The 57,671-nt window shown below is 32.6% G+C and carries 54 protein-coding genes and 2 tRNA genes (1 of these 56 running past the window's edge); 29 read left to right on the top strand and 27 right to left on the bottom strand.

The window, feature by feature from the left end:
• Positions 1-269, top strand: the 3' portion of a protein-coding gene (locus tag HYY52_02580) for a hypothetical protein (GenBank protein ID MBI2995576.1). Its footprint begins 52 nt before the window's first position; the window shows 269 of its 321 coding nt (coding positions 53-321); the start codon falls outside the window, past its left edge; the stop codon is at positions 267-269.
• 55 nt (positions 270-324) lie between these two features.
• On the opposite strand, the gene HYY52_02575 is transcribed toward HYY52_02580, so the two are convergent.
• Positions 325-1,629 carry a type II secretion system F family protein gene (locus tag HYY52_02575; GenBank protein ID MBI2995575.1) on the bottom strand — a complete coding sequence of 435 codons (1,305 nt, stop codon included), beginning with the start codon at positions 1,627-1,629 and terminating at the stop codon, positions 325-327.
• 445 nt (positions 1,630-2,074) lie between these two features.
• On the opposite strand from HYY52_02575, the gene recJ reads away from it, so the two are divergent.
• The 5 genes from recJ to HYY52_02550 all read left to right on the top strand — a co-directional run bounded on the left by recJ (position 2,075) and on the right by HYY52_02550 (position 9,794).
• Positions 2,075-3,877 (top strand): single-stranded-DNA-specific exonuclease RecJ, encoded by a 1,803-nt coding sequence (gene recJ / locus HYY52_02570; protein MBI2995574.1) that lies wholly within the window; start codon positions 2,075-2,077, stop codon positions 3,875-3,877.
• A 20-nt stretch (positions 3,878-3,897) separates the two neighbouring features.
• Positions 3,898-4,446, top strand: a complete 549-nt coding sequence (apt, locus tag HYY52_02565) for an adenine phosphoribosyltransferase (GenBank protein MBI2995573.1) — start codon at positions 3,898-3,900, stop codon at positions 4,444-4,446.
• A 128-nt stretch (positions 4,447-4,574) separates the two neighbouring features.
• Positions 4,575-8,381 carry a hypothetical protein gene (locus HYY52_02560; GenBank protein ID MBI2995572.1) on the top strand — a complete coding sequence of 1,269 codons (3,807 nt, stop codon included), beginning with the start codon at positions 4,575-4,577 and terminating at the stop codon, positions 8,379-8,381.
• Between the two features lie 27 nt (positions 8,382-8,408).
• Positions 8,409-9,053, top strand: a complete 645-nt coding sequence (locus tag HYY52_02555; GenBank protein MBI2995571.1) for a hypothetical protein — start codon at positions 8,409-8,411, stop codon at positions 9,051-9,053.
• A 114-nt stretch (positions 9,054-9,167) separates the two neighbouring features.
• On the top strand, positions 9,168-9,794 hold the full coding sequence (locus HYY52_02550; GenBank protein MBI2995570.1) for a hypothetical protein: 627 nt from the start codon (positions 9,168-9,170) through the stop codon (positions 9,792-9,794).
• 113 nt (positions 9,795-9,907) lie between these two features.
• Here HYY52_02550 and HYY52_02545 read toward each other — a convergent pair.
• The 4 genes from HYY52_02545 to lpdA form a co-directional block, all read right to left on the bottom strand.
• A tRNA-Phe gene (locus HYY52_02545) sits at positions 9,908-9,980 on the bottom strand.
• A 32-nt stretch (positions 9,981-10,012) separates the two neighbouring features.
• Positions 10,013-10,480 carry a hypothetical protein gene (locus HYY52_02540; GenBank protein MBI2995569.1) on the bottom strand — a complete coding sequence of 156 codons (468 nt, stop codon included), beginning with the start codon at positions 10,478-10,480 and terminating at the stop codon, positions 10,013-10,015.
• A gap of 102 nt (positions 10,481-10,582) precedes the next feature.
• Positions 10,583-11,647 carry a glycosyltransferase family 9 protein gene (locus tag HYY52_02535; GenBank protein MBI2995568.1) on the bottom strand — a complete coding sequence of 355 codons (1,065 nt, stop codon included), beginning with the start codon at positions 11,645-11,647 and terminating at the stop codon, positions 10,583-10,585.
• A complete protein-coding gene (gene lpdA, locus HYY52_02530; protein ID MBI2995567.1) occupies positions 11,640-13,037 on the bottom strand; it encodes a dihydrolipoyl dehydrogenase in 1,398 nt (465 codons plus the stop codon). The genes HYY52_02535 and lpdA overlap by 8 nt, the downstream gene beginning before the upstream one ends.
• A gap of 482 nt (positions 13,038-13,519) precedes the next feature.
• Here lpdA and dnaN point away from each other — a divergent pair, with 482 nt between their 5' ends.
• From dnaN to HYY52_02515, 3 genes are read left to right on the top strand one after another with little or no spacing between them, the layout of a single operon-like run.
• Positions 13,520-14,650: a DNA polymerase III subunit beta gene (dnaN, locus tag HYY52_02525; GenBank protein ID MBI2995566.1), complete on the top strand. Its 1,131-nt coding sequence runs from the start codon at positions 13,520-13,522 to the stop codon at positions 14,648-14,650.
• A gap of 10 nt (positions 14,651-14,660) precedes the next feature.
• Positions 14,661-16,010 carry a UDP-N-acetylmuramoyl-tripeptide--D-alanyl-D-alanine ligase gene (locus HYY52_02520; GenBank protein ID MBI2995565.1) on the top strand — a complete coding sequence of 450 codons (1,350 nt, stop codon included), beginning with the start codon at positions 14,661-14,663 and terminating at the stop codon, positions 16,008-16,010.
• On the top strand, positions 16,007-17,329 hold the full coding sequence (locus HYY52_02515) for a glucose-6-phosphate isomerase (protein ID MBI2995564.1): 1,323 nt from the start codon (positions 16,007-16,009) through the stop codon (positions 17,327-17,329). Before HYY52_02520 ends, HYY52_02515 begins: the two co-directional genes overlap by 4 nt.
• On the opposite strand, the gene hisF is transcribed toward HYY52_02515, so the two are convergent.
• A complete protein-coding gene (hisF, locus tag HYY52_02510; protein ID MBI2995563.1) occupies positions 17,312-18,076 on the bottom strand; it encodes an imidazole glycerol phosphate synthase subunit HisF in 765 nt (254 codons plus the stop codon). The genes HYY52_02515 and hisF overlap by 18 nt on opposite strands.
• Positions 18,077-18,135: 59 nt before the next feature.
• Positions 18,136-19,953 (bottom strand): aspartate--tRNA ligase, encoded by a 1,818-nt coding sequence (gene aspS, locus HYY52_02505; protein ID MBI2995562.1) that lies wholly within the window; start codon positions 19,951-19,953, stop codon positions 18,136-18,138.
• Between the two features lie 113 nt (positions 19,954-20,066).
• Between aspS and HYY52_02500 the strand changes: the two genes are divergently transcribed.
• Entirely contained in the window at positions 20,067-21,230 is a 1,164-nt protein-coding gene (locus HYY52_02500; protein ID MBI2995561.1) for an ATP-binding protein, read from the top strand.
• 9 nt (positions 21,231-21,239) lie between these two features.
• Here HYY52_02500 and HYY52_02495 read toward each other — a convergent pair whose 3' ends face one another.
• Positions 21,240-22,553, bottom strand: coding sequence for a homoserine dehydrogenase (locus HYY52_02495; GenBank protein ID MBI2995560.1), 1,314 nt, complete (start codon positions 22,551-22,553; stop codon positions 21,240-21,242).
• 151 nt (positions 22,554-22,704) lie between these two features.
• Between HYY52_02495 and HYY52_02490 the strand changes: the two genes are divergently transcribed.
• The gene (locus tag HYY52_02490) at positions 22,705-23,322 is read left to right on the top strand and encodes a hypothetical protein (protein MBI2995559.1); all 618 of its coding nucleotides are present in this window, start codon (positions 22,705-22,707) and stop codon (positions 23,320-23,322) included.
• A gap of 78 nt (positions 23,323-23,400) precedes the next feature.
• Positions 23,401-23,997: a hypothetical protein gene (locus HYY52_02485; protein MBI2995558.1), complete on the top strand. Its 597-nt coding sequence runs from the start codon at positions 23,401-23,403 to the stop codon at positions 23,995-23,997.
• Between the two features lie 50 nt (positions 23,998-24,047).
• Here the strand turns inward: HYY52_02485 and HYY52_02480 are convergent, their stop codons facing one another.
• Both HYY52_02480 and HYY52_02475 read right to left on the bottom strand, forming a co-directional pair.
• Entirely contained in the window at positions 24,048-25,934 is a 1,887-nt protein-coding gene (locus HYY52_02480) for a hypothetical protein (protein ID MBI2995557.1), read from the bottom strand.
• 103 nt (positions 25,935-26,037) lie between these two features.
• Complete coding sequence (locus HYY52_02475) at positions 26,038-26,706, bottom strand: ribulose-phosphate 3-epimerase (GenBank protein ID MBI2995556.1); 669 nt, start codon at positions 26,704-26,706, stop codon at positions 26,038-26,040.
• A 48-nt stretch (positions 26,707-26,754) separates the two neighbouring features.
• On the opposite strand from HYY52_02475, the gene secD reads away from it, so the two are divergent.
• Positions 26,755-28,260 (top strand): protein translocase subunit SecD, encoded by a 1,506-nt coding sequence (gene secD / locus HYY52_02470; GenBank protein MBI2995555.1) that lies wholly within the window; start codon positions 26,755-26,757, stop codon positions 28,258-28,260.
• Here secD and HYY52_02465 read toward each other — a convergent pair.
• Positions 28,226-28,963, bottom strand: a complete 738-nt coding sequence (locus HYY52_02465; GenBank protein MBI2995554.1) for a WecB/TagA/CpsF family glycosyltransferase — start codon at positions 28,961-28,963, stop codon at positions 28,226-28,228. The two genes, secD and HYY52_02465, sit on opposite strands and share 35 nt — an antisense overlap.
• A complete protein-coding gene (locus HYY52_02460; GenBank protein MBI2995553.1) occupies positions 28,963-30,045 on the bottom strand; it encodes a polysaccharide pyruvyl transferase family protein in 1,083 nt (360 codons plus the stop codon). Before HYY52_02460 ends, HYY52_02465 begins: the two co-directional genes overlap by 1 nt.
• A 162-nt stretch (positions 30,046-30,207) precedes the next feature.
• Here HYY52_02460 and HYY52_02455 point away from each other — a divergent pair, with 162 nt between their 5' ends.
• A complete protein-coding gene (locus HYY52_02455; protein ID MBI2995552.1) occupies positions 30,208-30,858 on the top strand; it encodes a DUF4388 domain-containing protein in 651 nt (216 codons plus the stop codon).
• Here the strand turns inward: HYY52_02455 and mraY are convergent.
• From mraY to HYY52_02435, 4 genes are all read right to left on the bottom strand, one after another.
• Positions 30,811-31,788: a phospho-N-acetylmuramoyl-pentapeptide-transferase gene (gene mraY, locus HYY52_02450; protein ID MBI2995551.1), complete on the bottom strand. Its 978-nt coding sequence runs from the start codon at positions 31,786-31,788 to the stop codon at positions 30,811-30,813. The two genes, HYY52_02455 and mraY, sit on opposite strands and share 48 nt — an antisense overlap.
• Positions 31,788-32,039 carry a YggT family protein gene (locus tag HYY52_02445; GenBank protein MBI2995550.1) on the bottom strand — a complete coding sequence of 84 codons (252 nt, stop codon included), beginning with the start codon at positions 32,037-32,039 and terminating at the stop codon, positions 31,788-31,790. Before HYY52_02445 ends, mraY begins: the two co-directional genes overlap by 1 nt.
• A gap of 559 nt (positions 32,040-32,598) precedes the next feature.
• Positions 32,599-33,375: a 1-(5-phosphoribosyl)-5-[(5-phosphoribosylamino)methylideneamino]imidazole-4-carboxamide isomerase gene (gene hisA, locus HYY52_02440; GenBank protein ID MBI2995549.1), complete on the bottom strand. Its 777-nt coding sequence runs from the start codon at positions 33,373-33,375 to the stop codon at positions 32,599-32,601.
• Positions 33,356-34,057 (bottom strand): hypothetical protein, encoded by a 702-nt coding sequence (locus HYY52_02435; protein ID MBI2995548.1) that lies wholly within the window; start codon positions 34,055-34,057, stop codon positions 33,356-33,358. The genes hisA and HYY52_02435 overlap by 20 nt, the downstream gene beginning before the upstream one ends.
• Positions 34,058-34,112: 55 nt before the next feature.
• Here HYY52_02435 and HYY52_02430 point away from each other — a divergent pair, with 55 nt between their 5' ends.
• The 5 genes from HYY52_02430 (at position 34,113) to HYY52_02410 (ending at position 37,580) form a co-directional block, all read left to right on the top strand.
• Positions 34,113-34,796, top strand: coding sequence for a thymidylate kinase (locus HYY52_02430; protein ID MBI2995547.1), 684 nt, complete (start codon positions 34,113-34,115; stop codon positions 34,794-34,796).
• 8 nt (positions 34,797-34,804) lie between these two features.
• Positions 34,805-34,876 (top strand) — tRNA-Thr (locus HYY52_02425).
• 21 nt (positions 34,877-34,897) lie between these two features.
• Positions 34,898-36,481: a peptide ABC transporter substrate-binding protein gene (locus tag HYY52_02420; GenBank protein MBI2995546.1), complete on the top strand. Its 1,584-nt coding sequence runs from the start codon at positions 34,898-34,900 to the stop codon at positions 36,479-36,481.
• A 152-nt stretch (positions 36,482-36,633) separates the two neighbouring features.
• Positions 36,634-37,050: a hypothetical protein gene (locus HYY52_02415; GenBank protein ID MBI2995545.1), complete on the top strand. Its 417-nt coding sequence runs from the start codon at positions 36,634-36,636 to the stop codon at positions 37,048-37,050.
• A gap of 146 nt (positions 37,051-37,196) precedes the next feature.
• Positions 37,197-37,580 (top strand): hypothetical protein, encoded by a 384-nt coding sequence (locus tag HYY52_02410; GenBank protein ID MBI2995544.1) that lies wholly within the window; start codon positions 37,197-37,199, stop codon positions 37,578-37,580.
• A gap of 70 nt (positions 37,581-37,650) precedes the next feature.
• Here HYY52_02410 and HYY52_02405 read toward each other — a convergent pair whose 3' ends face one another.
• On the bottom strand, positions 37,651-41,151 hold the full coding sequence (locus HYY52_02405) for an Ig-like domain-containing protein (GenBank protein MBI2995543.1): 3,501 nt from the start codon (positions 41,149-41,151) through the stop codon (positions 37,651-37,653).
• Between the two features lie 92 nt (positions 41,152-41,243).
• Between HYY52_02405 and nusB the strand changes: the two genes are divergently transcribed.
• On the top strand, positions 41,244-41,912 hold the full coding sequence (gene nusB, locus HYY52_02400) for a transcription antitermination factor NusB (GenBank protein MBI2995542.1): 669 nt from the start codon (positions 41,244-41,246) through the stop codon (positions 41,910-41,912).
• Here the strand turns inward: nusB and HYY52_02395 are convergent.
• The gene (locus HYY52_02395) at positions 41,907-43,136 is read right to left on the bottom strand and encodes an iron-containing alcohol dehydrogenase (protein MBI2995541.1); all 1,230 of its coding nucleotides are present in this window, start codon (positions 43,134-43,136) and stop codon (positions 41,907-41,909) included. The genes nusB and HYY52_02395 overlap by 6 nt on opposite strands.
• A 92-nt stretch (positions 43,137-43,228) precedes the next feature.
• Between HYY52_02395 and HYY52_02390 the strand changes: the two genes are divergently transcribed.
• Together HYY52_02390 and HYY52_02385 are read left to right on the top strand one after the other, a co-directional pair.
• Positions 43,229-43,918 (top strand): nucleotidyl transferase AbiEii/AbiGii toxin family protein, encoded by a 690-nt coding sequence (locus HYY52_02390; protein MBI2995540.1) that lies wholly within the window; start codon positions 43,229-43,231, stop codon positions 43,916-43,918.
• On the top strand, positions 43,905-44,483 hold the full coding sequence (locus tag HYY52_02385) for a hypothetical protein (protein ID MBI2995539.1): 579 nt from the start codon (positions 43,905-43,907) through the stop codon (positions 44,481-44,483). Before HYY52_02390 ends, HYY52_02385 begins: the two co-directional genes overlap by 14 nt.
• Here the strand turns inward: HYY52_02385 and HYY52_02380 are convergent.
• Entirely contained in the window at positions 44,457-45,443 is a 987-nt protein-coding gene (locus tag HYY52_02380) for a pyridoxal-phosphate dependent enzyme (protein ID MBI2995538.1), read from the bottom strand. The two genes, HYY52_02385 and HYY52_02380, sit on opposite strands and share 27 nt — an antisense overlap.
• 29 nt (positions 45,444-45,472) lie before the next feature.
• On the opposite strand from HYY52_02380, the gene HYY52_02375 reads away from it, so the two are divergent.
• Positions 45,473-46,747: a CCA tRNA nucleotidyltransferase gene (locus HYY52_02375; protein MBI2995537.1), complete on the top strand. Its 1,275-nt coding sequence runs from the start codon at positions 45,473-45,475 to the stop codon at positions 46,745-46,747.
• 26 nt (positions 46,748-46,773) lie between these two features.
• On the opposite strand, the gene purQ is transcribed toward HYY52_02375, so the two are convergent.
• Positions 46,774-47,460, bottom strand: a complete 687-nt coding sequence (gene purQ / locus HYY52_02370) for a phosphoribosylformylglycinamidine synthase subunit PurQ (GenBank protein ID MBI2995536.1) — start codon at positions 47,458-47,460, stop codon at positions 46,774-46,776.
• Between the two features lie 152 nt (positions 47,461-47,612).
• Here purQ and HYY52_02365 point away from each other — a divergent pair, with 152 nt between their 5' ends.
• Both HYY52_02365 and HYY52_02360 read left to right on the top strand, forming a co-directional pair.
• On the top strand, positions 47,613-48,728 hold the full coding sequence (locus tag HYY52_02365) for an ATP-binding protein (protein MBI2995535.1): 1,116 nt from the start codon (positions 47,613-47,615) through the stop codon (positions 48,726-48,728).
• 95 nt (positions 48,729-48,823) lie between these two features.
• A complete protein-coding gene (locus HYY52_02360) occupies positions 48,824-49,918 on the top strand; it encodes a threonine synthase (GenBank protein MBI2995534.1) in 1,095 nt (364 codons plus the stop codon).
• Here HYY52_02360 and HYY52_02355 read toward each other — a convergent pair.
• Positions 49,907-50,416, bottom strand: a complete 510-nt coding sequence (locus HYY52_02355) for a metal-binding protein (GenBank protein MBI2995533.1) — start codon at positions 50,414-50,416, stop codon at positions 49,907-49,909. The genes HYY52_02360 and HYY52_02355 overlap by 12 nt on opposite strands.
• Before the next feature lie 100 nt (positions 50,417-50,516).
• Between HYY52_02355 and HYY52_02350 the strand changes: the two genes are divergently transcribed.
• The gene (locus tag HYY52_02350; GenBank protein MBI2995532.1) at positions 50,517-51,023 is read left to right on the top strand and encodes a hypothetical protein; all 507 of its coding nucleotides are present in this window, start codon (positions 50,517-50,519) and stop codon (positions 51,021-51,023) included.
• Here the strand turns inward: HYY52_02350 and HYY52_02345 are convergent.
• The 6 genes from HYY52_02345 to gmk all read right to left on the bottom strand — a co-directional run bounded on the left by HYY52_02345 (position 51,020) and on the right by gmk (position 54,796).
• Entirely contained in the window at positions 51,020-51,775 is a 756-nt protein-coding gene (locus HYY52_02345; GenBank protein MBI2995531.1) for a hypothetical protein, read from the bottom strand. The genes HYY52_02350 and HYY52_02345 overlap by 4 nt on opposite strands.
• Positions 51,776-51,827: 52 nt before the next feature.
• Entirely contained in the window at positions 51,828-52,103 is a 276-nt protein-coding gene (locus HYY52_02340; protein ID MBI2995530.1) for a hypothetical protein, read from the bottom strand.
• Positions 52,104-52,213: 110 nt separating this feature from the next.
• Positions 52,214-52,771 carry a hypothetical protein gene (locus HYY52_02335; GenBank protein ID MBI2995529.1) on the bottom strand — a complete coding sequence of 186 codons (558 nt, stop codon included), beginning with the start codon at positions 52,769-52,771 and terminating at the stop codon, positions 52,214-52,216.
• The gene (gene coaBC / locus HYY52_02330; GenBank protein ID MBI2995528.1) at positions 52,768-53,988 is read right to left on the bottom strand and encodes a bifunctional phosphopantothenoylcysteine decarboxylase/phosphopantothenate--cysteine ligase CoaBC; all 1,221 of its coding nucleotides are present in this window, start codon (positions 53,986-53,988) and stop codon (positions 52,768-52,770) included. The genes HYY52_02335 and coaBC overlap by 4 nt, the downstream gene beginning before the upstream one ends.
• A gap of 8 nt (positions 53,989-53,996) precedes the next feature.
• Entirely contained in the window at positions 53,997-54,188 is a 192-nt protein-coding gene (locus tag HYY52_02325) for a DNA-directed RNA polymerase subunit omega (protein ID MBI2995527.1), read from the bottom strand.
• A 17-nt stretch (positions 54,189-54,205) separates the two neighbouring features.
• Positions 54,206-54,796: a guanylate kinase gene (gene gmk, locus HYY52_02320; protein MBI2995526.1), complete on the bottom strand. Its 591-nt coding sequence runs from the start codon at positions 54,794-54,796 to the stop codon at positions 54,206-54,208.
• A gap of 106 nt (positions 54,797-54,902) precedes the next feature.
• Here gmk and HYY52_02315 point away from each other — a divergent pair, with 106 nt between their 5' ends.
• The 3 genes from HYY52_02315 (at position 54,903) to HYY52_02305 (ending at position 57,274) form a co-directional block, all read left to right on the top strand.
• Positions 54,903-56,099 (top strand): hypothetical protein, encoded by a 1,197-nt coding sequence (locus tag HYY52_02315; protein MBI2995525.1) that lies wholly within the window; start codon positions 54,903-54,905, stop codon positions 56,097-56,099.
• The gene (locus tag HYY52_02310) at positions 56,096-56,812 is read left to right on the top strand and encodes a TIGR00266 family protein (protein ID MBI2995524.1); all 717 of its coding nucleotides are present in this window, start codon (positions 56,096-56,098) and stop codon (positions 56,810-56,812) included. Before HYY52_02315 ends, HYY52_02310 begins: the two co-directional genes overlap by 4 nt.
• Before the next feature lie 87 nt (positions 56,813-56,899).
• A complete protein-coding gene (locus HYY52_02305) occupies positions 56,900-57,274 on the top strand; it encodes an NADH-quinone oxidoreductase subunit A (GenBank protein MBI2995523.1) in 375 nt (124 codons plus the stop codon).
• Positions 57,275-57,671 lie beyond the last annotated feature (397 nt).

Here is a 57,671-nt window from a genome sequence, read left to right as displayed (position 1 = left end):
CTTTAATAGACTCTCTTTACAAAGACCTAACTAAAGAACTAAATGAGTTAATTAAAGAATTAAATAACTCCTGTAAGATTGGTGCATTTGGAGCAATGGCTACTTTATCAAGTAAAATTTCAGAAATTGCAGCTGACTTAAAAAAACTCCAGCACTTACCAAACATGCTTACAAATCCTTTCGTAATGGCTGATCCAAGAAATATCCTGGATGAGATAAGTAAGAAGTATTCTAGAAAAAGACCAAAGACTAAAGACCAAAGACAATAGACTATAGACTATAGACCTTCTTGTAGCCTATGGTCTGTGGTCTATGGTCTATGGTCTATTTAATCTGTGATATCACAGTAAATATTGGCAAGTACATCCCAACTACAATTGCACCAACAAGGCCACCAAGTGTAACTATCATAAGTGGTTCAAGAAGCGAGGTTAGTGCTTCAACTGCAGTGCTTACTTCAACATCATAAAAGTCAGCAACTTTTTCTAACATATTTTCAAGTTGTCCTGTCTCTTCACCAATTGCAACCATTTGAGTAACCATTGGCGGGAATATTTTACTTTCACTCATTGGACCATTAATAGTCCCACCTTCCTGAACTCTTTGTTGTACTGCTTCAATTGCTTTTGCAAGTACTGCATTGTCAGCAGAATCTTTAACCACATCCAATGCAGTAACTATTGGAACACCACTTTTTGTCAAGGTTCCAAATGTCCTGGTAAACCTTGCTACTGCAACCTTCTTTAAAATATCACCCATAACAGGGGTTCCTAAAAGAGCAAGGTCAATTGTAAATTTCCCTTCTGTTGTACCATACCACTTTTTTAAACCCCATACAGAACCTGCAATTATTGCAATTACAGCTAACATATACCATGATCTTAAAAATTCACTTATTGTAATCAAGAATCTTGTGTAAGCCGGGAGCTCACTACCAAGCGATGTAAAAAGCCCAGAAAAAGTTGGAAGCACCAAAGTCAACATTGCATAAAAAACACCAACTGCAATTAACATAACAACAATAGGATAAGTCATGGCTGACTTAACTTGCTGAGTAAGTCTGCTCCTTTCTTCCATAAATAAAGCTAAACGATTTAATACCTGATCTAAAACACCACCTGCTTCGCCTGCTTTTACCATTGAGATATACAAACGATCAAAAATTTTAGAATGCTTTTCTAATGCATCTGAAAGAGTACTACCTTGTTCAATATCATATCTTACTTGCTCTAATACTTTTTTTAGTCTTGGATTTTGAGTCTGGTCAGTCATAACAGTAAGAGCTCTAAGCATTGCAACGCCAGCTTCAACCATTGAAGCAAATTGTCTGGAAAAAATGACCATATCTTTTAAAGAAATTGGCTGATACTTGGTTAAAAACTCTTTCAAGAAATCTTTTTCTTTTATACTTTCTTTCTTTACTGGTTCTTGTTCTTTCACAGCTTCCACATTAGCAAACGGCAATTCACTTGCTTCTTTTGTTTCTTCTTTATCAATTTGTTTAATATCAAGGACCCACAAGCCTTCTTGTTTTAATGTTGCTCTAGCATTATCAACACTACTAGCTAAAATTGAAGATTCTTTTAGTTCACCTTTATTATTTCGTGCTTTATAAGTAAATGTTGACATAAGAAAAAATTGAGAATTGATAGTTAAGGATTTTGTTCCTTCTTAATTATAGTCTTTACTGTAACCAGAGGTTACAAAAACATAAAGATTTAGGATTTCCTGGATTGAAATTTACAAACAACCAAAAATATATTTCAAGTGTACTTAAAATATTTGGCGTTGCATGTTTTACTCCGTTTGGACAATTCGTCCTAAACATCAGAGAAGAATTTGTACATCTCTCATTTAAAACTTTTATATACCTGGGGTTTACTCTTCTACTAGCTTACTTTGGTATGATACTTATATTAAAAGGTTCTGAACATCTAATCGAAAGGACAGAAAGAAAATGGATATCCAATTAGTGTTAATAATTGTGGTACTGTGCGTAGCTTTATCTATACCAATAATCTTATTAAACACCTTAGGTAAAAGAGGGAACAAATCTTAAATTAATTAATTTAAAATGAAATATAAATGGCTTATAAAAGAACACAGAGAAATTACAAAAGAGTTTCTAATTGAAAAGTTACTCTCAAATAGAGGAATAAATTCACAAGAAAAAGCAAAAGCTTATTTAGATCCAAAGTTTTATAAAGAATCACTATCTGAAGAAATTCCAGATTTAATAAAAGCAAAAGACAGAATTGTAGAAGCTATAAACAAAAAAGAAAAAATTACAATCTTTGGTGACTATGACGTGGACGGTGTTACTGCTACATCTTGTCTTTTAATTACACTTAAAGAATTTACAAACAATGTGGATTTTTATATGCCAAACAGACTAACAGAAGGATATGGATTAAATTTAGATGCTGTAAAAAAAATTGCTGAGACGAATGGCCATTCATCCCTACTAGTCACATGTGATTGTGGAATTACAAACCATAAAGAAATCGAATTTGCAAATTCTCTAGGATTAGATGTAATTGTTACTGATCATCATTCACTGCCAGAAATTCTTCCGTCTGCTTATGCAGTTTTAAATCCAAAACTCCTGCCACAAGATCACAAGCTCCACTGGTTACCAGGAGTTGGAGTAGCTTATAAGCTTGCACAAGTTATCTTAGAAGAACGAAACGGCGATGGGGCGAAAGGGCGAATCGGCGAAGAAGAGCTACTTGATCTTGTTTGTCTTGGTATGATAGCTGATCTTGCTCCACTTGTAGATGAGAATAGATACTTAGTTCAAATCGGGCTCCCTAAATTAGCAAGCACAAAAAAAGTTGGATTGCAAGAGTTACTTAAGATATGTGGATTCATGAATAAACGCGGTCAGGGTGTGGTAAACCACGCCCCTACAACTGATCATATTGGTTTTGGAATTGCACCAAGAATAAATGCAATAGGAAGACTTGCTGATGCAAGTCTTGCAGTAAAACTTTTAACTACTAACAACTCTCTTGAAGCAGCTAGAATTGCTTTTGAACTTGATACTCAAAACAAACAAAGACAGTCTCTTTGTGAAGAGACATTAAAAGAAGCAATGGAAATGATTAGCAATCAGCAATCAGCAGTCAGCACTCAGCTCGATAAGTGTATTGTACTAGCTAAAGAAAGCTGGCACCATGGTGTAATTGGAATTGTTGCTTCAAGGATAGTTGAAAAATATAATTTACCAACAATTTTAATTGCAATAGATAAAGACCAAAACATTGCACGTGGTTCTGGAAGAAGTACAGAACATTTAAATATTATTGAAGCTATTACTTCTTGCTCTACTCATCTTGAAAAGTTTGGTGGCCATAAACTAGCTTGTGGCTTAAGTATAAAACCTGAAAATATAAATAATTTTATCTTTGATTTTAAAAACCATGTAAATAATTTGCTCTTTGACTCAAATATGGAACCAATACTAAAAATTGACTTTGAACTTCCACTTATAAATTTAAACTTAAAGCTAATGAGTGAAATATACAAACTGTCTCCTTTTGGGTTAGGTAATCCTATCCCTGTTTTTGTAAGTGAAGAAGTTGAGATTGTAAACATTAGAAATATTGGTAAGAACGGGCAGCATTTGAAACTAACAATCGAACCGGCGAATCGGCGAATCGGGGATGGGGCAAATAAATACATTAGTAGACTTGAAGCCTTAATTTGGAATCACAACAATAAGGCTGACTTTAATATTGGAGACAAGGTAAAACTTGCTTACACTCCAAAGTTAAATTTTTATAACAGTGAGATCTTTATCCAACTTGAAGTAAAGGACTGGTATGTTATGGAAAAAAGTAAAGAAAAAGAGATGCAGGCAGAAGCCCTAGTATAATGAAACGCGAGGTATAAATTATGCCAGCAAAAGAAATTGATAAAAAATTGCCAGAATTAATTAAGTCAAAAATTAGAGATATTGAAGACTTCCCAAGAGAAGGTATTGTATTTAAAGATATTACTACTGTACTTAAAGATCCTGAAGCATTTAAGCATTCAATTGATCTTTTATCAAAATATTTTGAAAAACAAAAAATAGATTACATTGCAGGAATTGAAGCAAGAGGATTTATTTTTGGCAGTGCACTTGCTTATAAAATGGAGAAGGGATTTATACCAATTAGAAAACCTGGGAAACTTCCTTCAAAAACTGAGAGAGTATCATATGATCTTGAATACGGAAAAGACAGTCTTGAAATTCATGTGGACGCAATAGAGCCCGGGAAGAGGGTTTTAATTGTAGATGATCTTTTAGCAACTGGCGGTACAGCAGAAGCTGCAGTAAAACTAGTTAAAAAAATCAGCGGAATTATAGTAGGGATAGCATTTGTAGTAGAATTAGGATTTTTAAGCGGTAGAAAGAAATTGCCAGAGGACTGCAAGATAACGACTTTAATTAGTTTCTAACAAAATAGTGAAACTCCTAAGTGAAGGTTTTAATTAAGATTAAATTTATTTAATCTTTAACCTTATAACAATTCAAACCAGATACCTTTGTACTATTTAGAAAGTACTAATATTCTTTATTAATATTTATGACTGACTCGATAAGACAAGCAGGAACTCAATCTCAGCCCTTATTAGGGCAGGCGGCCCAGCAAGCATCTGTTCAGTCTATAGAAATTGAAAAACTTCAAGAGAAACTTAAAGAAAGAATTAAATATTTAGGTGAAAGAGTAAATGGAGCAAACAGGAACTTACAAAACACACAAAAAGAATGTAACAACTGTGGCTTTTGGGCAAAAGTATCTGGTTTAACTTCTACATTAAAAAAGCAATTAGAAAATGACAGAAGAACCAGAGAGCAACTTACTGAGCAAAGAAATAAACTTCTAGAAACTCAAAGACAAGTTACAGAGCTAGTAAAGCAAGGTAACTTTAGCCAAGCAAAAGCTCTAATAGAAAATAAACAACAAGAATCCAGACAACAAACAATACAAGTAGGAAAACAAGCAATCCAGAATTTACAAGAAGCTAACAAAGGTATTGAAAGTGCTGATAAGTTTCTTTCAAGAACAGAGACAGCTTTAAAAGTAACTAGAAATACAGCAATAATCGTAGGAGCAACAGTAGCAACAGGTGGAGCAGCAGGAGCTATTGCAGCAGCTGGTTATGGAACTGCAGCAGTAGCAGCAGGAGCAATTGCAGCTGGAACAACAGCAGGAACTACTATTGGTGCAGTAAGTAACGCTGGAGAAGCAACACTTCATGTTGCTTATGGAAATAAAACTATTGGACAAGCTGCTTCAGATGCAGCAGGTCAGACAATGCAGGATGCAAAGAGTTCACTTGTTGCTTCAGTAGGTACTGTTACTGGAATGGGAGCAGGCAACGTAGTAGGAGGCGTTGCTGGAAAGGCTTTGTCAAGCGGTGCTACAAAACTAGTTCAAGGCAGCACTGCTGGTTTAACTAATGCTGCTGTGTCTACTACTGTCAACACAAAAGAAACAATAGAAGCTAGGATAAAAGCTGAACAAGAATTTAATTCCCTTTATAGTGAACAGACAAAAAACATGTCTCAAGAAAAAATTGATGAGCTAAGACAAAATTTTTTACAACAAAGAGGACTAACAACAGAACAAATAATAGGACATGGAGCAGTTAATCTAGGAGTAGGACTTGTTTCAGGTGGGCAAGGAGCGACAGCTAGTGCCATGAGAGCGGCTACAAAAAGTATAGTTAAAAAAGCAGGAATAACAGCAGCTGAAGCAACAACCTTAGCAGCAACTGGTATTGGTGCAGCATATGCAAGAGACGGTAAAGTAAGCTTTGAAGCAGCAGCACAAGAAATTTCAGGTGCAGCAATAGGAAGTACAGTTGGAAGTGTATCCACTACTCAAAGAAATAATAAGGCACCTCTGTCTACTCAACAGCCATCTCAATCTGCTACTTCTAAACAAACTACTACAATTCCACACGAACAACTACCTCAGGCAATTAGAGAAAGTAATGCATTTAAATATGCAAATGGAAACACTCGTGCTGATCATACTAATACCAATAAAACTCAAAGAAGTGTGGTGGTTGAAGTGGATAACAACTTACCAGGCAGTTCAAGACCACAAGCAGAAGTAGTAGTAGATCCAAAAACTAGAAACAGAACTACAAAAATAAGACTTGATCAAGAAACATACCAAAGACTGCAAAGTGGGGATGAAAAAGCACTTCAAAGTTTTCAACATGAATTAAGACATGCAAATAGAAGTAGTCCTGTAGATGTCCATGTAAGAGATGGTAGTGGGAACACAACTAGAACAAGAAGTGCAAGAGAATATGTGGCTTTAAGAGCTCTTGAAGAATTTCAAGTAAGAGCCGGAAGAGGAACAGGACAAAGTCCTAACAATCCCAGTGTACAACATACAAGAGAAATGCAAAGACTAATAAGTGAAGGAGATCACATTGGTGCAATAAGATATGCAAGACAAAATGGAATTACTCCAAGTGACTTAAGAAACTATGGTAGTAACTATGCTACTAATAAAATAAATCCTAATCAGATCGTACAAAGAGGAAATAGTAGTACTGAAGAAGAACTTAATACAGGCAAATTAAGTGACTTAGCTAATGAAATAGAAAACGCGTTAGCTGATCAACTACTAAAAGACGGAGAAAATTTTTTGAATCTTCTAAGCAGACTTAAAGATCGTGGCAAGGCATTGTCATCTGTTGAAGCTTTTAGGGAAGCTGCGATTAAGGAAAATCTTGATCCATTTACTGCAAGAGAAAGATTAATCAAATTCTTGGAATCAAATTCAAGGCAAGACATGGCTAAACAGCTTGATGAATCTCTAAGTTCTTTGCACGCCATCCGCATAGGTAAAAATGGAGAAGTGCGTAAAGCTGGTCTAACTACAAAAGATGTAATAGCAGTTATTGATGACCAACTAGCACCAATATCTGCATTTGAAATTAAAAAAATGATAGATTCATATCCTCCTGAAATGCGAGGGCCAGCACTTAATGCATTAAAAAGACTAACTCAATTTGCGAATATTGAAAGTCTGGATTCTTTGAATAACAAACTTTTAAGAATGGTTCAAGACAGCTTCGAAATTTATACTGATAGGCATCCTTCATTAGCTACTAACCTTTTATACTACAGAAAGAAAGGTACTTTTAGCAATGAGTTACCAATTACAAAATTAGAAAATTTAGAAAGTTGGGGTTTGCCTCGTAACGGTAAAAAACCAGCACTCTTAATAGATGAACCTACTCTAAAACGTCTTGAGAATGACCCAGAGTTTGCACAATTTTTACAAAAGCAAGGTGTTTTACTAATTATTCCAGAAGGATGGTTCTCTGGAATAAACCCCTTCAATCAACATGAAAATATTAAGGGTAAGTTAGACAAGGTTTTAAAAAGAGCAGAGGAAATTCATCTTCAAAATGCAGTAGATATGGATAGAGCAATAGCTCAAGCTATTAATGAACCGGTACGCCAAAGATTACAAAAGCTAGGATTTAATGTAGATAAAGTTCAAACTTTAAGACAAGATTTAGACTTTAAAGCTTCTAATCCCGACGAAATAGCTTCCCGACTTTCTCCAAAAAGAATGACTGAAACAGAATTAGATAAACTCCTCTTAAAAATAATTCCGGAAGGGCATAGGAATTTTAAACCATATGTTCTTGAACTATTAGCCCATGATGCAAATATTTTTAGTACAAGAAGATTATCGTTAGCAGCAAAAGAACAACATTCTAAAGTACTTGAAATTGCAAAAGAAAAATCAGTTGACCCAAAAGATATTTTATATTTTATTCCTGAAACAAACAAAAGCTTTGGTTTAGCTACTATGCAATATTGTATTGTAAACAATATAAATCCTAAACAAGTGATTACTAGAGTAGAACAAATGCGTAATGCCAAGGGTAAGCCTAAAATGGTTGTTGTTTTAGATGATAATTCACTAAGTGGTACTACTCTAGCAACTGTATATAATGGATTACGAAACGTGAGCAAAGTTAACTGTCCTATAGTAATATCTCCAACAATAGCAACTACAGAATCACAAAGGAGATTTAATGACTTTAGTAAAGATACAAATCTATACTTTATACCCCACCAAGTTGTAGTACCATTTAGAGAATCAGCTTATTACAAATCATTAAACCAAAATCAACAAAGAATGTTTGATAGCTTAATGGGGGGTGAAAAAAGTTTTGGCTTTGGATTAAATGGGTATGGAAAAACTGCTTCAAATATAGCACTACCTCATATGGCACCAAATAACAATAATGCTTTCTTTAATAAGGTTATTGCACCTTTCCTTGTAGTTAATCCAGAAGCAGTTAAAAAAGATTCAACCTGGAAAGCACCATGGTCACGGAAAGCAAAATAAAGTTAGAATAATTAAGGGAGAAATTAAATGAAACTTGACGGTACAGAAAGAAAAGTAGTAAGAGAACTTCAAGCCAATACAAGGCATGTTGGAGAAGTTGCTTCTGATGAAACTAATACTTCTCTTGCAGAACTAAAAAAATTAATTCTACAATTAAAACAAGCATCAAGCATTGATAAAGCTGTTCAACTTCTACAAACTACACCAGACATTAAAGAGTTAACTGCTTTGCTTTACTCCTATAAGGGATACTTTTTGCTTGTTGGTTTAAAAATGCATACTGATGAAGTAGTTGAAAAATTAAAGTACGTTAATGATTTAGAGATCAATTCAGCACCAAGATTAATTGAATATGTAGAACTTAATGATTTTGAGAGTGTAATCATTACTAACTTTCAAAATTGTGAGGCAATACCAATACCATTTGAAGAACACTTCAAGGATAAAGCCCAATTACCACATGATATAAAAGAACAATTTTTAAGTGATATGGAAGCTTTAGTTACTAACAATGTAATACATCCTTGTGCTTTATCAGGTCCATCAAGCTGGTTGGTAAATCCTCAGACAGGGCAAATTTTGCTCTGGGAGTGGGGTAGACTAGAAGAGCTTCAAGACAGTAAAAAAGATGAAACGCTACAAACAATTAAAGAATTCTTAAGATTAGACTAATTTGGTTTTTTGTAGGAAATTAGGTTCAATCCATAGGTACAGAATTTAAGTTAGTATATTAAATTAATATAAAGCTTTTAGGACTGGAAATTATTTGATCCTATCATATTAAGAATGGTTATCTTAGTATCTGATGCTTTAAACCCATCTAAAGGATTATATTTCCATAGTAGCTACAGTCATGGTGCAGACAGTGATTTTTCTAGTGAGTGGAGAGTGGCTAAATGGAGAGTAGGATTCTTGGGACGCTTTAGAGATTACAGATATAGGCAGTATGATGAAAAGTATGGAAAAGGTAATTGGCAAATAGCATGGCAACTTGGTAGAAAAATAGTACCTTTCGAAACTGCTGCTTTCGTTTATGGGGAAGCTTATTATAAGTATATGTTAGTTCATCCTGAAATTGTTAATTATCTAACAACTAATGCTCGTGATGTCTATGATAATAGTAAAAGCAATGTCGATTCTGGTACAGATTACAAAATACAAGAGTCAAATTCTAATCATCTTCAAGATATTTCAATAAGAAGAGCTATAGCAAGAATGGGGTTGACGTTTAAAGGAGAGAAATTAATTCAAGTAAGAGGTAAGTCAAAAGACCAGGTAGGTAAATCTCTTCAGCCGGGAAAAACACCTTTTCATAAACCAGAACTAATTGCTCAACACATAGATGGTTGGTGGGAAAAAGATAGCATTGAAGATTTCTATCAAGGCAACAAAATTCTCATAGCTAAATTATAGTTTAAAACCTAATCAAAAAAAATAAATCAGGTCTAACCCTTTTGTTTTCTTAAAAAATATTTGTCCAGTTAAAAATTGCAAACTACCTTTCCTCTTTTCTGATTCTCTGGAATTGCCGCGAGGCAGAATTGAACTGCCCACACAAGGATTTTCAGTCCTCTGCTCTACCAACTGAGCTATCGCGGCAGAAGATTACACATCAAACAAAAATACTTATATCATATATTTAGATATAAAGGTGTCCTAATGTAACCATCATCGCCAAAGTCTAGAATATAAGATTTATACTTACCCACACGATGCTCAACTAGCCCTACCATGGGGTTAAATTTTTCTTTTGGGCCACCTTTATCTTCAACTACATAAACTAGGTATTGGTTCTCAACTTTTCCCTTACTTAGATTCTGCGGGTATCTAGTGACTACAATAAATGTTGCAACATCATTATCTCCAAGATCTGTATCCCTATACCCTGCAACTTCCCCTATATACAAAGGTGTGCCTTTTGGAGCATTAAGATTATATTCAAAACAAATTTTTGTCGGCTTCTCTCCAGTACTTGAAGGCTTGAATATCTTTTTCAAAGTTTGTGGCGAAGTAAGTTCCAGCTCCTCTAAATTATCACCTACCCATCTAACTTTTGGATTACCTTTCACCGAACTAGCTCTCTGAATACTTCCAACCATTCTTTAAACTCCTTCTGTGATTGCTTTTCACTTTAAGATTAAAAATTTATCAGGAAAAATACTCTTAACAAATAAATCTTATAAACTTTGTATCTAAGCTAATTAACTATACATCATACTAACTTCATTCAAAACAATTCCAGGCCTTAACAACTTCATACAACTTAAATGAGTACACTTAACTTTTACATCACATGGCTGGCATGGAAGAAGTTGTTTTAATCTTACAGGAGCTACACTCTTACCAATTGGTAGCCATTTTTCTGGCCTTGTTGGCCCATATAAAACATAAGTAGAAATACCACTAGCTGCTGCAAGATGCGCATTCCCAGAGTCTACACAAATAGCTATATCTAAACCTTGATAAATTACAAAACATTCTCTAAGATTTGTTAGTCCACATAAGTCAAGGATCTTAAACTTATTTTTATTTTCACACCACTTTAAAATATCAAGGTAATTTTTTTTATCAATTTCTGCTCCAGTAAAAACAAATTGAGCTTCTGAGTTTTCATATAAATTATCCATAAGTTTTGCAAAATATCTTTTTGCCCAGGCTTTGTAAGGATGTGCACTTGTAGCATGAATTAATACTTTTGGTTTAAAGGGATTAAGTCTAAGTAAGAAGCCTTTTGATTTTATAATTTCTTTTTCTTCTGGAAATATTTCAGGACTATATTCCCTGGGTTCTATGCCAAGTGGTTTTAAGCAGTTTAAAAAATTATCTGATTCATGAAGACTTTTGTCATACTTAACACTATGAGTTAATAAAAAAGTCCTAAACTCTGTACTAAATCCAATCCTATATTTTGCACCAGTTAAAGCTGCTAAAAGCGCACTAGAAAAAGATCGCTTTAGTACAAAGGCAAGATCATAATTTTCTTTTCTAAAATTCATCACACATTCATAAAATGATTTAATCTCCTTTGTTTCTCCTTTTTCATATTTATGGAATTCATTACTACCAAAATAAATTACATTGCTTATACAAGGATTGTTCTCTAAAAGTTCACCACTATTAGGTGAAACTAAAACATCAATTTGAGAATTTGGAAAATTCTCTCTTACATTTTTTATAAAAGGAATAGTTAAAACAGTATCCCCAATAAAGCGATAACGGACAATTAAAATCTTTTTTATTTTTTCTCTATCAATATTACTAAACATGTATTGCCTGGCCTAAACAATCTTCTAATGCTTCTAGTACAGCCTCTGAGTAAGTTGGATGAGCATGAATCGAGCTTGTAATCTGATCTACTATTAAGCCATTTTGCATAGCAACTACTAATTCATGAATAAGACTCGATGCTTCAGGGCCAATTATGTGAGCACCTAATATTTTTTTTGTTCTTTCATCCATTAGAATCTTTACAATACCTTCAGTAAGTCCACTTGTTTTTGCTTTTCCACTTGCTAAGAATGAAAACTTGCCTGCCTTATAACTAATCCTGCTTTTTTTTAAAGCCTCTTCTGTACTTCCTACAAAAGCAACTTCTGGATATCCAAAAATACAAGAAGGAATAAAGTCTCCACTAAATTTCTTTTTCTTCCCTAGGATATTTTCTGCAGTTATTCTTGCCTGGAAACTTGCAGTATGAGCAAGCTGTGGATAATTTGTAACATCTCCAATAGCCCATATATTTTTCTTAACAGTCTCTAAGTATTCATTAACTTTTACAAAAGCTCCCCTTTCAAGTTCTACGCCAACTTCTTCAAGTCCTAAATCTTGAGTATTTGGTGTTCTTCCAACTGCAACTAATACTTGATCAAATGCTTGGATTTCTTTTTGATTATTTACAGTATTTAACAACTCTACAAAAACTTTGTTCTCTTTTTTTTCAAGAAACCTAGACGCAAGATTTGATTTTAGAATAATATTTCTTTTTTTTAAGCTCCTTGATAAGTTTTCTGAAATCTCTTTATCTAGTACTGGACAAATTGTTTCTTCTATTTCAATCAAGGTGACTTTTGAACCTAAGGCAGAAAATATTCTTGCAAACTCAATTCCTATTGGCCCCGATCCAACTATCAACAGAGTCTCTGGAACCTTTGGAATATTCCAAATATCATTGCTTGAAACTATTCCAGTCTTATCAAACACAAAGCCTTGTAGCATTTTTGGTCTTGAGCCCGTAGCAATTATAATCTCATCTACTTCTATTTCTTCAACTTTGTCTTCTGATTTTATTAAAACTTTTCTGTCTTTTGTAATTCTTGCACTTCCAGAAATAAACTTTATATTTTTCTTTTTAAATAATTTTTCTAACCCTTGAGCAAGCTGTTTTATTATTTCTAATTGATAACTAACTAAGTTTTGAATATTTATCTTATTAGTTGTATTAACCTCATTAAATATTTTTTTCTTTTTAGATGCTTCATTAAAATGTTCAAATAAGCTTATATGATCCAGTAGTACTTTTGTCGGTATACAACCAATATTTAAGCAAGTACCACCAATATATTCTTTATCAATTACTGTAACTTCACATGCATTTGCTAGCTTCATAGCAGCATGATAACCACCAGGACCTGCACCAATAATTGCTACTTTTTTCATTCGTTATTTCTCACCGCCCTCCTTGCTCATTCTTCGCTCATCGGGCTTTGCAAAGTACTCCTGAGTTGCCTCTCTTTCCATTTTACAGGTTTTGCCAAACAAGTTGGACAAAACCTTTCTTCGCAAGTTAGTCAAATTAAACTCATTTACATGCAGCTCGGCAGTAACTTTCACCAATAAATCATAACGTCTCCCTGTCAATTGCTTTACTAAAAGTTGAAAGGATCTACATCTTAGATTGTAAATAAAACCTAGATTTCTTAGTTATAGAGAAATACGTGTAAGTAAATAAAAAAATATTAAACAGTTTATTTACATAGTCATTGATAATTTCTGTAGCAGTTCTTTAATTACTTACAATTAATTAATATCAGCTAGCTCTACTATTCAAATTTAAAATATAGAACAGTAAAGACTAGAATAAGAAAGAACACTCTAGGTGGATTGACTGTTATAAAATAAGGGGAAGACAGGAGAGAATCATGGATATTGATGTTAAAACGGATTTTTTAAGAAGAGTAGTATCTTGTGCAACAAGAGCTGCATCATCAAAAGCAATTCAACCAATTTTAAATAACATCTTACTTAAATGTTCTAGTGGCTCCTTAACTGTCTTAGCAACAGACTTAGATCTTGCAATAGAATGCAAATTACCTGCAGAAGTAAGCAGACCTGGTGAGATAACATTACCTGCAAAAAAATTAGATGAAATTGTAAGCAAAGCACCTGGTGAGAATATAAAGATATCTATAGATGAAAATAATATTGCAAAAATATTTAGCAATAAAGCTAAGTTCAGTATGAGCGCATCACCACCGGAAGAATTCCCTAATATAATTCAAAAACAAGAACAAGCTGAATTGTTAAAAATTAATCTCAGTGAGTTCTTTAGAGCTCTTTCACTGACATCTTTTGCTATATCAAGGTTTGAAAATGCAAGTATTTTATCTGGAGGTAAGTTCAGCATAGAAAATGGGGAATTTGAACTTGGTGCAGCAGATGGCAGTAGACTAGCAAGGTATATTGGAAAACTTGAACCTCACTCACTAAATTTAAAAGAGTCTGTAGTTATACCAAGCAGGGCATTAATTGAACTTGAAAAATTAATAGCAACGTTTAAAGAAGGAGATGAATTTGTGTGGTTTAATTTGCTCCCTGGGCAAATAATTTTTCAAAATAGTGATTTCTCTCTAAGCACTAGATTACTTAATGGAGTCTTCCCATCATATGATAAGTTAATTCCTAAGGAACAGCCAAATAAAGCAATGTTTTCAAGGACACTTTTACTTAGTTCACTTGAGAGAGTTGCAATACTTTCAAATGACAGGACAAGTGTTGTAAAAATGCTAATTGAAAAGGACGGGAAAACTGCACAACTAAGTGCTAACTCTCCAGATTATGGGAATGCCACAGATGAAATTGATGTTAATTACACAGGGGCAAATATTGAGATAGCATTTAACTACAGGTACTTAACAGAAATACTTAGAAACTTAGATGTAGAAAGTGTCTTATTAGAACTTGATACAGCACTCTCTCCAATTTTACTAAGGCTACATAAAGAAGCAACTTACAACTACACATACCTCATAATGCCAGTAGAGATGAGATAAAATAACATCAATGCTTGCACAATTTGAGATAAAAGAACTTGAAACTCTTTTTTCATTTAATTCAAATATAAAGAATAAAAATACAAAATTTTCTATTTGTACAGACTCAAGAAACATAAAAGAGAATCAAATTTTTCTTCCACTTATAGGTGAAAAATTTGATGGACATGATTTTATTAATAGTGTTTCATGGGCGTTTTGTGAAAGAGATAAGATTTACAAAGTAAAAGAAGAACACAGATCAAATTTAATTCTTGTAAAAAACACATTAGATACTTATCACTTACTTGCAAATTATTATAGGAATAAGGTTAATCCTAAAGTTATAGCTATTACTGGTAGTTCTGGTAAAACGACAGTAAAAGAATTAATTTCAGAAGTTCTTTCTACTAAATTTAGAGTACATAAAACAGAAGCAAATTTTAACAATGAAATAGGTGTCCCAAAAACAATTTTAGAGATGTCACTTGGTACTGAGGTGCTTGTCTTGGAACTTGCAATGAGAAAGGAAGGAGAAATTAAATACTTGGCCAAGACAACAGAACCAGATATTGCATTAATTACAAATATTGGTACTGCACATATTGGAAGGTTAGGAAGTATTAAATCAATTCTAAAAGCTAAGTGTGAAATATTAGAATACTTAAAAAGAGACGGCTTAGCAGTATTATTTAATGATTCTAGATTAGTTCAATTTGTACATGAAGTCTGGAGATGGAAAACAGCTACTTTTGATTTAAGCCAGGCAAAAAACATAAGTTATGAGAATGGAAAAACATATTTTGAGCTTGATGTAAAAAGTGCTGCAAGTGAAAAATATTATGTAAATGCTTTAGGAAAGACTCATGTCTTAAATTCCTTAAGTGCAATTTTGATTGGAAAATATTTAAGTCTTTTACCTTCTGAAATTCAAGAAGGCCTTGCTTCTTTTGAACTTCCCAAGTCAAGAGGGAATGTAATTGAACTACCAGAAGATATTTATATAATTGATGAATCTTATAATGCAAATCCTGACTCTTTAAAAACAGCAGTAGAAAATATGACTGAGTGTTGGAATAGTGAATTTAAAAAGGTTTTAGTGCTTGGTGAATTAGCAGAGCTGGGTGCTTTTGAAGATCCATTGATAGATGATCTAGCAAAATGGCTATTACAAAGGCCAATAAGCTGTGTGATAACAATAGGGGAAAGGTTAAAAGAAATAAAGTTTGCTACTAATGTTAAAGATATAAATGGATGTTGTGATATCTTAAAAGGGTTACTGGAGCCCAAGACAGTAGTGCTTGTTAAAGGCTCTCATATAGCAGGATTAGAAAAAGTTGTAGAATGTTTTCAAAAAACCAGGGTATTTAGTAAACAATGAACCGGCAAAGAATAAGAATAGATTTAACTAATTATTTTAATATTGAATCAGGGGCGAATTTTAAAAGTTGCCAAGATAAGGTTTTTAATATAATTGCTAACCTTTACAGTTCAAAATCAGATCCTCAAGCTATGGCAGGCTGGCTAAATCTTCCATGCGATTTAAAAATGTTTGAAGAGATAAATAATTTTGTTCAAGGAATTTTATCTAGTGAAAGATATGAACATCTTTTAGTGTTGGGTATTGGTGGAAGTAGTCTTGGTGCTCAGGCAATAATTGAAGGTTTAAATACGCCGCTTTGGAACAGGCTTTCAAAAGGAAAAAGGAAAGAATTTTTAACAGTGGATTTTATAGACAATCTTGATCCTGTTATTATTCGAACTATTTTAAGCAGATTAAAACTAAACAAAACCTTGTTTGTTGTTGCTTCAAAAGGTGGAAGCACAGTTGAAACAATTATTCCTATGCTGGTTATAAAAAAGTGGTTACAAGAGGAGGCCTGTGATTTTTATAAGCAATGTGTTTTTGTTACAACAGAAAATAAGGGTTTATTATTTGATATTGGGAAAAGAAATTCAGTAACAATGTTTTTTATCCCTGAAAATATTGGTGGAAGATATTCTGTGTTTTCACCAGTTGGGCTTTTACCAATAGCACTTTGTGGGGTTGATATTAATGAGATTAGAGCTGGAATTTTAGAAGCAGATAATTTATGCAAGCTTCAAGACTTAAAATTAAACCTTGCAGCAAGTATTGCACTTTGTGCTTATTTTTCATATGTAGCGAATAAAACCATTTTTGTTTTAATGCCTTACTCTACTTGTTTAAAACGTTTTGTAGACTGGTTTATACAGCTTTGGGCAGAATCACTTGGAAAATCAAGAAGAGGATCAACACCACTTGGTGCAATTGGAGCAACAGATCAACACTCTCAAATCCAGATGTTTAATGAAGGACAAAATGATAAGTTAGTATGTTTTGTAAAAATAAACAAGCATAAAAGAGATTTAACAATTCCTGATTTTTCAAGCGAATCACAAGAGTTTAAGCTATATGCAGATCATAAAATTGGAGAAGTTTTAAATATAGAACTTGATGCTACAAGACGTGCACTGACTGAAAATGAAAGACCAAATTTTACGATTACACTTCCTGAGCTTGATGAATACTACCTTGCCAAGCTTATGTATATTTTTGAAGTAGCAACAGCAGCAACTGGAAACCTGTTAGGTGTGAATCCATTTAACCAGCCTGGGGTTGAACTAGCTAAGAAATATACAAGAGAAGCTTTAAACTTAACACTATGTTCTAACAACTAATCTTTCTCTCTCCATCTCCTTCTTGATCTCTTTAATTGAAACGTTTTTGTAGTGTAATATTGAAGCCAGTAAAGCTGCATCACAGTTAGTTTTCTTAAATATTTCAACTATATGTTTTATTTCACCTGCCCCACCAGATGCAATTACTGGGACATTTACAGTTTCTACAATTTGTTTTGTAAGTTCAATATCGTATCCAGCTTTTGTACCATCAGCATCCATACTTGTAAGTAATATTTCACCTGCTCCAAGGCTTACTGCTTTTTTTGCCCAAAGAATTGCATCAAGACTAGTGTTTTCACGGCCACCTTTGATGTATACTTCCCATTTTTTAGCTGATTGCTGGATTTTTTTTGCATCAATTGCAAGAACGATACATTGTGATCCAAATAGTTTTGCCCCTTCTTTTATAAGATCTGGATTTTTAACTGCTGAAGTATTAATTGTAATTTTATCTGCACCAGCACGTAAGATGTCTCTCATTTGATCTGTTGTACTTATTCCACCACCAACAGTAAAAGGTATGAAAACCTCTCCAGCAACAGCTTCTACTATTTCAATAATTGTTTTTCTATTTTCATGACTTGCAGTAATGTCTAAGAAACAAAGTTCATCCGCACCTTCATTGTTATAGTATTTTGCAAGCTCAACTGGATTGCCTGCATCTTTTAGGTCTAAAAACTTAGTGCCTTTTACAACACGACTATCTTTTATGTCTAAGCAAGGAATTATTCGTTTAGCCAGCATGTAATGTAACTCACTCCAAAATTTAAGTAGCCTCGAATAAGTTCAAAATCCTTTCTTTTTTATTTTTGCTCCATCACCCTTATACTAAGCTCTTTTAATTGTTTTTCGTTTATTTCGCTTGGTGCATCAGTAAGTGGACAAATTGCAGTTTGAGTTTTTGGAAAGGCAATAACATCACGAATAGATTTATTTCCTGTAAGTAGCATAACAAGCCTGTCTAATCCAAGTGCAAGTCCACCATGTGGTGGTGCGCCAAGACTTAATGCATCAAGTAAAAATCCAAACTTATCTTTTGCAACAGTTTCATCAAGTCCTAAAATTTTAAATATCTTGCTTTGAAGTTCAACATTGTGGATTCTAATACTGCCTCCCCCAATTTCAACACCATTGTAAATAATGTCATATGCAGCAGCTTTTGCTTTTAGGGGATCTGAATCTAAGTGGTGGATGTCTTCAGGCTTTGGTGAAGTAAAAGGATGATTAACTGAGTTTAATCTTTTTTCTACTTGATCATATTCAAATAATGGAAAGTTTACTATCCATACTAAGGAGTGATTATTTTTATTAATTAAATTAAGTGTTTCTCCAAGATAAAGTCTAAGTTTTCCAAGTGCTTGTGCAACAATTTTTGGTTTGTCTGCAATGAAAAGTAATGTATCGCCTGGTTTTACATCCCCTCTTTTTTTAATTTCATTTAGCTCTTCATCTTTAAAGAACTTTACTATTGGTGAACTCATGGAGCCATCAGATTTAAATGTAATCCATGCAAGTCCTTTTGCACCAAAATCTTTAGACATTACAAGTGCTTTTAAGTTATCCATTTCAGATCTTGAATAGGCTGAAATGCCTGAAACACAAAGGCATTTAGTTTCTCCGCCTGATTTTACAATTTCACTGAAAGACTTAAACTCGCTTTTTGCCATGACGTCAGTTAAATCAATAAACTCAAGACCAAATCTTAAGTCTGGTTTATCAGAACCATAAAGTGCTATTGCCTTGTCATAATCTATCCTTTGAAATGGTTTTGAAATTTTAATTCCACTAGCTTCAAATGCACTAACTAAGATTTCTTCAGTAGCACTAATAACATCTTCCATATCAATAAATGACATTTCAATATCTACTTGTGTAAACTCTGGTTGTCTGTCTGCTCTTAAATCTTCATCTCTAAAACATCTTGCAATTTGATAATATTTTGGGAAGCCACTTATCATAAAAAGCTGTTTAAAAAGTTGTGGTGACTGAGGAAGAGCAAAAAATTTCCCTGCTTGTACTCTACTTGGAACTAAGTAGTCACGTGCTCCTTCAGGAGTAGCTTTTGTAAGTATTGGAGTTTCAAGTTCATAAAAACCTAGTTTATTTAGTTTTGATCTTATTGCTTGTGTGACTTTATGTCTAAGCACAAAAGTCTTTTGCATTTTTTCTCTACGTAGATCTAAGAACCTATATTTTAATCTTACGTTTTCATCTACATCTTCAGCTTGGTCAAGCATAAAAGGCAGAGGCTTGGATTTATTTAAAAGTTCAATTTCTTGCGGGTACATTTCAACTGTACCAGTGGGTAGATCTTTATTCTCTGTGTCTTTTGGCCTTTTTGAAACAGAGCCTTTTACAATGATTACAAATTCATTTCGTAAGCCTTCAAAAACTTTGTGGACATTTTTGTTTTTTAATGGGTCAGCAACAATCTGAAATCTACCTGTATGATCCCTAAGCTCGATAAAAATAATTCCACCAAGATCTCGAGCGGTATCTACCCAGCCTGCTAAAGTAATTGTCTTACTGATGTCTGATTCTTTAACTTCGCCACAAAAGTGTGTACGTTTTAAATGCGGAGTGCTTGTTGCTGAATGCTGAATGCTTGTTTCTATTGACATAGACTTTGATATTTTAGCGTATTCTTCAAGTAAGCTGGTTTTTAGTTGGTGATTAAAGAAATCACCACGAAGTTTTATGATTTATTAATAAAAAATCGTGGTAAAATACTAATATGGTTTCACGATTAGTTAAATTACCAAAGGGAAAAAGTTTCTTTATTTTTGGACCAAGGCAGGTTGGGAAAAGCACACTCTTAAAAAATACCTTTAACGACTCTGAATGCATATACTATGACTTTCTTAAAACTGAATTGTATGAAAAGTTTAAAACAGAACCTAATCTTTTTAGGGAAGAAATCGTACACAGAAATAAAAAGAAGAACATTATTGTCATAGATGAAATACAACGAATACCAGAGCTGCTTAATGAAGTTCATTATTTAATGGAAGAAGATAAATCACTGGTTTTTGCAATTAGTGGTAGTAGTGCAAGAAAACTAAAACGTTCACATGCAAACATGCTTGGCGGGAGAGCACTTACTTATAAGCTTTATCCATTTACTCATATTGAACTTGGGAAAGATTTTAATTTAAACAAAGCGTTAAATCTTGGAACACTCCCTTCAATTTATTTGGAAAAAGATACAGAGATTGCAAAAGCACTGCTTGGGTCATATGCAGAAACTTACCTTGAAGAAGAAATTAAAGCAGAAGCAATTGTAAGAAACATAGGATCATTTCTTAGGTTTTTGCGCTTTGCTGCAAGTGAAAATGGGAATATAATTAATTATTCAAATATCTCAAGAGAAACTGCAACTAAAAGTTCAGATGTAAAAGAATATCTTCAGATACTAGAGGATACATTAATAGGTTTTCATCTTCTTGCTTATGTCAAGTCAGCAAGAAAGCGATTAATGAGACATCCTAAATTTTATTTTTTTGATACAGGAGTCCAGAGAGTTTTAGCTAAACGTATTTATCAGGAACCAGTTAGATATACAACTGAATATGGGAGATTATTTGAGCATTTTATTGTCAAAGAAATAATTCATCTTTCGCACTACAAAAATAAAAACTATGAATTTTCTTTTTTTAGAACTGAAAACGGAGCTGAAGTAGACTTGGTTATTGAAACCCCTGACGATAAAGTATTTGCCTTGGAGATAAAAGCAAATACAAATCCAAGGCTAAGTGATTTAAAAGGCCTTAAATCTTTTAAAGAAGTTTATCCCAAATCACAACTTCTTTGCGCAAGCCTTTCAGAAAATGAAATTCATTATGAGAATGTCACAGTATATCCATGGAGAGAGATTTTTAAAGCTATAGGACTTATTTAATCTGACTTTTTATTCCAGTACTCTAATTATATTTTCTACTTGTTTTACGCTAGGGGATTTTTTAATTTCATTAATTGCATTTTGTATTTTTTCTTCTTTTACTAAATGTGTAAGTATTGTAATTGATGCAGTACCATCTGGGTTTGTACCTCTTTGAGTAAGAGCATTAATACTAACCTCATGTTTCCCACAAATTGTTCCTATTTGACCAACTACACCTGGCTTGTCTTGAGTTCTTACTCTTAAAAAATATCTATTTGTTGTTTCTGCAATTGGTTTAATTTTTGCATATGATGTATGCTGGCAGATAAATTGTGGATTTGGTTTTGAAGAGTAAGAAAGTTGTGCTACAAGAAGATTTATATCTCCAATTATTGAACTTGTAGTAGGAAGTGCACCTGCACCTTGCCCGATTAAAGTCAGCTCACCAACGAGATTTCCTTCAACAAGAACACCATTGTTTACTCCAAGCACAGAAGCAAGCGTATTTGTTTTTTTTATAAAAGCAGGATGAACTCTAATATCAATTTTCCCTGTTTCCTTGTTTCCACTAACCCATGTTTCATTTCTAGCAATTCCAATAAGTTTTATTCTATATCCAAGCTCTTCAGCAAGAACAATATCGCTTGGGGTAATCTTCTCAATTCCTTCAGTGTAAACCTCATTAATTTTAATTCTTTCGCGGAATGCAATACTTGCAAGAATTGCTAATTTATAAGCAGAGTCTTTTCCTGAAACATCATTTGTAGGATTTGGTTCAGCATAACCAAGTAGAGAAGCTTCTTTCAGACATTGTTCAAAGCTTAAGTTTTTGTTTAGCATTTCAGTAAGTATGTAATTTGTAGTCCCATTTAAGATACCCATTATTTTTAGAAATGTGTTTGCACTTAAAGTTTGCTTTAAGGTATTAATTATTGGAATACCACCACAAACACTTCCTTCAAGCTGGATTTGAACATTGTTTTCTTTAGCTAAATCAAAAAGCTCTGCGCCGTAAGTTGCAATTAAATCTTTATTTGCAGTTACAATATGTTTTTTGTTTTGTATTGCCTTGCTAACTAGATCTTTTGCTGGGCTTAATCCACCTAAAACTTCTACAACAATTTCAATTTCAGGATCGATAACAATGTCGTTTAGATTAGTTGTTAGAGCCAATCGGCCGATCGACTCTAACACATTAAAATTTCTTTTCTTATTTAAATCCCTAACACCAATTTTCTTAATTTCAATATGTGGATGATTGTGCAATGCCATAATTACTGTAGAGCCAATTGTACCTGCACCAAGTAAGCCAATCTTAAATTTTTTTAATGATGTGCTCATTTATAACCTAATAATTTTATCTTAGTAAAGATGAAACATGCAATCATGTTACAGTTAGTTTTTAATTTTTTCTTTATAATTAAAAAAGTATTAGAGAAATTTAATCTGAAGTACTAGCTTTTTAAAAGCTCATTTGGTTAAAATTAGTTATATGAAAGTAAATAACATTAGTGCACGAGTTGAAGATTTTGTAGCTAAAAGCTATGCTGTGTTATGTGAACGAAAACCAGATGCTTTAAATAAAGACAAAGTAATTCAACAAGAAGCAATCCATACCAGCGATGGAGTATTGCTTTTACGATATTTATCATACGGTGGCAAATTAGTAGCTAGTGTTGATTTGCTTAAAACTACTGAAGAAGGGGTTAGCTTACAAACAAAAGCTGAAGGACCTGGAACGATTTATGGTATTGTTGGACAGCTCTCGCCACAAATGTTAGTCAGGTGGGATGAGGAAAATCCAGAGAGGTTAGAGCTTAGACAAAAGATCCTGGCTGATATGTTAGATGCATTAGGTTCAGCAGTGGTTGGTTTATCACCTGATTATGTAGAGATGCGAGAAAAAATTATTCAAAAAAGTCCTATGCGAGTAGTAACTCACCCGGCTGATTTGCCAGAAGATGCTGAAGTTCATAAAGAAGTAAGGGATATTTTAGATCTTATTTTAAAATTAGCAGACAATCCATCACAAGAACTTTTAGAAAAGTTAGAAGGGTATATTGTTTTTCCAGAAGGTAAGGGAGCAAAGATTTATAAAATTGCTGGTTAAGTCTGGTAATGTTTAAGGTTTGAGCTTTCAGGGTATACCCTAATTTAGAATTGTTAGTTACTTTTGAGGAGAAACAGCATGAAAAGTAGAAGGATTTTATTTTATGTTTTGATGGTATTTATGTTATCTCTATGTTTTAGCCTAGCTATTCATACTGGAATTAATGCTCAGGATGATGACACCACTGGAACTTCAGATGATGACACCGATGGAACTTCAGATGATGACACCGATGGAGCTTCAAATAACGGACAAGGTGATGAGGGTTTCTACGGAACTGATGAGGGGCTTCTACCTGAGGCTGATATTCCAGTGGAAGAAGGAGAAGATTACTGTGAACCTAATGAATCTTATGATTTTTCGAAGTTAATACTTCTACCAGCAGTTGCAGCACCTGGTGGTTGTTATAAAAAGTGTACTTATGAAAACAAGCCAATAAAGGATAAATGTGTTTCTGGTAGTCGTGTGTCTACTAATGAATTTGATTTCCCTTCATTTGAGTGTACCACTGATGCATTATTTGAAAAGTGTGATAGATCTAATGACGATAAAACATGCAGTACAAAATTTAAAAATCGACAATGCTGGTTTAGAGACGTTGATGCAAATAATATGATAATGATTTATTTTGGTACTACGAAAAACCCACTTGGAGTAGGATGTGTATGTAAGTAACTCTTAGATAGTATAGATTGAAAATTGACAATTGAAAAGGACATTAGTTCCTACTCATCAACACCTTCTGCTAAGTGATGACCATTTCTTGGCTGGTGATGATCTTCTGCTTGATGGTGACTATTCCCAGGCTGGTTTGGAGTTGCATTTGGTAGTGCATCGGGGATTTGAGTTCCGTTTGGTAGTACAGTAGAGACTTGAGTTGCGTTTGGTAGTGCATTTTGCAGAAGTATATTTGGTAGGAAGATATCGTCTGCTTGCTGGACTGTGTAGTTTGCTAGCTGTTGATCATCTTTTTGCTGATTGCTACTTCCTGCCCCGTCAGTAGGTCCAAGTTCTGGAGTGGATTCAAGAGTAGGAGAGGATTCAATTGATGCAGGTTCAGAATCTGAAATAATTGTAGATTCAGGTGTTGGCTCTGGAGTTGATTCAGGAATTGGAGAAGGTTCAATTGATGCAGGTTCAGAATTTGGAATAATTGTAGATTCAGGTGTTGGCTCTGGAGTTGGTTCAGGAATTGGTTCAGGAATTGGAGAAGATTCAATTGATGTAAGCTCAGAATCTGGAATAATTGTAGATTCAGGTGTTGGCTCTGGAGTTGGTTCAGGAATTGGAGAAGATTTAGGAGTTTCTTCTATGGTTGAAGTAAAAGTACTGACGGCAAGAGAGGGAGTAATGTTGGGAGTAACATCATTAGTTGAACTTAAGTTTATGTACTGATTACCATAAGCATCAGTAACTATTTGAGAAGAATTGTTTTGTCTAGGAATAAGATATAAACCCCTAAGTATAGAAGTTGAGTCTTTAATGTTAGTGTTGATCCTTACTCTTAGTGAGACATCGTCATTTGGTTCTATATAAAACTTTTCAAATAAGGGTGTACCATTACCGTTTGTTTCAGTTTTTGCAAGTAAAATATTTTTCTTATCAATGTTAGCTGAATAAATTGATATAAATTGTTTATGTTTCTCAGTAAAGTATAAACCAAGTTCGCAACCGCCTGAACATAAGTCTTGCTCTGTGCCTAAGTAAAACTCAAGCCCTTTTTGTCCTTGTAATACTTTAAAGTTATATGTTCTATCTCTACCAAGTGGGAATTCAAAACCAGTTGAAGTTGTATATGAGATTTTACCAAGAGTTACTCTTATACTTATTTTTGATGTATCAGATTCTGGAGACCAGATTACAACATTTCTTTTGCTTTGATACCAAATTGGTGCACTTATTTCTTCACTGCCATGATAAGAAACTTTTAAATTACTTAATTCTTTTTGCTTGCCCCAGAAAATTCCACTTAATGATGCGTAAGCATTACTTGCAGGTTTAATTTCAATTGTAAGTCTGCCAATCTGTCCTCTTAAAGGAGATTTGACTATTAAGTTTAAATAACAGCCAAGATTAAAACTCGTATTTTGAACATAAACAATATTACCTAAACTGCTATGAGCATAAGAAAGACTTATTTTTACTAGTTGTTCTGAGTTATTTGTAACTGTTGGATCAAAATAAATGCTTAAAGGAATCCATTCAGAATATTCGCTGCTATTTTCAAGCTCTTGCGTAATTGTGATGGATTCACCTTTTAGAGAAGATGACAGATAAAAATTATTTCTTTTATGTATGAGACTTTCTGGTGTATTTATGTCTACAGAATTTGTTTCTTTAGTTACACCTGTATAAGTAATTTCTTTTACAAGCGGCGGCAGACTTTTTTGTGTTCTAGTAGGTTCAGGAAGCCAGTAATAATTGTTATATTCTGTTGTCCAAGCGCCATTTAATTCACAGTTTGTTTTTTCACCGCCCTCTTGAATATAGTCAGAATTTATGTACTTTGCATTAGTATCAGCAATTACTGGGCCTGAATAAAAAAAATAAAAAAGTAGTGTAGAAACTACAGCAATGATAAAGTAAAATAACTTTGTAAATAGTTCCTTCATAACAAATTTTTAATTGCTAAAGGACCTGGAAAAAGCCTGGAGTAATTTACTCTTGTTTAGGTAAAGAACTTGTTAAAAATCAGTACGTTAAATTAATTTAATCTTATGCTTTCATTTTATTTATGGTTTTTTGAATTTCTATGTGAGATTTTAAGCTATAAATAGCGTTACCACTAACAAGAACATTAGCCCCTGCAGACCTTACAATGGGCGCTGTTTGTATATTAATACCACCATCCACTTCAATATATTTATTAGTTAACTTAGCATCGTCAAACATTTTTTTTGCTTCTGATATTTTTGGTACTACAGAACTAATAAAACTCTGGCCGCCAAAACCAGGATTTACAGTCATGATTAAAACCAAATCAACAATTTCTAAAACATACTTTAATGATTCAACTGGTGTGTGAGGATTAAATGATATGCCTGCTTTGCATCCTAAGTCTTTAATGTGTACAAGTGTTCTTTGAAGATGGTTACAAGCCTCTGTATGAACAGTGATAATGTTTGCACCTGCATCTACAAAATCTTTAATGTGATTATCAGGATGGGCAATCATTAGATGAACATCAAGAGGTAGTTTTGTAGTTTGTCTTATGCATCTTACTACTGGCGCACCAATTGTAATGTTTGGTACAAATTGCCCATCCATAACATCTACATGAATCCAGTCTGCACCTGCTTCTTCAACTTTTTTAACCTCATTTCTAAGATCTGAAAAATCCGCAGATAAGATTGAAGGAGCAATTAGAATTTTTGAGTTTGGCATAGTACTATTTTATCTTAGAAGGCTTAAGCTGTGTTATTCTAAATACTCGTGAACTTTTTAAAAAGAAATTTTCGTTTATTTATAATACTTGCAACTTTTTTAATATCTTTCTTTTCATTCTTCTCATTTTATTTAACAGGCTCATACAATCATCTTAAAAAACTTGAAGGTGAATTAAACCAGGCAAAAATTAATAGAGAGTCTGTTGTTACTGAAAGAGTAGTTAGCTTGGCTGAAAATGTAGAAGATCCTCTTCAGGAATTTATAAAAGAAAAAAATCTTTCAAGCAAAGCTATTAAAGAACTTGAAACAAAAATTAAAGATTCTCAGGTTATATTTCAAAATCCACTTGTTACACTTACAACACAACTTATGTTAGGTTTAGATCTTGTTGGTGGAGCTCAATTAACTTTTCAGGCAGTACCAGAAGGTGGTGTGGAAATAACAAATCAAACTGTATCAGGCTTAATAAAAGTTTTTGAAAATAGGGTTAATGCTTCTGGTACAGCTGAAGCTATTGTGCAACAGGTTGGGAAGGATAGGGTACTTGTAGAAATACCAGGTGCTGAGCCAGAAACAGTAAAAAGAAGACTGCTAAAAACAGCTTTTTTAGAATTTAAAGAACCAGCAAAACTTGTTAATGCAAAGCCAGGTGAAAAAATTAACCCCCAAAAAGATAAAGCTGATGATTATATCTGGCTTTCTACAGGAATTACTGGTAAGGATTTAAAGAGAGCACAAGCAGTTACAGATGGAGCAGGGAACTGGCTTATAACTTTTTCACTTAAGGGACCAGCCATTGAAAAATTTGGCAGATTAACTGAGAGGTTGATTGAAAAACCTCTTGCAATATTTTTAGATGGCAGATTAATTTCAAGTCCTATAGTTAGATCAGCTATAACTGGTGGTGAAGGACAAATCGAAGGAAGATTTACTGCAGAAGAAGCTCAGGATCTTGCAGTCCAGTTAAATGCAGGTGCTCTTCCAGTTCCTGTAAAAATAATCCAGGAAAGATCAGTTGGGGCTACACTAGGGCAGGACTCAATAAATAAAAGCCTTATAGCTGGTATTTATGGGATTTTACTTGTAATCTTATTTATGATTGTTTTTTATAGACTGCCTGGTATCATTGCAAGTATTGCACTTCTTTTATACACTCTTGTTACAATTACAATTTTTGAACATACAGTAACACTTACTTTAGCTGGCATTGCTGGATTTATTTTAAGTATAGGTATGGCAGTTGATGCAAATATTTTAATTTTTGAAAGAACAAAGGAAGAACTAAAAGCCGGGAAAAGTTTTTTTAATGCAATTGATGCAGGCTTTGAAAGAGCCTTTAGCAGTATATTTGACAGTAATATAAATACTTTAATTGCATGTTTTGTACTTTTAATTTTTGGAACTGGTATAGTAAGGGGCTTTGCAATTACTCTTGCAATTGGTGTTTTAGTTAGCATGTTCTCGGCAATTTTTGTTACAAAGACTCTACTTGCACTTACTACAAAGATAAATGTATTTAAAAATCCTGTCTTGTTTGGAGTGAAGATATAATCATCCATACAAACTTTGGCAAGGTTTTTAAAATTCTTATTGCCCTTTTAGGCTCACTGATTACTCTGTACACCCACTCTAAATTATTTTTTCTTGCCCACATTGGCGCTCTGTTTTTTTTGCCAGACCAAATATCTAAGCTTCCTCCAATCCCAATCATTAAGCTTTGAGGAAATAATTTAGCGTATTTGTTTATCCATATTTCTTGTCTTGGTGTTCCAAGTGCAACTAAAACAATATTTGGATTCTCACATGCAATGTTGTTTGCATTTTTTTCTTCTTTACTCTCTCCTTGATAACCATCAATTGTTTTTACAAGCTTTATGTTTGGATATTTTATTTTGAAAACTTCTGTAACTCTTTGTAGTGTTTCTTCCCTTCCTCCAAAGATTGCAACACTTTTTGAAAGATCATTAGCTAAGTCTAGTACCCCTTCAGCTAATTCTATACCAGGGATTCTTTCTATCTCTTTATAACCTTTTAGTTTTAATCCCCATACAATGCCGGTACCATCAGGGACAATTAAATCAGCATTGTTTATAGCAGCCTGGAATTCAAAACTACTAGCAGCATTTACTACCATTTCAGGATTTAAAGTAATTATCCTGAGTTGTTTTGGATGGGTAAGTGACATTTTAACTATGTAAATAGCTTCATTCATATTTACTATGTCAATTGGCTGATCTAATATCCTTGTTCGCACTAGGCTTTCACCAGAAATTCTAAAAGCCCAATATTTCTCTTATGTAGTTCATTAGCTTTTTGTATTGCTTCTTGTGCTTTTGTTGCAGAATGCCCAAGATTTTGCCAAAAATAACTCCACGGCTGCTCAAAATCATCTTTATAGAAAATACCTACCTGACCACTAAACTCAACAAGTGATTTTACTTTTTGATCAAAGATAAAAGCAAAAATTGGTTTTGAGTTAATTAAAGGAACAAGCAAACCATGATATCTCATTCCTACCATTACATCACAACTAGCTAGTATTCCTGCTTGTTGTTCGATTGGGAACTGATTAAAGTTTCCAATTAAAGAAACCCTAGACTTGTCTGGAAGTCTTTTTATTATTAAGTCTTGAAGTTCAAGTAAAAGTGGCAGATCCCTAGCTGGCATGCAAGGGATAAGTAAAGCTTGCCAATCCTTCATGCTATGAAGAACTCTAGCAAATTTGTCAGCAAGATTAGTTATGTGGTAGTCCTTTAAGTTTTTATCATTTCTCATGGTAATACCTAGAACTGGCAAATGCCAGTTTATATTTGGAATTTTGTCTTGGAATGTATAGTCAGGTGTAATTGACCAGACAGGGTCACATGTCACTAAAATATTTCTTTCACCAGATGTAAGATTTGCTGAAACTTGATCTCTAACTGACAGTAAGTGAACATTCTTCATCCCAAAATTAAATAAAATTTGTGAGATTTTTCTTTGGAATGGTCCAAATCCGCCGCCATAAAAAGAAATTATTTTCTGAGAAATACCTGCTATAAAAAGTTGGAAGAAATAATATAAAAAACTTTTGAAACTTGTTTTATCTTGAAATAATCCGCCTAGGAAAATTAAAAGATCATGGCTTAGTAAAACATACACTAGGTCAAAAAAGTCCCACCTGTTTACAGCATTTACACCATATGTTTTTCTTGTTTTGTCTGGATTACGAGAAAGTACAGTTATATTTTGCTTTTGAACACCAAGGGAAAGTAAATCTCTGATTAAGACATGTAAAAGAGCTTCATCTCCAAAATTATCAAACCCTAGAAAGCCACTTATTAAAATTCGTTTCATATCAGGTTTAACCCTATTGTTTTTGCAATTGACTTTTGACTGTTTGATTTTAAGCTTTTTGTGGCAGATTTATCAAGAGAGCCTTGTTTTTTGTTAATGATAGTAATAGATAGGGTTCTTGTTATTAAAAAGCTGGACTTTTGTCCAGGCCTATAATTTTTTATGGAAACTACTGTACAACAAACCCTCACCTCGCCAGTTCTCTCAGGTGAACTTTCAGAATTTAATTTAGTTCATATATTACAGTTACTTAATGATTGTAATGCTAATGGAGTTTTACAAGTAAAAAAAGGCGCCTTGTATGGAGTCATGTATTTTGAACATGGTCAAATTATTGATGCCCATGTACTTACATATGATGGAGAAGATGCAATATATGAAATATTTTTATGGCTTGTAGGCAGGTTTGCATTTTATTCTTTACCAATTCAAAGACCTAAAACTATTAAGAGGCCAACTGAGGATTTAATTTTAACTGGTGCTAGATACGATGAAAGATGGAGGAAGCTTTGTAAGCTTGGAATAAATTCAAAAACAATTTTAAAAGCTAAGTCAGATGAAGAAATTGCAAGGATGATTACTGAAGAAGAAGAAGGTACAATTCATCTAGCTCAGGCAGATCAAGAATTCTTACATGCAGCAGATGGGACAAAATCTCTAGGAGAGATTGCAAACCAGCTTGGTTACAACAGGCGGAAAATAGTAACTATCTTGTCGTTTTTGCTTACAAATAACTTTTTAGATATAGTTTCAACAGATCACAGCTCACCATTTAATGACAGCACTCAAGTTTTTATGCCAGAGCTGGATTGATATCCCAATAATTACACAAATAAGCTGAAACACAAAAAAACTTTTTACTATGTCAGTTTCTTTCCACCCACTTAACTCAAAATGATGATGAAGTGGTGTCATTTTAAATATTCTTTGATCAACTCCTAAAAATCTTTTTGAAAGTTGGCAACTTGCTACTTGAAGAATTACAGACAGTGCTTCTAGTATTGGTATTGTTGCAAAGAAGATTAATAGAAGTTCAACCCTTGATGCAATTGCAAGTGAGCCAATTGCACCACCTATTGCAAGACTTCCAGTATCGCCCATAAAAACTTTAGCCGGGTATTTATTGAAGTATAAAAATCCTAGAAGTGAGCCAAAGAAAATTACACAAAAAATAGCAAGTTCTGTTTTACCTTGGGTTAAAAATAAGACAAAAAAACCTAAAAAGCTTAGTAAGCTAATACTAGTAACAAGCCCATCAAGTCCGTCAGTTAGATTATAAGAGTTGCTTGAGCCGCTAATTATAAAAAATACCCAGAAAAGATAAACTAGACTAGCTCCTTCATAGTATGTAGAGAAAAATACTATGCTTACTAAAAACTGTATGAAAAGTTTTATCCAGCCTGATATTCCTTTATTATGTTTTTTTATAACTTTTAAATAATCATCTATAAAACCAAGTATTGCCATGATAAACGTTATGCTAAGAACAATAATCAGGTCAAAACTTAAAAGTTTTTTATTTAAAATGATACTTATTAAAATAATAAACAAAACCGAGATTAAAAAAATTAATCCGCCAATTGTAGGAGTTCTAGATTTGTTTTGTACGTGGTGTAAAGGACCTTCTTGTCTTATGGCTTGTTTTGCATTTAAGGACTTAAGAAGTTTAATTAAAGACTTACCTAAAAGTAGTGAGCTAGCTACTGAAATTAAAATTAAGATGAGATAGTGACAATTATTCATTAAACTAACTGACCAAGCAATGAAACTACTAGTTGTAAAGTAAAAAAACCTAATATTGGTGAAATGTCTATGCCGTTTATTGGGGGAATAATTTGTCTAAATGGTTCTAGGAAAGGGAGGAATAGTCTGTCTAAAAACCTATAAAAGTTAGAAAACCTCAAATTTGGGATCCAGGATAATAAAACCCAAATAAACATTAAGAAAGCATATCCTTGTACAACAGTAATTAAGATCGTTATTATTAAAGACATTATTTTCTTTCTAGATTATAGTTTACCCTATCTCTACAAACAACTCAGCCAAGATAGTTAAGGGCTATCTTGGCTGAACCTAGAACTAAGCAGCAATTTTTGTTATCTTTTTCTTTTTTTGCTTGCTTTTTTTGCTGCTTTTTTCTTCATTTTCTTAGCCATTAGTTTCTCCTTTCCTTAAATTGCAATTCTTTTATCTGTGTTCACCCGTGTTCAAATGGTTCTTGTGTTTGCCAAATTGATCTGTTTTTTTTAGGACGTTGCATTTCAATTCTGCTGGCCAATGTCTGAGTAGTAAGAATTATAGAGCTTGGGGCTATCGTCAAATGCACATTGGGAAAGCGTTTGTCAATTGTATTTGTTACATTATTGTTTTTTTTCTTTTTTGGCATTAATTTTTATTTTGTAATTTATTTTTAAAGATGCATGCTGTCATTCAGTAAACACCTGCATTTATTTTACTTATTAAGTATACCCTTTATTAATAGCAAATTAACGTCTTTTTATAATTTCGTCAACTACGCTTTTAGAAAAGTAACATCACTCACTGCACTTTAGCTTACTGCTTGGAATTTTTTTTAGCTAGTTCAATTGCCTCATTTAAGTTTATGGTTCCTTTGTAGAGAGACTTACCAAGGATTACCCCGGAGATGTTTTGATGTTCCAAGGCTTTTATGTCTAAAATTGTTTGGATATCTTTTATTGTAGAGATACCACCTGAGACTATGATATTTGAGTTTAACAAAGAAGCAATTTCTTTTAAAGAAACAAGATTTGGACCCCTTAAAGTACCATCTTTTGATATATCTGTGTAAATAATTTGTTTGATGTCTTTAATGTCTGAAGCCAGGCTGCTTAGGCTAGTGTCTGTTGTTTCTTGCCATCCTGAAATGGCTATCTTGTTGTTTTTCATATCCAAGCTGATAATTATTTTTTCAAGGTAGCTCTTGGTAACTTCTTTAAGGAATACTTTGTCTTGTAGTACTTTGGTTCCAAGAATTAGATAACTTACCCCTTCATTTAAGTAGTTTCTTATAGATTCATGTGTTCTAATCCCCCCGCCAACTTGGATTTTGATTTCTTTATTAGTCTCTTGTGCTGCTTTTAGTATTTTGGTTATAGTCTTGTAATTTACTGGGTATCCTTCTTTTGCACCGTTTAAATCAACTATGTGCAACCTTGTAGCACCTAAACTTATCCACTTCTTTGCAATTTCTTTAGGATTATTTGAAAATTCTTCAACAAGATTATACTGACCTTGGGTTAGACGTACACACTTGCCATCTAAGATATCAATAGCAGGTATTATTTCAAAATTAGTGTTTTTGTTTTTCATGACGTGTGACATTTGGATATGCAAGTTTGAACTCATATTTTTTGTCCTTCTCATTAAAGTTTATAACATTTAATCTTACATCTTTAGTCCCATTTAATATTGATTCATATCTTGAAATTGCATCAATTGAGCAAGTGTCTTGAATAAGTTTTAAAACAAAATGGTCATCTAGTTTTGGTTTAAGAAAGTAAAAGATCCCTTTTAATCTGTTTGTATTGCTTTCAAAAGTTGTTTGGTTTAAAAACTTCTTAAAGTGTTCATAACTAATTTCTTCATTTTGATCCAATATTGCCTTCATACACGGGGACTTAGGATCAATAAAGAAGTCTATCATCAGTATGTTTAAGTCCCTCTTTTTAAAGATCCTTTCTTGTAATTTAAAAATTGATATTTGTGTTATGTTTGCAATTGTTTTCCAGAGCTTAAGTTGCCTATTGTATAAACCTGTCTGGTGCATGTATAAAAAAAGATCTTTAAGTATAAACTCAATTGAACTTCTTATAAGATCTGTTAGATTTTCAGGAAGTAAAATATTTTCGATTGCTTCTTTTATTTGACTGAAATTTATGTCTCGTGGATTTTTGGCTATTTTTTCACATGTTAATCCAAGAGGATTCTTTTGAGTAATCTCAAATTTACTTATTTCTTTTTTTGAGATTGAAATCTTGCTTAAGATATCCATTTATCTTTGCTTCTTTAGTTTCCAAAGTAGATGTTATCATGGTAATATCTCATTTATGACCAAACTAGATTTTTATGGATTGCACTCATATAAACTTGATAGTTCTGTCTATCCTGGCAAGCTTATTGTTATTGAAGGAACTGATGGAGTTGGCAGGACAACTCAAACATTAATGCTGAGGTCTTATCTTGAAAGTCAAGGGTTTGCTGTAGTTGATACTGGCGCAGCAAGATCTGAACTTGCAGGAAAAGGTATTAAGAGAGCTAAGGAAGGACATACTTTAGGTCCAACAACCCTAAGCTTGTTTTACGCTACTGATTTTGCAGACAGGTTTGAAAAGCAAATCTTACCTGCCTTAAAAGCTGGGTTTATTGTTTTAAATGATCGTTATATTTACTCTTTAATTATAAGAGCAATAGTACGTGGTGTTGACAAAGCATGGCTGAAAGAAATTTATGGAACAGCATTAAAGCCTGATATTATTTTTTATTTAAAAATTGCTGTAAAGGATTTAATACCTCGTGTGCTTGGATCAAAAGGATTTAATTTTTGGGAGTCAGGAATGGACTTAAGATTAGGTAATGATTTATATGAAAGTTTTGTAAATTATCAAACTAATTTAATAGCTGAACTTGATCAAATGTCAAAGGACTATGGGTTTGTAGAAATAGATGCTACAAGAGAACCGCAGGATGTTTTTTTGGATATAAAAAATAAATTAAATGAAATTTTGGTTTGACTTAATGTGCCGCCATAGCTCAGTGGTAGAGCAAGTGTTTCGTAAACACTAGGTCGCAGGTTCAAGTCCTGCTGGCGGCTAAATACTCTAAAATAACTACTATGCTATCCCGTAGAGAGTTTGATAAATTGTTGCTTAGTTCAATTTTATTTCCTTCTTTTAGTTGTACTAATCTTAAAAAGAAAAAATATATTCCAGGTGTTTTACGAATGAACCTTGGGTATGAACCTGATACTTTAGACTGGGCAAAAGCAACTGACTCTTATTCTTTTGATGTAATTACAAATATTATGGTTGGTCTGACTAAATACAACAATAAACTCCAGTCTATACCATCTCTTGCAAAAGAATGGAAAATATCTAGTGATAAAAAAACTTACACATTTTTTTTAAATAAAGATGCAAAATGGTCAGATGGGAGATCAGTCGTTGCATCTGATTTTGTATATGGCTGGCAGAGAATTTTAAATCCAGAAACAGCAGGACCTTATGCTTATCTTCTTTATCCAATTAAAGGTGCACATTGGTTTAACACTGGAAAGATTCAGGATCCAAACAAGCTTGGAGTAAAAGCTTTAGATGACTATATTCTACAGGTAGAACTAGAATCTCCTCTTACATTTTTTTTAAATCTTACTTCTTGGGCAGTTTATTTCCCTCAAAGAAAAGACATTATAGAAAAATATAAAGATGATTGGACAGAACCAGAAAACATTGTTACATGTGGACCATTTAAATTAAATAAGTGGCAGCATGAATATAAACTGTTGCTTGTAAGAAATTATCACTATAAAAATCCTGAGCCAAAGTTAAATGAGATTAGATATTTTATGGTTCCAGAACAATCAAGTGCATTTTCACTTTATTTAAATGATGAGCTTGATTGTATTGATTTAAGATCAATTCCAATAAGTGAAATTGAAAATGTAAAAAAAATGAGTGGCTCTCAAATACTTTCTTTACTTAGAGGTACTTATGTTGGTTTTAATATTAATAAACCACCGTTTGATAATAAGCTTGTCCGTGCTGCTTTTAGCCATGCAGTTGATAAAAATATATTTCCTAAAGTTTTACGTCGTGGAGAAATTCCAACATCTTCCTGGATTCCTCCAGGGTTAAAAAATTTTTACTCTCCGGAGATTGGTTGTAATTATGATTCTAATCTTGCAAAAAAATTACTAGCTAAAGCTGGTTTTCCAAATGGTACAAGTTTTCCACAAGTTACAATGCTTTTTCCTACACGTGAAGATGCAAAGTTAATTGCTGAATCTTTTCAGTCTTGTATTCAAAGAGTTTTAAATATAAGAATTGAAATAAATAATATGGAGTGGAAATCTTACTTAAATACTTTGCATAGGGATCCCCCTAATTTATTTAGAATGAGCTGGGGTGCAGATTATCCAGATCCAGATACTTTTATGACTCTTTTTACAAGCAATTCAGGAAACAATCATGGTTTATGGAAAAATGAAAGATACGATGAAGTAGTTAGTAAAGCAGCAACAACATTAGACTTAAACATTAGAAGATCCTTATATAAAGAAGCTCAAAGAATTCTTCTTGAAGAAGAAGTAGCAATCACACCACTTTTTTTTAACACACAGATTATTATGAATAAGCCATGGGTGGAAAACTTTGAGTTTAATTCAATGGATTTGATATTTTGTGAAAAAGTCTCTATATAATACTTTGGTTAAGATTGTTTAATAAGTTTGCTTTTTTTTGAGATTAAATAAAATTAACCTAGTTCTAAACAATTTCTTTAGGATCTTTTCTTTGTATATTCTGTCTATTTGTGATATTAATATAAGGTACAATTATCTAGCAAAAACAAAAAATGTTAATCCAAACAAAAAGATATAAGCCTTTAACTGAAGAATCTACTGATAAAGAACGCCAGTTATCAAGTTTGTTTAGCATTATTAGTAACAACATCTTAGTTGCAACAGAGGTATTAAGTACTGATCGTAAGATTAAAACAGTTCAAGAACTAGAATTACTTTCACGCAAAGCAAAACAACTAGCTAAAGAATTAATGTCTAAATCCAGTTCTTCAAAATTAAGTCATGAAGATTTAAGCAAACGAATTTCATTTTTAAAACACAGAATGTTAGATCTTGTTGTTAATTTAACAGAAGAATTAAGCAAATTGGATTCAAGCAAAAGTACAAATAAAAAAGCAATTGAAGATATTGTTTTAGCCAGAAGATTACTTAGAGAATCACAAAGAGGCTTAATTACAATACAGGACTAGCCTTCCTGATCTTAAAATAATTAATCTTTAAGTTAACCTTTTTTTAAACAGTAGCTAGTATTAATATCTTGGTTTACTAAATATAAGATTCTAGCAAGATTCTAGAACACTAGAATCTTGAAGGTAAAAAAATAAGGAGATTCATTATGCCAATTAATCCAACGGGTCAAATTCAATCAAAGCCAATACTGTTCGCACTGCAGGAAGTAATGCAAGATCTAGTCGAAAGAGAAATGATGAACGTTTACCTGGGCCAGGGCCCAAGTAGGAATAGTGATATCGATAATGATGGAAAAACTAGCAAAGCTGAAGCTGTGCTCTTTCAAATAATGCAAGCTGCAAAAAAGAAAGCAGATGGTAATCGTAATGGAGTGCTTGATGGTAGAAACGAGAAAGAAAGTTATTTAGGGGAACTTCGGCAGCAAAGCACACTTGAGCGACTCTTGGGACAGAAGACTAAGGCTGTTGCAGAACTCATTGCAGAATTCCTCCCTAAACCTACAACAAAGAGCAACTTTAAGAAGCCGTAGGTGTGAACTAGCAATTCCCCGCTGCTTGCGGCTGGGCTGTTGAACTTGACGCCGGTATTAAACCTAGAACTTACGGTTGAAGAATTAAACTTTCAGGATTTGAGGTTGTTTGTAATTTGCCATCAGTTATTGGATCAGGAATTACAATTGCACCAATGTCTGCACCTTTAGGAGTTATAACATTAAAAAGTTTTATTCCTGGTGTTAAGTCTTGATTCAGTTCTGCTGTTATAACAACATTGTTGTTATTTATTAATTTAAAGTTTTTAATTTTAATCCCAGTGTCTGGTACAAATGTTAGATTTGTAAAAAACTTTGCTTTACTTATAAGCTTTTCTAACTTTCCATCTATTATTGCAGTTCTTCCTACAAAGTTTTTACCTTTAATTTTTAAAATAAGTTTTGTCCCGGATTTTTGTACTTTTGCAATGATTGGTTCTTGGACATGTGGCTTGCCAATAATTCTTTTCCCAACTTTTACATTAATTGGTGGTGCTATTTTTAATTTTATTGTAGCTAATGAATCATTCTTACTTAAAATTGAAACTCTACTATCACCTTCTGTTGCATCTGCAGGAATTGTAATAGTACTTGTTAATCCAAGTGGTTTACCACTTGTAGTTTGAAATCTATGATTAGAAAGATTAGATAAACTTGCTTCTGCTTCGGTAAAAAATGCTAGTCCAACAATAAATACTCTGCCAGTACTGTCTGTAAGTACAACTATGTTTTGTGTGTTTTTTTCTTCTTCACTAATTTGAGTGTTACCTACGTCTGTGTCATCTTCTGTAAAGTTTACATTTGTTGCAAATGAAAATCCTTTTGGTACTTGAGGTATTTCTTCAGGAGGAGAACTTGCTCCTTCTACTTTTGGAATATCAATAGCTGCTTCTAGTCCTTCAGGAATTGGCGGTGGATTTGCAATTTCAACTGAAACAGTAGATGAAATATCAATTGTTGTACCAGTTGAGGGGGAAAGCAAGTTAAATTGGTTTATTAATTCGCTATTTAGATCTTCAATAGTAGAAGGTAAAGTAATTACTTCTTTTTCACCAAGCAAATCTTTAGAAGGTGATTCTTTAATCATTATTTCTGGCAGTGTAGCTGGGACATATGAGACTTTAATACTTGTAGTAGATTTATTGTCACTCGTGTCTGTTGCACTAATTAAAATATTATTTTCCCCTGGCTTTAGCGTTATGTTTTGAGAATATTGATTGTTGCTGTTTACAAGTAAAGGATTTCCACTAAAGAGTACTTCTTTGACAGAAGCATTATCAGTTACTGTAAATGATACAGAAATGTTTGTTGTATCTTTAAATATTTGACCATTTGCTGGGCTTGAGATATTTATTATTGGCAAGATGTTATCCTCAGAGAGAGGATTTGAAATCTTTGATTCATTTTTATTTCCTGCACTGTCTTTTACAGTGATTGTAACTGGGGATGTATTTGTAACTACTGAAAATGTAACTTGTTCTCCCTGAGTAAATTGAACTGGCTTAGAGTTAACTGTGATTTGAGAAATATTTGAACCTGTACCATTTGCAGAACCTGAAACTTTAAATTCACCAGTAGCTAATACCTCAATGTTTGCATCTACAGTGGGACTTACAGTATCAATAGTTATCTTAATTGTTTTTGTAGCTTCATTGCTTGCTTTATCTTTTGCATTTACTGTAATATCAAAAGCCCCATCTTTCTCAAATTGAAGATCGCTTAAGAAATTAACAGTGCTTGGTGAAGATTGACCTTCAGTACTTAGCGTAGCGTTTTTCCCATTCACAAAAACACTGTCAACTTCAGAACCTGTTCCATCAACCTTTCCTATGACTAGAATTCTTTTTGTATTAAGAATGGCCAAATCTTTTGGAGCACTAATTGTAATTTCAGGAAGAGATGTATCAGAAATAGTTACTGAGTCTTTTATAAACTGGACAAGTCCTTCATATTTGCTTGATTTACTTAGACTGTCAAGTTTTGACTTTGCAGTAATTATGACATCTTCAATCCCTGCTTCAGGAAATCGTGGTGTAAACCCATTAATTTTTTGTCCATTTTTTGAAATTACAACTGATGATGCACAAATTTGATCATTTCTAAAACATACTTTTATATCATTTGAAAAGTTTAATAAGTTTACAAAACCATTAATAGTAAAAGGTGAATTCCCATTTAATGAAAATATATTAGGGACAATGCTTTTAACTATTGGTCCAAGATTTAAATCACTAATTATACTTACTGATGCTTCTACATTTGTGTTTGGAGTAAGTGCATACAGACCATTTGGATCAATTGTTAAAAAACTTTGAGTATTATCAGAGGATACAATAATTTCATCTACTGTTGAAAGATCTTTCATATTAAAGATCTTTAATTTCTTTGCACCACTTTTTAAGGTGAGCACATAAATCTTACTTTGATCAGGAGAAATATCTACATCAAGAACGATGCTTGAATCACTTATTAATATTGAACTTTGGGCTAATATTGAGCCTTCATTTGATAAATTTAGTTTGTACAATTTAAATCCACTAACATTATCAAATATATTTCCTGCTGCAATTACTGTTCTTCCATCAGGTGAGATAGTTGAAATTGTAGGTCCTTGTAAACTTTTATCTAAGACTTTGGACGTAAGTTTATTACTTAATATGTTTAGTAGGTGTAAAACATGGTTTCCACCTACTGAAGACACTACAGCTTTATTTCCTGAGTTAGGGAAAATTATTTTTCCTAAGAGATCTTCTACTAGTGAAGCAGTAACAGGATCAATATCTAAAACTAATTCTTTGTTTGTTTCCAAATCATATAAAAGAAGAGACTGCGACTTATCTCCACTAAAGGTAAATATGACTTTTTTAAAATCAGGTGTAACCGTCAGGTTTTGAATAATATCTGGAGAAGTTAAATAATCAATTATTTGATCAGTCTCTGTATCTATTAAGGCAACTTGGGCTGGTTCAGAATCAAGTATTGGTGCAATGATAACTTTCCCATTTGGATCTAAAAATGTAGGAAGGCCTATTTGCTGACCGTTTGTTGCAACAGACTTTAATTCTTTTACAGATTTTGTTTGGAGAGCAACAATTTGAACTAATACATTTTCTGTTCTTGTTGGTTCCCTGTAAACAAAAACTTTTTGATTGTTTTGACTTAAGCCAATGTTTAAAAGTGGGTTTGTAGTACTTTCTTGAATAAGTGGTATGACTCCACTATCTACAAAACTGTTTAAGGAAAATGAGAAATCAAATTTTCTTAAATTAATTCCTTGGTTACCACTAGTTAAAGAATCTACAACTAAAACAAATGAACCATCATTAGAAATAACAATGTCATTTGGCCTCTTAAAACAAGTTATGCTACTACAATTTGGTAATAAGCTAATTTTTTCAAATCTTAAATCTTGATTATAGTTATTTTGATTTGTATTTTTATTTAAGAAAAGTTTTTGAATTGTTTCAGCGTTTGATTTTGAAAAAAGTGAACTACTACCTACAATAATTATGGCCAGAAATAAAAGTAAACTTATCCTGACAAGATTTTTTATTTTTATTTTTGTTATCAAATGCATAATTAACCCCTTGTTGATATGTGAGGGTTTACTTACTATTTACCATCTGTTTCAATTAATAGTGTGATCCCTGACACTTTTTTATTATGAACACCAGATCAGCTGCAAGAGAAATAGTAATTTTGGCCATACCACAATTGCCAAAAGATAATACTAAGCTTGAAAGCTTAAATTTTGAAGAGATAATACTGGCTTTAAGTCGTTCTTTAAGTGATTATGCTAAGAAAAATATAACAGCAGCTTCTTCAGATCTTACTAAAGTTGAAAATTTCTTATTAAATGCTGAAATTGAACATCCAGATAATGAAGAGCATACAAGTCAGATTAAATCTGTCTTAATTCCAAATACAGAGATTTTACGTAAACAAGTTTTAACATTAAAGTCTGCAGCAACAGAACTTTACAACATTTTAGAACTTCCTGAACTAATTGCTCATACTGAAAGGAAATCTGTTTTGGAATATGCAATATCCATTTTAAAAAATTACACAGAAAATAAAGACAATATAAATCAAGTTATTGAACAAGCTGCACAAAGCAGGGACAAGGATAAAAAGTGGAAAGTAAACAGAATGGTTAGACTAGATCGAGACATTCTAAGAATGGCAACAACAGAATTAATGTTTTTAAAAAATACACCTACTGAAGTTATCTGTGATGAAGCAGTAAAAATTGCAGATAAGTATGGTGGGGATGAAAGTAAAAAATTTGTAAATGGCATTTTGAGGGATGTGGTTAGGCTGACAAGGTTATAGCGCAGCTCTATAAACCTCTTCCACCATTTCTTTTGTAATTGGTTGAAGTGGATTTGTAATTCCTGAAATATCTTTAAGTGCCATTGGCACCATCACTCCAATGTCACTTTCTTTTACACGGCACTCACTAAGCTTTAGTGGTATTCCTAAATCTTTGTTTAATTTTTCAATTTCAGAAATAAATTTCTTCCCATCTTCATCATCATTAATTCCAAAACCTGCAGCCATGATTGAATATTTTGAAGAGCTAACTTTTTTATTTAGTCTTAAAATATGAGGGAGCATAATTGCATTTGCCAGTCCATGTGGCAGATTACATATAGCTGAAAGTTGGTGTGAGCAAGCATGCACAAGACCAACAGATTTTTGATTAAATGCCATTCCAGCAATCATTGATGCAAGTGACATATTTATTCTTGCAATAACATCTTGTCCAGTTAAATATGCTTTTCTTAAGTTTTGAAAAATAAGCGCAGTTGCTTGAAGTGAAAATATATCAGCAACTGGATTTACACGAAGTGAAACAAATGCTTCTATAGCATGAGTTAGTGCATCCATGCCACAGTGTGCAGTTAGTTTAGGCGGACAAGACATTGTAAGCTGTGGATCTATAAGTGCTATTGTAGAAATTAATGGATAACCTAAAATAGTTATCTTTTCTTTTTCTCCATTTTCTCCGTTCCCACTTGTCACCATTGCAACTATTGAAACTTCAGAACCTGTTCCACTCGTAGTAGGAACACTAATTTGATGTGGTAAGGTTTCATGAACTGACATTATGGTTGATTTTGTTGCACTGTAGTTTGAAGGTTTTCCGCCCTGTTTAACAATAAGTCTAATTATTTTACTAGCATCAATTACACTACCACCACCAATTGCAATAACTGTATCAGCACTTGTACTTTTAAATTTTTCTACTCCTTTAAGAACTGTTTCTTCTTTTGGATTTGGTTCTATTTCATTAAAGACATGTGACTTTATCCCACTTTTTTCTAAATATTTTTGTGCTTTAGTTACAAATCCAAGTTTTTCTATTTCTGTGTCTGTAACAATCAGTACGTTTTTTGCTTTTAAAAATAAAGATAAAAAACCAATTCTATTTAAAGCACCGTATCCAAAGATAATTTGTGGAGCAAAACTAAATCCAATAACACCGTTATCTAAAATTTGACCTTTAATTGTTGGATCAATTAATGGAAGAGTTACTTCTTCTGTAGTTGGCATATTGATATTATAGCATAGTATAATCAATTGACAAATTTATGTTCTGATCATAGAATTTTATAGATGCCTAAAAGTGTATAATATTAGTGACTATGTTGGATCTAATTGAAATAAACAAATTGTCTAAAGATATTGGGATTGCTGCCTTAAATATTATTAGAGAGCATATTGAAGTTGAAATCCTTGAAAGTTTATCTAAAAGTAAGCTTTCTGAAAGAATTATTTTTTATGGTGGTACAGCTATTAGACTTGTATATAATGGTCCTAGGTTTTCAGAAGATTTAGATTTTATATTTAAACATCAAGGCAAAAAAGATGCCAAAGAATTAGAAAGTGTACTAAAAACTGTTTCTAAAAACAATGAAGGGGTATCAATTGAGGAAGTACATGAAAAAAGAAATACTCTTTTTGGACTGATTCATGTTTCAAATCAAATCTTAAAACATCCAATAAGAATAAAAATTGAAATATCAAAAAAGTTGCACAAACAGGAATCAGGATATCTTATAATAAATTCTCCTTGTAGTATCTTAAACCCTATAATAAAAACAAGTTCTTTAAAAAATCTTATTCAAAATAAACTTCTTGCAATAAAAAATAGAAATGAACCAAGAGACTGGTTTGATTTATGGTTTTTGGCAAAAAAAAATAACACTGTAGATAAACCTAAAATTTTTTTCCCTTTTAATAAAAAGGAATTTGAAAATGAATTAAAACGGTGGTTGCCAAAAGGTTTCTGGAAGGCTATTCCAGGAGTTATCACTTACTATGAAGAAAATTAACTATCATAAATTTAAAAAAGAACTCCAAAGTCTTAAAAAGACTTATTTTACTATACAAGACTTAAAAAAGTTTTATAAAAACAAAAAATCAAGCCTTAAGAATTTACTTTCCAGATGGTCTAAAGAAGAAATAATTTTCCCTCTTAATAATGCTTATTACTGTTTTGATCTTGAGAAATTGGATTATTTAAATCATGCTTGTTGTCTTGTAAAACCTTCTTATATTTCATTTGAATATGCATTAAATTATTATGGGCTTATAGAACAAGTGCCTCAAGTTATAACCTTAGCTACCACCAATAAGCATAAATTTATTTATTCAGGTCCATATACATACGAATACACTAAGATAAAAAAAGAATTATTTTTTGGTTATGAAAGAATAAAAGGGTACTATATTGCTTTACCAGAAAAAGCATTATTAGATACTGTTTATCTACTATCTAGAAATAAAAGATTGGTAGATTTAAGTAGCTTAGATTTTAAAAAAATAAATAAGGAAAGATTAAATAAATATGCAAAGAATTTTCCAGCATATTTACAAAAAACTCTTCAATCTTTCTAAATCCAGATTTCCGCCGCTAAGTATAACCACGGTATTTTTCCCGACAGGTATTTTTTTTTCAAAAAGAGCTGCAACTGTACAAGCTGCAGATGGTTCAACAAGTAATTTTTGTCTTTCAAGCAGCATTAAAATTGCTTCTTTCGTTTTTTCGTCAGAAATTGTTACAATATCATCTACATATTCTTTTGTTAAATTAAAAGTTATATCACCAACCCTGCATGCTGAAAGCCCTTCAGCAAAAGAAGTAATTTTAGGTAGTGGTACTATCTTGCCAGATTTAAAGCTTTGGTACATTGAATCTGCACCAATTGTTTCTACCCCCAAAACTTTTACATCTTTTTTTAATTGTTTTATAGTGCTTGCAACACCTGAAATAAGTCCACCACCTCCAATGGAACAAATTATGGTATCTACTTCAGGTAAGTCCTTATAAATTTCAAGAGCTATTGTTCCTTGTCCGCTAACTATATCAATATCATTAAACGGGTGAACATATTCATATCCAATCTCACTTGCTAGTTTAAAAGAATACTCAAATGCTTCCTGGAATTCATTTCCATGAATAACAACTTCTGCGCCATAACTTTTACAAGCATCAATTTTACAACCTGGGACTCCATGAAACATTACAAGTTTTGCATTTAGTCCTAACTTTTTTGCTGCATATGCAACTCCTTGAGCATGATTTCCACCACTAGCTGCAATTATGCCTTTTGGTAGAGGTTTGCCATAGCCAATCCCTACAAGTTTTATTGTTTTATTTAATGCACCACGTGGTTTAAAGGAGCCAGTTTTTTGTAGATTTTCTAGTTTAAAAAAAATATTTGTCCCGGTAAGTTTAGTAAATGTTTCAGTAGATATCAGTGGAGTCCAGACCAAGTAAGGTTTTATAATTTCATGAACCTTTTTGATTTCATTTAATTCTAATTCTGGATATAAAATAGTAGCTTTGTGGCTCATAAGGATTATAATAGCAGAGAAGAAAAGAAATGAAAAAAAACATTAAAGATAAGCTGCAGGAAATTGAAAAAGATCACTACGAACTTTTGATAAATATTGGCAAAGTATCTAAAGAACATGGATTGAGATCTTATCTTGTAGGTGGCATGGTAAGAGACATCTTACTTGGGTTTAGTAATTTAGATATAGATATTGTTGTTGAAAATGATGCAAAAAGATTAGCTGATGCCTTAGTAAAAAAATTCCCAAATTGTGAACTTAGCGCAAAGCATGACAGGTTTCATACTGCAAAATTAATTTTTAACATAAGTGGAAATAAAATCCCTGTAGATTTAGCTTCTACTAGACAAGAAGTTTATGAACATCCTGCAGCACTTCCAAAAGTCAGAGTTTCTGATCTGGAGAAAGATTTATATCGTCGTGATTTTACTATAAATGCTCTTGCTGTATCGCTTATGCCTGAAGAGTTTGGCGATGTTATTGATTTATTTGATGGACTTATTGATTTAAAACAAAAACAAATAAAAGTTTTACATGATTTAAGTTTTATTGATGATCCTACACGGATGATTAGGGCAATTAGATTTGCATGTAAATTAGGTTTTGAAATTGAAAAAAACACCTGGCTACTTCTTAAAAAAACAATTGATTCAAAACAATTTGATAATTTAATTGAAAATATTAGAGGCGACAGAGTAAAAATTGAAATTAGATATTTGTTTAATTTACCAAATATCCATGGTGTAGTTAAATTGTTTTTTGAATCAGGGATTTATAGGATGATATCGGTGGAATTGAAATTCTGTAGAGACGTATGGCCATGCGTCTCTACAAATGTTTCATGTAATTGGTTGATCCATCTTGCTTTAATAATACAAAATTTAAAACCAGACACTCAAGAAAAAATTATGAAAAATCTCCAGTTAACTAGTGATGAAACAAAAATAATTAAATCTGGACTTGCTGCATTTAATAGATTACAAACATTACATGCAAATAAAAAGCAAATTGATTCTGTAGTTGTTTATCGCGAGTTAAGAGATCTCGCATTTGAAAGTGTTGCAATTGTGAAATTAGTACTCAGCACTCAGCACTCAGCACTCAGCTCTTTGATCAATGAGTACATTGAGACAACCTCAAAAATAAAACTAGAAATTACTGGTCAGGATTTAATTTCAATAGGTTTAAAAGAAGGGAAACAAATTGGGGAGATTTTAGAAAAAGTTTTAGAGAAAAAAATCAAAGATCCTAAAATGAAGAAAGAAGACGAAATAAATCTTGCCCATCTTTTTCTGGGATATTAATTGTTTTAATCATCTGGCCAAAGGAATTAAGGTTGGTAAACCTTGCAATCTTGTAAAATGCTCTTAAATAATTTTATTCCGTCCTCACTACCTAAAATGCTTTCACAAGCACGCTCAGGGTGAGGCATCATGCCAAGAACATTCCCTTTTTCATTTATAATTCCTGCAATATTTTGAATAGAACCATTTGGATTTGATTCTTCAGTAATATTTTCATCTTTATCACAGTACTGAAAAACAATTTGACTTTTATCAACATCTTTTGAAACATATTTGCCATCACCATGTGCAATTGGGAGTTTTATAATTTCACCTTCTTGATATAAGCTTGTAAAAGGAGTTTTATTGTTTACAAGTTTCAAATAAACATCATCACAAATAAAACTTCTTGTTTTATTTGTAGTAAGTGCACCAGGAAGTAAACCCATTTCACATAAAATCTGAAACCCGTTACATATGCCAATTACTAAACCACCTTTATTCGCAAAATCAATAATTGGATTAATGATTTTTGAAAACCTTGCAATTGCACCAGCTCTTAAGTAATCACCATAGCTAAATCCGCCCGGTAGTACTACACAGTCAGTTCCTTTAGGAAGATGTTCTTCTGTGTGAAAGACCTCTTCTACATTTTGTTTAAGAACATCTTTTAAAACATAAACGCAATCTTTATCACAGTTCGAGCCAGGAAAGATTATTACAGAGAATTTCATATGGGTAATTGTAGCATAGAAAAATTCTTACTTTTTTTCAAGCAAGTAAGTATATTTGTAAATTTACCCCTTGACCATGCTGCAAAAATACCGTACAATCTTGCAACATGTTAAAGAGAACCATAATTCTACCAAAGAAAGAATCTTTTTTCATGTTTGGCCCCAGACAAACAGGAAAAAGCACATTAATTCAAGGAAAATTTACTGACAAAGTATGGATTATTGATCTACTTTTAAACGATGTTTATCTTTTGTATTCAAGGGACACTTCCCCTTTTCGAAATGAATCTATAGAAAAAATAAAAAATGAAGGGATAAAAACAATTGTTATAGATGAAGTACAGCGTGTCCCTGAACTTCTAAATGAAGTTCAATACCTCATGCAAAACTTTAAATGTCAGTTTATTATGACAGGCTCCAGTGCAAGAAAACTAAAACGTGGAGGAGCAAATTTGCTTGGTGGAAGAGCTATACAAAAAGTTCTTTTTCCGTTTACTTATGAAGAGACTGAAGAAATTTTTAAACTTGAAGATGCGTTGCAATTTGGTACACTGCCACCAATAATAAAAAAAATTACAAAGGAAAAAACTGATATTTTACATTCTTATGTGAATACTTACTTACGAGAGGAAATTCAAAGTGAAGGAATAGTTCGTAACCTTGGTGGATTTGCAAGATTTTTGGATATGTCAGCAAATCAGTTTGGAGAAGTTACCAGCTTCTCAAATATAGCTAGAGAATGTCAGCTGCCTGTCCGTACAGTTCAGTCATATTATGAAATTCTAGAGAATACACTTATTGGATTTAAACTTGAGCCGTGGAGAAAGAGTATACGAAAAAGGTTAGCTGCTCATCCTAAGTTTTATTTTTTTGACTGTGGAGTTACAAATGCTATTAACAAACGTTTAACAGCACCACTTGATACACAGTTAAGAGGGAGATTATTTGAACAGTGGATAATACTTGAAACTTCTAGATTTATTCATTATTTACAAAGTGAAACAAATATCTTTTATTGGAGAACAAATCATGGGGCAGAAGTTGATCTGTTAATTGAAAAACATGGGAAATTAAAGGCTGCTGTTGAAATTAAATTTACTTCAAATATTTCTACTTCACACCTTTCTGGACTTCGGGCATTCAGAGAAGAAAATCCTCAAGTTCAAGCTTATATTGTTTGTAATGCAAAAAATAATTTTGAGCTTGATAAAGTTAAAGTAATCAACTGGAGAAATTATTTAAAGATGTTGCCTAAGTTAGCTACATAGCTACCTTAATTTTCAAGCCAGCCAGATTAAATTTTTTATATTTCACTCCATGAGATTGCGTAAATCTTAGTATAAATCCTGCTACAATATCTCTCATGCTATCTAAATCCACTATCTTTACTCGCCCATGGAAAGGAATCATTGATTGTTACAGTACTTATCTGCCTGTAAATAATAAAACACCCATCATTACTTTAAATGAAGGAAACACTCCACTTGTTTTTGCACCACATATAACAAAACTTTGTAATGTACCTGGTTTATCTGTTTACTTAAAAATTGAAGGAGCAAATCCTACTGGTAGTTTTAAAGATCGTGGAATGACTGTAGCTGTAAGTAAAGCACTTGAAGAGAAATCCAAAGCAATAATTTGTGCAAGCACTGGAAATACAAGCGCAAGTGCTGCAGCTTATGCTGCTCGTGCACGTGCAAACGGATATAAGATGGATTGTTTTGTTTTAGTACCAAAAGGATATGTAGCACTTGGGAAACTATCACAAGCAATGATTTATGGTGCAAAGGTTGTACAAGTTTTAGGAAACTTTGATGAAGCTTTAAAACTTGTAAAAGAAATTGTAGAAAAATATCCAGTAACTTTAGTAAACTCATTAAATCCATTTAGAATTGAAGGACAAAAAACCAGTGCATTTGAAATTTGTGAACAACTTGGAAGAACTCCAAACATTCTTGCTATTCCTGTTGGTAATGCTGGAAATATTACTGCATATTGGAAAGGCTTTTGTGAGTATCTAAGTAACAAAGATAAACCAATAATGATAGGTTTTGAAGCAAGTGGTGCAGCACCAATAGTAGAAAATAAAATTATTGAAAAACCAGAGACCATTGCAACTGCAATTAGAATTGGAAATCCAGCAGGCTGGAAACAAGCAGTTAATGCAGCAAAAGAGTCCAATGGTTTTATAGACACTGTAACTGATGATGAAATTGTTGAAGCATACAAAACACTTCATAGATGCGAAGGAGTAGCATGCGAACCTGCAAGCGCTGCATCAGTAGCAGGACTTATTAAATCTACAAAAGCAAAGAAAATTCTTCCTGAGTCAACTGTAGTTTGTGTTTTGACTGGAAATGGATTAAAAGATCCAGACAGTGCAATTACATTCTGTGGCAGCAAAAACATAGAAGCATTTGCTTCTATGTCGGATATAGTAAAGATTTTAATGCTTTAATTGTTTTGGTACAAATTCCCACATCCAATCTGTCAGATAGTGAACAATATTTCCAAGCCACAATCCTGCTAAAAGTGAAATATGGTATTTAATTGGGATTTGTAAGATACTTGTGAAAAAACTAAATAAAAAGTCAAGCGAGAGTTTTTTATTAAAAAGACTAAATATGCCAGCTGTGAAAATAGCTACACAAATTACCACACAAAAAAAATAAATTATTCTAACAAACGGACCAAATAATGCATCATGACTTTGTGTCCTTTTTGATCTGTGACCAAAAGCTTGATAAGGCAGCCAGATAAACTTTAATGGTCCCCATCTTTTATATTGAACACTCCTTGTATCCAAATCAGGCCCAAACATTAAACCACTAAATAAAGATGCAAGAATAAATACTCCTAAAATACCTAAATCACGTGATATATTTTGCCAGATAAAATATGATGTACCACTAGTAGTTACAAAAGTTAAAAAATCATGCGTCTTCCCAGATGGCATGGTTATGTTATACCCACTTTGCCTGGTTAACACAAATTTCTTACAAACATTAATTGATATTAAGTTCAAGATGTACTATAGTTAAAACAATTTTTATATCATGTGGACAAGTCATATAAACCAGTCCTCTTATCTTTCTTATAAAACCAAAGAAGTAAAAATATGGAGTCTTTCAGGACAAAGTCAGGTCTTTGTAACAGTAAAAGACTTTTTAGAAGAAGAACCATCTGCCCCTGAAGTAGTTGCTCAAATAGCAGATAAAATAACTAGTTTTATTAATGAAAGCAAAGGATTAAACTATACTACTACTAAGCTTGAAATAAAACTTCCATTTTACAATTCAGGTGGTAATTCCTTAAATTCAATACTTGGAACTTATCTTGCAAAGCTCGGGGGAGAAAAAAGGCTAATTCTCATTCTAGAAAGAGAAAATGATCCAGGAAGCAAGACAGTATGTCTTTATAACATTAAGTGTCCAAAGGTTATAGATGAGAATTTTAAATTACAACTAATTGAACATATTGAAGATCTCCTTCAGAACGGGACCTTTATCCTATACGAAAGAAGTCAAGTCAGGAAAAAGTTTTTTAGAAGAGTAAGTGTTTAATTTCTTTGTGGTACTACTACTTGTAGATTTTGATCTAATACTATAGGAATTTGTGTACCACTTTGAAGAACTAACTCAGCACCTTTAGATGCTAAAGCACCAAGTGCTCCTGCACCACCTCCAATTGCAGCACCAGACCATGCCCCACGTCCTGGCATTCCTCCAGCTATTGCACCAATTGCAGTACCAAGTGCAGCTCCAAGTCCAGCTCCTACCGCAGTCTTTCCAACTCCTTTAGCTAAACGTGAACCTCCACTTTCAGCTTGAAGTTTGAATTGAGTAGTGTCTACTGAAGCACTTAATGGAAATCTTTGTCCGTCTGGAGTTTGTACAGAAGTAAATCTAATTTCTAAAACTCCTCCAGCACCAGCATGAAATCTTCTTGCTGGGATTGCATTTACTACCTGACCAATTAACTGGCTGCCTCCTGGAATTGCTACATCTGAAGAGCCTGCAATAAGTGGAGATGTTACTGTTGCTGTAACAGTATCTCCAATCCTGTTTATTCCAGAGCTTAAAGTGCTAACCAGCGATGCTTCAAATCGTGCTCCTTGTGGTGCTACTATAACCTTCCCTCTTAAAGGCCTTCTAGGGGTTCCAATATCACCTCCTTGAATTACGTGATCATAATGCTCCTCTAGACCCTGAGGTTCTTGAAAGCCACCTTGAGCATTTGCTGGAATTGCCAGTAAAGAAAATATAATACAAAACACTAGCGGAAACGACTTTTTCTTTGTTTTTAGTTTTTTCATGTGTTTGATTCTTCCTCTTAGTTTTTACTTGCTAATCTAAAATTTAATTATATTACACAGTAGAACCTTTAGTACTGACACGAGTTTCTTTACATAATTTCAATAAATTAATTAGATCTACAGGGTTATTTTCTCCAGCAACAATTATCATATATAAATTTAAGTCTGTGCCATTGTTTAGTTTTGAAATTACAATCAAGCCTGATTCATTTAAGAAAGTAAGAGTATGGAAAGTTTTAGTGTAAACTAATTCTCCTATTTCATCCATAAGAGGTTTAGACTTAAGTACATTTTTAATTTGATCAAAATAATTTTTTGAGTTTGTCATGTTGTATTCTTCAATTATTTGCAAATCATTATCTACAAAATAAATTGAGTCTACACCTGCAATATTTTGAATTTTGTTTTTTGTTTCTTCGATGATTGTACTAATGTTACTTATTTCTTTTTTTCCTTGTCTTTAGATAATTTGCTTGTCTCTTGATTAAATTTATCATTTTCTATTTTTTTTATAGCTAATATATCTACCCAAGGTTCACTTAAAGCTGCACTAAATCCTTCACCATAGATTTCAATTAAATCTCCTTCTTCTAATTCTCTAATCACTTGATTTTCTTTTGCTTCTTTAACTGGGTAAGCAAGCTTTAGTTCCGAAAGAGGGATTTTACTATCTGGCCTGAAAATACATAATGAAATGTAGTCTTTAGATGCTCTCATTGCTTCTTTATAATCTAAAGCTAAGGTTGTAAAAGAACTAAACTTTCCTCTGATTTTAATTTTTTTCCCAATATATTCTTCTGGTTTAGCAAGTAATGTGCCAAGAAGTAAAGGCTGAAATTCACTTTCATTAATTTGCTTCTCTGGAAGTTTTTTATCTTCTTGCTTTTCATCTTTTTTAGTATCAATTTTTTTTGCTTTAACAGTTTCAAGCGGAGAACAAAGAAGCAAGGCAACCAGGAAACAAGAAAAAATTTTAACCTCGCAACCTTGAATCATATTTTCTTCACTTCCTTCATTACTTCAAACATACTAACTAGCTTATTACAAATGTGCCTTGCGATTTGAGCCTTTGATTGTCTTTGTAAGACTTCTCTTTGTCTATCTTTAGTTAATATGGTTACTGCATTTTCATCAGATCCAAAACCTATATCCGGGATTGATATATCATTAGCAACGATCATGTCAATTTTTTTCTTATGTAATTTTTCTTGTGCATTTTTTTCAATATTTTCTGATTCTGCTGAAAAGCCTATAATAACTTGGTTTTTTTGTTTAGTACGTCCAAGTATTTCTAATATATCTGGATTTCTAGTTAATTCTATTGTTATGTCTTCGTTTTTCTTTTTAATTTTACTTTTTGACATGGTTATTGGCCTATAGTCACTAACAGCAGCTGCCATTATTAAGGCATCAGATTTGTCAAACTCTGATTCAATAACTTCCTGCATTTCGTGAGCTGACTCAACTTCAATAACTTGGTATTTTCTTTGACAAGGAAAAGTAGTAACTAAGATAATTTCTGCTCCCATATTATAAGCAACATCAGCTAATGCTAAACCCATTTTCCCGGAGCTTTTATTTCCAATATAACGAACTGGATCAATCACTTCACGAGTTCCACCAGCTGTAATAATTATTCTTTTACCTTGCAAAAGTTTTTCTTTTGTAGCTTCATATAAAATATTTTTTATAATTTTTTCATTTGTTGCAATGTGTCCAATACCTGAATAACCACATGTCAACTCTCCTTCTTCGGGCGGAATAATTTTATAACCAAGTTTTGTTACAAGAGTTTCTATGTTTTTTTGTACAGTAAAGTTTTCCCACATCTTTGTATTCATTGCAGGAGCAATATAGACAGGTACTCTTGCTGCAAGTAAAATGCTTGTAATTAATTCATCAGAAATGCCATTTGCAATTTTTGCAATTATGTCAGCAGTAGCAGGAGCTACTAAAATTAAATCTGCATTATCAGCTAGTTCGATATGTATGGGTTTTGACTGAATTTCAGGAGAAAACATTTTAGAATAAACAGGATTTGAAGATAAAACTTTTAATGGCAATTCACTTACAAAATGTTTTGCATCTTTTGTAAGAACTACCTTGACATTATGGCCTAATCTTTTTAGTTCGCTAACCAGATCGTACATTTTATAAGCCGCAATGCCTGCACTTATACCAAGAATTATATTTTTAGATTGAGGGTCCCTCACTACTTTTTCTATCTACTATCTACTAAAAGAGTGCCATCTCTTTGTGCAGCAATTTCCTGCAAGGCCTGGATTACAGGATTTGTAGTTCTTTCAAGTTCTTTAGTTTCTTCTTTTATTTGTTTAGCTAGTGAAGCTACTTTCAGAACAAGATCATATCTGTTCTCTGCTTCTTCTAATAAATCACCTAGTAACTTATTCATTGTCATTTGTCTACCTCTTAAATAATTAATTTCTCTCTAATTTTACAACGTTCAGCTTTTATTATACTAACTACATTATCTACTGCTTCTTGCAAATTGTCGTTCATTACTAAATAGTTAAATAACTTGACTTCCTTCATTTCTTCTTTTGCTTTTTTTAGCCTTACTTTGACTTTTTCAATTGATTCAGTTTGTCTTTTAATAAGTCTTTCTTCAAGTGCTTCAAAAGATGGTGGAGCTAAGAAAATTAATACTGCATCAGGGCATTTTTGTTTAACTTGTTTAGCTCCTTGAAGCTCGATTTCTAATAATACGTCCTTACCGCAGGACAAGTAATTATTGATTGCAAATTTAGGAGAACCATAAAAGTCTTCTGCAAACTGCGCCCATTCAAGAAACTCATCTTCTTCAATCATTCTTTGGAATTTATCTTTGGTTTTAAAGAAATAATTTACTCCTTCTTTTTCACCTTCTCTTTTTTCTCTTGTTGTTGCTGATATTGAAAGATACATATTGTCAACATTTTTAAGGACTCTTTCAACAACAGTTCCTTTCCCAACTCCTGAAGGGCCTGTAATTACAAAGATTCTACCTTTTGCTGATGCCATGGACTTAAACCTGTTCTTAAATGAGTGTACAATATCTAAGATAGATTTAGTAAATTGATTATAAAAAATATTTGTTTAAATTAAATTAGTTGTTTTGTAAACTTTTATGAGAAAATTAGTAGTTTCAGCTGTTTTTTTTATTGCTGTAATTGCTTTTGGTTACTTTTGGTTAAATACTCCCTATAGGTGTTTGTTTGAAGGGTGTGCACATTTAAACAGCTATAAAGTTGCAAGAGCAAGAGAAGTCTTTGAAATAGGCCTTAAGAAGTATCCAGGTAATCATAAGCTTAGATTTAGTTTGGCAAGAGCTAATTTATTATTGAGTGAAACTGAACAAGCCAACAAAATAATTCTTACAAAATCTGTATTCCAAGAATTAGGTGACAGAAAGGATTTTCAAAATTTTCTTGTAGATCTTTCAGAAGCTAATGCAAAAATAAACAATAGCAAGTATTGTAGATTCTTTGCTTTAAAATATCTTGAATATCAAAATCCCAAAGAAACTTCTAAAAGAGTTATAAAAAATTATATTCGCATTGGTCAACTTTTAAGTGAAAAGTCAGTTGATCTTTGGGAAAAGGCCTACAACATTGCACATGCAAGAAAAGAGTTAGAACTTATTGAAAGTCTTAAAGCATTACTTTTACCAAAATATTTCCAGCAAGCAGAAGGCTTGAAATCAAAAAAACTATACGAAGATGCCTTAAAAATTTTAAATAAGGCAGAATTAATAGCAAAAAATTCTGAAATTAGTTTCCAGAAAGCAATTATTTATAATCAGCTAGGAAGGCTTAATCTGGCTCACAAGTATTTTGAAGAAGCACTGTTACTTGATCCTGAAAATGATAATTACAGAATTGCATATGCAACTGCTCTAAAAGATACAGCTTTAAAAACAAATGACAAGAGTAAACAAAAAGAGTATTTTGAAAAAATTAAACTTTTGCTTTCTAGTGATGGCAACAATTCACAAAAAACTAATTTACTAAATAAGATAATTAATCTAAATGCAAAATATCAAATTTTAAATGCAGGCATAAAAATTACTATGCTTGGTGAATATCTGTACCCCTCATTAGCATTTAAAATTAAACCCGTTTCAGATATTAAGCTTAGGAAATTTAAAGTAATATTCCTTGATAAAGATAAAAAAGAACTTGATACATATGAAGCACCAATTACTGAGAATGAAATTAATCAGCTCTTAGAAGTTACCAGTAGGAATCCAATTACAAGTTCAAATTTTGTTAATGCACAACTTTTTGTTAATGATGAATTTGTTAAAGAGTTAAAAACTAAATGAAGCATGAAATTATTGGCGATGATATGCAAGTAGCCATTGTTGAAATGGAAGAAGGTGAATTTGTTCAAGCAGATGCTGGCAGTATGTTTTTTATGGAAGGCAGTATTGATATGGATCTTAGAATGCCAGGGGGATGGGTAGGTGGATTAAAAAGAATGTTTCTTGGTGAATCATTTATGCTTCCAGTTTTTAAAGCAAAGTCATCTAATTCTAAAGTTGCATTTGCTCCACCTTATCCAGGAAAGATCCTTGAACTTGAAGTAAATAATCAAAACAAATGGCAGGCACAAAAAGATAGTTTTTTATTTGCAACCAGTGGTGTAGGAATAAATATTAGTTTTATAAAAAAATTTAAAGTAGGATTTTTTGGAGGTGAGGGTTTTATATTAGAAAAATTTACAGGTGCTGGAAAAGTTTTTATAAATTGTGGTGGCACAGCAATTCAAAAAACTTTAGCTGAAAAAGAAGTAATTCAAGTAGATACTGGTTGTGTAGTTGCATTTGAAGAATCTGTTCAGTACGACATTAAACGTGTAAAAAATTTAAAAACCGCAATTTTAGGTGGCGAAGGTTTATTTTTAACAACACTTACAGGACCAGGAAAAATTATTCTTCAATCATTACCATGGTCTAGATTCCAAAATGTAATGGGTGGCGGAAAAGGAAGCACAGGACCACTTGGCGATGTTGGAAGAATATTTGGGGGAGACTAAAACTATTTTCGAGTTTCAACTTTCGATTTTCGAATTAGACTTTCACAGTTTTCTACATAACTAAAGAATTATGTTATAAGTAATAGCATGTCAACTGGGCTAACTCAAATAGTAATTTTTACAATAGGAGGTCTTGCTCTTGGAGTAATTATGTTAATTTCTTCTGTAGCTATTCAAAGAATTTTTGGAATCTATAATCCTACAAATGTTAAAACTGATCCTTATGAATGTGGAATGAAAATTTTTCATGATGCAAAAATTCAGTATGATGTTAAGTATTATTTGTTTGCGTTAATGTTTATTGTTTTTGATGTAGAGTTTGTTTTTCTTGTACCATGGGCAGTTGTCTTTGATATAGCCACAAATAAATTATTTTTAATAGTTGAAGCTTTTATTTTTGTTTTTATTCTAGCCCTTGGCCTTGTTTATGCATGGCGAAAAGGGATCTTGGAGTTTGATTGATAAGCTCACGAACCTTAAAAAAATTTAATCAATTTGTGTAACCTCTGGTTACATTTTTATAACTTTATATCTTGATTTTATTTATGTTTTAAATATACTTAACTTTATGGCTACTGAATCACAAAAATACAGAGCACAATTTCTCCAGATAAGCGGTCTTTGTTTAATGACTCCTTTAGGAAAATTAGTATTAGAGTTTCTTGACATAGGATGGAATGATCTAACAATAAAATTCTTCTTCTACTTAATAATTACTTGGGTGTGTTAATTTTTCCGGGTAATAGGCCACAAAAACAAAGGTAATACAGTCTCCCTTTTTCAGGGGGAGATAAAAATGCAAGATAAAATACTGGAAACATATACAAAATATTTAGAGAAATCAAAGAAAAAACAAACT

Source organism: Candidatus Melainabacteria bacterium (genome assembly GCA_016193285.1).
In the GTDB taxonomy this organism is placed as follows: Bacteria; Cyanobacteriota; Vampirovibrionia; order 2-02-FULL-35-15; family 2-02-FULL-35-15; genus JACPSL01.
Note: the sequence above shows the minus strand (reverse complement) of the source record. Positions and strands in the feature narration are given on the sequence as shown.

Bases quoted from the DNA above. Each gene is read 5' to 3' on its own strand.
- HYY52_02575 (MBI2995575.1), bottom strand. From the start codon at position 1,629: ATGTCAACATTTACTTATAAAGCACGAAATAATAAAGGTGAACTAAAA.
- recJ (MBI2995574.1), top strand. From the start codon at position 2,075: ATGAAATATAAATGGCTTATAAAAGAACACAGAGAAATTACAAAAGAG.
- apt (MBI2995573.1), top strand. From the start codon at position 3,898: ATGCCAGCAAAAGAAATTGATAAAAAATTGCCAGAATTAATTAAGTCA.
- HYY52_02560 (MBI2995572.1), top strand. From the start codon at position 4,575: ATGACTGACTCGATAAGACAAGCAGGAACTCAATCTCAGCCCTTATTA.
- HYY52_02555 (MBI2995571.1), top strand. From the start codon at position 8,409: ATGAAACTTGACGGTACAGAAAGAAAAGTAGTAAGAGAACTTCAAGCC.
- HYY52_02550 (MBI2995570.1), top strand. From the start codon at position 9,168: ATGGTTATCTTAGTATCTGATGCTTTAAACCCATCTAAAGGATTATAT.
- HYY52_02540 (MBI2995569.1), bottom strand. From the start codon at position 10,480: ATGGTTGGAAGTATTCAGAGAGCTAGTTCGGTGAAAGGTAATCCAAAA.
- HYY52_02535 (MBI2995568.1), bottom strand. From the start codon at position 11,647: ATGTTTAGTAATATTGATAGAGAAAAAATAAAAAAGATTTTAATTGTC.
- lpdA (MBI2995567.1), bottom strand. From the start codon at position 13,037: ATGAAAAAAGTAGCAATTATTGGTGCAGGTCCTGGTGGTTATCATGCT.
- dnaN (MBI2995566.1), top strand. From the start codon at position 13,520: ATGGATATTGATGTTAAAACGGATTTTTTAAGAAGAGTAGTATCTTGT.
- HYY52_02520 (MBI2995565.1), top strand. From the start codon at position 14,661: ATGCTTGCACAATTTGAGATAAAAGAACTTGAAACTCTTTTTTCATTT.
- HYY52_02515 (MBI2995564.1), top strand. From the start codon at position 16,007: ATGAACCGGCAAAGAATAAGAATAGATTTAACTAATTATTTTAATATT.
- hisF (MBI2995563.1), bottom strand. From the start codon at position 18,076: ATGCTGGCTAAACGAATAATTCCTTGCTTAGACATAAAAGATAGTCGT.
- aspS (MBI2995562.1), bottom strand. From the start codon at position 19,953: ATGTCAATAGAAACAAGCATTCAGCATTCAGCAACAAGCACTCCGCAT.
- HYY52_02500 (MBI2995561.1), top strand. From the start codon at position 20,067: ATGGTTTCACGATTAGTTAAATTACCAAAGGGAAAAAGTTTCTTTATT.
- HYY52_02495 (MBI2995560.1), bottom strand. From the start codon at position 22,553: ATGAGCACATCATTAAAAAAATTTAAGATTGGCTTACTTGGTGCAGGT.
- HYY52_02490 (MBI2995559.1), top strand. From the start codon at position 22,705: ATGAAAGTAAATAACATTAGTGCACGAGTTGAAGATTTTGTAGCTAAA.
- HYY52_02485 (MBI2995558.1), top strand. From the start codon at position 23,401: ATGAAAAGTAGAAGGATTTTATTTTATGTTTTGATGGTATTTATGTTA.
- HYY52_02480 (MBI2995557.1), bottom strand. From the start codon at position 25,934: ATGAAGGAACTATTTACAAAGTTATTTTACTTTATCATTGCTGTAGTT.
- HYY52_02475 (MBI2995556.1), bottom strand. From the start codon at position 26,706: ATGCCAAACTCAAAAATTCTAATTGCTCCTTCAATCTTATCTGCGGAT.
- HYY52_02460 (MBI2995553.1), bottom strand. From the start codon at position 30,045: ATGAAACGAATTTTAATAAGTGGCTTTCTAGGGTTTGATAATTTTGGA.
- HYY52_02455 (MBI2995552.1), top strand. From the start codon at position 30,208: ATGGAAACTACTGTACAACAAACCCTCACCTCGCCAGTTCTCTCAGGT.
- mraY (MBI2995551.1), bottom strand. From the start codon at position 31,788: ATGAATAATTGTCACTATCTCATCTTAATTTTAATTTCAGTAGCTAGC.
- HYY52_02445 (MBI2995550.1), bottom strand. From the start codon at position 32,039: ATGTCTTTAATAATAACGATCTTAATTACTGTTGTACAAGGATATGCT.
- hisA (MBI2995549.1), bottom strand. From the start codon at position 33,375: ATGAAAAACAAAAACACTAATTTTGAAATAATACCTGCTATTGATATC.
- HYY52_02435 (MBI2995548.1), bottom strand. From the start codon at position 34,057: ATGGATATCTTAAGCAAGATTTCAATCTCAAAAAAAGAAATAAGTAAA.
- HYY52_02430 (MBI2995547.1), top strand. From the start codon at position 34,113: ATGACCAAACTAGATTTTTATGGATTGCACTCATATAAACTTGATAGT.
- HYY52_02420 (MBI2995546.1), top strand. From the start codon at position 34,898: ATGCTATCCCGTAGAGAGTTTGATAAATTGTTGCTTAGTTCAATTTTA.
- HYY52_02415 (MBI2995545.1), top strand. From the start codon at position 36,634: ATGTTAATCCAAACAAAAAGATATAAGCCTTTAACTGAAGAATCTACT.
- HYY52_02410 (MBI2995544.1), top strand. From the start codon at position 37,197: ATGCCAATTAATCCAACGGGTCAAATTCAATCAAAGCCAATACTGTTC.
- nusB (MBI2995542.1), top strand. From the start codon at position 41,244: ATGAACACCAGATCAGCTGCAAGAGAAATAGTAATTTTGGCCATACCA.
- HYY52_02395 (MBI2995541.1), bottom strand. From the start codon at position 43,136: ATGCCAACTACAGAAGAAGTAACTCTTCCATTAATTGATCCAACAATT.
- HYY52_02390 (MBI2995540.1), top strand. From the start codon at position 43,229: ATGTTGGATCTAATTGAAATAAACAAATTGTCTAAAGATATTGGGATT.
- HYY52_02385 (MBI2995539.1), top strand. From the start codon at position 43,905: ATGAAGAAAATTAACTATCATAAATTTAAAAAAGAACTCCAAAGTCTT.
- HYY52_02380 (MBI2995538.1), bottom strand. From the start codon at position 45,443: ATGAGCCACAAAGCTACTATTTTATATCCAGAATTAGAATTAAATGAA.
- HYY52_02375 (MBI2995537.1), top strand. From the start codon at position 45,473: ATGAAAAAAAACATTAAAGATAAGCTGCAGGAAATTGAAAAAGATCAC.
- purQ (MBI2995536.1), bottom strand. From the start codon at position 47,460: ATGAAATTCTCTGTAATAATCTTTCCTGGCTCGAACTGTGATAAAGAT.
- HYY52_02365 (MBI2995535.1), top strand. From the start codon at position 47,613: ATGTTTGGCCCCAGACAAACAGGAAAAAGCACATTAATTCAAGGAAAA.
- HYY52_02360 (MBI2995534.1), top strand. From the start codon at position 48,824: ATGCTATCTAAATCCACTATCTTTACTCGCCCATGGAAAGGAATCATT.
- HYY52_02355 (MBI2995533.1), bottom strand. From the start codon at position 50,416: ATGCCATCTGGGAAGACGCATGATTTTTTAACTTTTGTAACTACTAGT.
- HYY52_02350 (MBI2995532.1), top strand. From the start codon at position 50,517: ATGTGGACAAGTCATATAAACCAGTCCTCTTATCTTTCTTATAAAACC.
- HYY52_02345 (MBI2995531.1), bottom strand. From the start codon at position 51,775: ATGAAAAAACTAAAAACAAAGAAAAAGTCGTTTCCGCTAGTGTTTTGT.
- HYY52_02340 (MBI2995530.1), bottom strand. From the start codon at position 52,103: ATGACAAACTCAAAAAATTATTTTGATCAAATTAAAAATGTACTTAAG.
- HYY52_02335 (MBI2995529.1), bottom strand. From the start codon at position 52,771: ATGATTCAAGGTTGCGAGGTTAAAATTTTTTCTTGTTTCCTGGTTGCC.
- HYY52_02325 (MBI2995527.1), bottom strand. From the start codon at position 54,188: ATGAATAAGTTACTAGGTGATTTATTAGAAGAAGCAGAGAACAGATAT.
- gmk (MBI2995526.1), bottom strand. From the start codon at position 54,796: ATGGCATCAGCAAAAGGTAGAATCTTTGTAATTACAGGCCCTTCAGGA.
- HYY52_02315 (MBI2995525.1), top strand. From the start codon at position 54,903: ATGAGAAAATTAGTAGTTTCAGCTGTTTTTTTTATTGCTGTAATTGCT.
- HYY52_02310 (MBI2995524.1), top strand. From the start codon at position 56,096: ATGAAGCATGAAATTATTGGCGATGATATGCAAGTAGCCATTGTTGAA.
- HYY52_02305 (MBI2995523.1), top strand. From the start codon at position 56,900: ATGTCAACTGGGCTAACTCAAATAGTAATTTTTACAATAGGAGGTCTT.